We start from the raw sequence: 55,741 nt of genomic DNA, 5'->3' as shown, positions 1-55,741 counted from the left end.
ACCGTCACCTCCAGCGAGTCGTCGACCAACCGGAACACGCAGCTGAGGACGGAGCCCGGCACGGCCTGTTGAAGCAGGATCGCGCAGGCCTCGTCCACCGCGATGCGGAGGTCCTCGATCTCGTCGAGGGTGAAGTCCAAACGTGCCGCGAGGCCGGCCGTGGCCGTTCGCAGCACCGACAGGTAGGCACCCGCAGCGGGCAGCCGGACTTCCACGAAGTCCTGGGTCCCGGGCTCGCCTGCGATCTGGGACACCCTCACCTCCAAGGTGGTACGAGCTCTGTTCGCCGGTGACGCTATCGCGATCCGGGCGATCGTGTCGCGGCACCCCTCATGGGGCCTGTTACAGGCACCCCCGCCTACGGCCAGTGACTGATGGTATGCCCTTGGGTACGCACAGTGGCTAGGGGTCTGCGGGCCCAAATCAGGGGAACCGGCGGAGGGTTGACCTACCCCGACTCAGACGATCGAACCGTCGGGATAACACCACCGCCAGGTCTCGCCCGGCTCGAAGCTCCGCATGACCGGATGGCCGGTGCTCTGGTGGTGCGCGGTGGCGTGCCGGTGCGGGGAGGAATCGCAGCATGCCACGTACCCGCACTCCAGGCACATCCGCAACTGCACCGGGTGGTCGCCCAGTGCCAGACATTCGGAGCATGTCAGGGCACTCGGGACGGGCTCGGGGCGCGGCAGTTCGGCAACGTGGGTGCACTCGCTCATGATGGCCAGCGTACTGACGTGCGGGCGCCTCAGGACGACATGCCGGTCAGCGACGACGAGCGAGGATGGATCTTCGATGGAGGTATTGCCGCTGGTGGCGCTGGTGGCGGGCAGCGCGGTCGTTGCGGGGGCCGCCCGGTGGACCCGGGTGCCCGCGCCCCTGCTGCTGGTCGCCGCCGGTCTGATCGCCGCGTACATCCCGGGCGTGCCCTCGTACGCCCTCGACCCGCACATCGTGCTGCCGCTGCTCCTCCCGCCGCTGCTGTACACGGCCGCGGTGGACAGCTCGTACCTGGACCTGCGCGCGAACATCCGGCCCGTCGCGCTGCTGTCGGTCGGGTACGTGCTCTTCGCGACGGTCGCCGTCGGGTACGTGGCGTACCTGGCGGTGCCGGCGCTCTCGCTGCCGGTGGCGCTGGTGCTGGGCGCGGTGATCGCGCCGCCCGACGCGGTGGCCGCGACGGCGATCGCCCGCAAGCTGGGGCTGCCGAACCGGATCACGACCATCCTGCAGGGCGAGTCCCTGGTGAACGACGCCACCGCGATCACCGCGTACAAGGTCGCGCTGGCGGCGGTGGTCGGGGTGGGCGCCGGCTGGGCCGGCGGGATCGCGGAGTTCCTGCTGGCCTCGGTGGGCGGCGTCGGCGTCGGTCTGGTGCTGATGGTGCCGATCCACCACCTGCGCAAGCGGCTGCGGGAGCCGCTGCTGCAGAACACCCTGTCGCTGCTGATCCCGTTCGTGGCGTACGCGGCGGCCGAGCGGGTGCACGCTTCGGGCGTGCTCGCCGTGGTCGTGGTCGCGCTGTACCTGGGGCACCGGAACTGGCAGGTCGACTTCGCGACCCGGCTCCAGGAGGAGGCGGTGTGGCGGATGGTCGCCTTCATCCTGGAATCGGTGGTCTTCGCGCTGATCGGCCTCCAGCTGCCGGTGGTCCTCAAGGGGCTCGCGGAGTACGAGGGGTGGGACGCGGCCTGGTACGCGCTGGTGGTGTTCGTGGCGGTGGTGGTGGCCCGCTTCGTGTGGGTGTTCCCGGCGACGTTCGTGCCGCGGCTGTCGGAGCGGATCCGGACACGGGAGCCGGACACCAGCTGGAAGTCGCCGGTGGTCGTCGGCTGGGCGGGGATGCGCGGGGTGGTCTCGCTGGCGATCGCCTTCTCGGTGCCGATCAGCGTGCCGCACCGGAACCTGATCCTCTTCCTGACCTTCACGACGGTGATCGGCACGCTGGTCGTGCAGGGGCTGACGCTGCCGCCGCTGATCCGGCTGCTGCGGCTGCCGCAGCGCGACGCGCAGGCGGAGACCCTGGCGGAGGCCCAGGCCCAGAGCGAGGCCTCGCGCTCGGCCGAGGACCGGCTTGCGGAGCTGCTGGCGGAACCGGAGAACGCGCTGCCGCCGCCGCTGGCGGAGCGGCTGCGCACGGTGATGGAGCGCCGCCGCAACGCGGTCTGGGAGCGGCTCGGCGAGGTCAACCCGGTCACGGGCGAATCGGCGGACGACGTCTACCGCCGCCTGGCGCGGGAGATGATCGCGGCCGAACGCGAGGTCTTCGTGAACCTCCGTGACGACCGCCGCATCGACGACGAAATGCTCCGCAGCCTCCTGCGCAGACTGGACCTGGAGGAGGCGGCGGCCTACCGCGAAGACGCGGCCTGACGGCCCGGGCGGGGAGCGGTGCGGGCCCGTCCCCCGTCACGGGCGGCCGGTGACCACGGCCGTCAGGGTCGTGCCCGGGGGGAAGGCAGCCGATTCGGCGAGCGCCGCCAGGGCCCACAGCAGCTTGGCCACGTAGATGCGCTCGACGGGGAATCCGTGCCGCTCCCCGAAGTCCGCGGCGAACGCCTCCAGCCGTGCGGGCACACGGGCGTAGCCTCCGTGGTCGAACCCCTCGGCCAGGCTCCACACCCCGGCCGGCCCGCCGAAGGCCGCCTCCTGGAGGGAACGTATCTCCGCCCCCAGGAAGCCACCCGCCAGCACGGGAACGCCCAGCGCCCGCTGCCCCGGCCCCAGCCCCGCCGCGAGCCCGGCCAGCGTGCCCCCCGTACCGCAGGCCACGGCGACCACGTCCGACACGCCCCGCAGCTCGCGCCCCAGCTCCGCGCACCCCTCCAGCGCGAGCGCATTGCTCCCGCCCTCGGGGACGAGGTACGAGGACCCCGCCCGGGCCTGCGCCAGCAGCCGGTTGCGCATCTCCGGCTCCGCCTTCCGCCGGTACTCCGAACGCGTGACGAAGTGCAGCCGCATCCCGTCCGCCGCGCACCGCGCGAGCGAGTCGTTGAGCGGCCGCCCCGCGAGTTCGTCGCCCCGGACGATCCCGACGGTCGGCATCCCCAGCAGCCGCCCGGCCGCCGCGGTGGCCCGCAGGTGGTTGGAGTACGCCCCGCCGAAGGTCACGACCCCGGGGAAGCCGCCCTCGACGGCGGCCCGCAGATTCGGTGCGAGCTTGCGCCACTTGTTGCCGGGCAGCTCGGGGTGGACCAGGTCGTCGCGCTTCACCAGCAGCCGTACCCCGTACCGCCCGAACCGCTCGTCCTCCAGCTCCACCACCGGTGAAGCCGGGCGGGGCCGCAGGACGGAGCCGGGGTCAGGGGAGTGGTTCACCCACCCATTGTCCGCCCCGGGCCGTCGGTCGGGAGGCGCAGGTGGACGTACGGGACCGTCGCGCCCTCGAGGGTGTAGCGGTCGGACTCCGTGAAGCCGCGCGAGCGCGCGAAGCGCAGGCCGTCCTCGTTGGAGGCCAGGACGATCGTCTCGATCGTGGCGGGGGCCGGGACGAGGGCGCGCGCCTCGGCGAGGCCGTGGGCGTAGAGCGCGGAGCCGAAGCCCTGCCCGCGGTGGGCGGGCAGGATCCGGGCGATCACGGTGGCCACCGAGGGGGCGTCGGCCGTGGGCCGGCGCACGGTCGTGCAGCCGACGAGCACGTCACCGGCGTACGCGACGTCCAGGAGGTGGCGCCCGGCCCGCTCGCGCACCTCGCCGAGGGTGAGGGCGTCCGGGGGAACGGTCAGGTTGTGGACGTGGCGCCAGTCCTGCAGGGAGGCTTCGCCGGCCACCCGTTCGATGCGGAGATCATCGGTCATCGGGCCAGGGAAGCCGGTGGCTCTTCCCGGCGTCAACTCCCTTATTTGAGGCGCTCTCCCACCCGGGCCCGGAACGCGTCCATCGTGAAGCCCTTCGGGTCGATCTTGCCGGGCTGCCACTCCAGGTGGCCGATCACCGAGCGTCCGGTCCAGCCGTGGACCCGGCACAGGGCCGCCGCCGCACGGGCCATGGCGTCCAGCTGGACCTCCGGCCAGGGGTCGTGGCCGTCGCCGAGGTTCTCGCACTCGAAGCCGTAGAAGTGCCGGTTGCCGTCGGTGTTCGCGCGGCGGTCCGGCGGGAGCCGCTTCTCCGCGATCACCGCCGCCAGGACGTCGGAGTCGCCCGCCCCGGCGTGGTTGGCGCGGCCGTAGCCGACCAGGTGGACCCGGCCGTCCTTGGTGATCACGCCGTGGCAGAGCGGTCCGGGGAGGTCCTCGTCCCCGTCGCGGCAGAGCTCGACGGTGAACTTCGTGCCGTGCGTGACGGTGTGGTGGATCATCACCCCGTTCACCGGGCCCCACGGGCCCTTGTGGTTGCGGTTGTGGGTGCGCCAGGCGCCGACCTCGACGACGGTCAGGCCCTCGTTCCGCAGTGCGCCGATGAACCGGTCCGCGGACATGGGTGCGGACATGGCCGCCTCCTCTCCGGGTGCACGGTGGTCACATTGCGTGTCCACCTCGTTGCTCTCCGGTGTAGTGGAGGCGGCCCCTCCGGGCCAGTGCTTTCGTACAGCGAGCGAGTCGATCCGGACACTCGTCCCGGCCGGCCCACCCGTCGCAGGGGTTACGCGGAGGCCGGTGCGGGGGTCTCGGCCGAGGCCAGCCACAGGTCCGGGCCGAACACCTCGTAGTGGATGTCCGAGGCCGGGACGCCCTTGGCGAGCAGCTGCGCGCGCACGGCCCGCATGAAGGGCAGCGGCCCGCACAGGTACGCCGTCGTGCCCGGGGCGAGCGGTACGTCCGCCAGGTCGAGGCGGCCCTCGCCGTCGCCCGGCTCCGCGCCGGCCTCGTACCAGAAGCGGGCCGAGCCGTCGGCGAGCTTGTGCGTCAGGGCCCGGTGGTCGGCCCGCAGCGCGTGGTCGGCCGGGGAGCGGTCGGCGTGCAGGACGGTCACGGGGGCGGCGTGCCCGGTGTCGGCGAGGTGTTCCAGCATCGACAGCATCGGGGTGCAGCCGATCCCGGCCGAGACGAGCAGGACCGGCGCGGCGGAGTCCCGCAGGACGAGGTCGCCGTACGGGGCCGAGACGCGCAGGGTGTCCCCGGTCGCGATCCGGGCGTGGAGGTGGTTCGAGACCTCGCCGTCGGGGCCCTCGCCGTGGACCCGCTTGACGGTGATCGAGCGGACGGGGGAGCCGGGTGCGCCGCAGAGGCTGTACTGGCGTATCTGCCGGGACCCGTCGGCCAGTTCCACCTGGACCGAGACGTACTGGCCGGGCTTGAAGGAGGGGGCGGGGGAGCCGTCCGCCGGGGCGAGGTGGAAGGTGGTGCAGTCCGCGGTCTCCTCGACGCGGGCCGCCACCGTCCAGGTGCGCCACACGTCGCCGGCGAGCACCTGCTGCTCGGCGTAGAGCCGCTCCTCGATGGCGATCAGGGCGTTGGCCATCAGCCAGTAGACCTCGTCCCAGGCCTCGGCCACCTCCGGGGTGACGGCCTCGCCGAGGATCTCGGCGATCGCCGCGAAGAGGTGCCGGTGGACCACCGGGTACTGCTCGCGGGTGACGCCGAGGGAGGCGTGCTTGTGCGCGATGCGCCGCAGCATCACGTCGGGCCGGGTGTCCGGGTGGGCGACGAGGTGGGTGGCGAAGGCGGCGACGGAGCCGGCGAGGGCCTGCTTCTGGAGGCCGGCGTTCTGGTTGCCGCGGTTGAACAGGTCGCGGAGCAGCTCGGGGTGGGCGGCGAACAGCTTCGTGTAGAAGAGGTCCGCGATGTCGCCGATGGCCGCGCCGACGGCGGGCAGGGTGGCGCGTACGGTCTCGGTCGACTTCTCGGACAGCATGGGGGCTCCTCTTCGGTGCTTCGGATCTAGGGACCGGTTGACGGCGGGTAATAGGTATCTGGGATGCTTATTTTTGGGTGCGGATCCGCCCGGGTACACCCGTTCGGGCCGTTGATGTCAGGTGGCGGGAACCGGCCAACAGTCGCCGGGGCTCAAGGGCTCAAGGGCTGAAGGGCTCAAGGGCTTGCGGGCCGCCCCGGCGGGCCGCCCGCGATGCCCAGCAGCAGAGGTCCGGTCGGCGCCTGGACGAGGTCGTCCACCGTCAGCGGGTCCAGCGCGGCGAAGAAGGCCTCCTGGGCCCGGCGCAGCGCCCCCCGCAGGACGCAGGCCCCGCGCAGCGGGCAGGGGGTGGTGCCGTCGCAGTCCACGACGTCCCCCGCGCCCTCCAGTTCGCGCACGACCCCACCCACCGAGGCGGCCCGCCCGGCGCCGGTCAGCGCGAGTCCGCCGCCGCGGCCGCGCCGCGCCTCGACCAGGCCGAGGTGCTGCAGCCGGGCGACCACTTTCGCCGTGTGCGTGTACGGGACCTCCATGGTCGCCGCCACGTCGCGCGTGGTCGGGAGCTCCGCGTCCGCGACGGCGAGGCGCATCAGGACGCGCAGCGCCAGGTCGGTGAATCGGGTCAGCCGCATGGCCCCACTCTAGAAAACTCGCATCTGTCATGCAAATTAAAGCGGCCCCTGGTGGCCCCCGAGTCGCCCCGGAACCGGGGGTTGGCCGGAACCGGTGGGATGAATGCGGCCTCGTGTGCAGGAGGTGAACTCCAAAGAGTGCCCACACCCGGACGGAGTAGTCCCACCCTTTTGTGTAATGGTCCCACCACGTTGCGTACTGGAAGGCTGCATCCCGCAGATCCATGGAGTGATCGAAAGGGATACACATGTCGGTCCAGGCAGGTTCCGAATCCGAGGCCCAGGCGCCGCAGAGGAGTCTTGCGACCTCGGCCGCGCGGAACTTGGCAACCACGACCAAGTCCGCGCCGCAGATGCAGGAGATCACCTCCCGGTGGCTCCTCAAGATGCTCCCGTGGGTGTCCGTCCAGGGCGGCACGTACCGGGTGAACCGGCGGCTGAGCTACTCGGTCGGCGACGGACGCGTGGAGTTCATCAAGACCGGGACCCAGGTCCAGGTCATCCCGGCCGAGCTCGGCGAACTCCCGCTGCTGCGCACCTACGAGGACCTGGACGTGCTCACCGAGCTCGCCCAGCGGTGCCGGCAGATCGACTTCGAGGCCGGCCAGGAGCTGACCTCCTTCGGCAGCGCCTCCGACAACGTGTTCCTGCTGGCGCACGGCCGCGTCGAGCAGATCGGCCCCGGCCCGTACGGGGACGACGCCGTGCTGCGGACCGTCGCCGACGGCGCCTACTTCGGCGAGGACTCCCTCGTCGACGAGGAGGCGATCTGGGAGTACACCGCCCGCGCCGTCACCTCCGGCACCGCGCTCGTCCTGTCCCGCCAGGACTTCCGGCTGCTCGCCGACCGCGTCGACTCCCTGCGCGCGCACGTGGAGGCCCAGCGCGCCCTGCCCGCCCAGCGCGCCAACCAGTACGGCGAGGCCGCGATCGACCTCTCGGCCGGCCACCACGGCGAGGCCGTCCTCCCCGGCACCTTCGTGGACTACGAGGCCAGGCCGCGCGAGTACGAGCTCTCCATTGCACAAACGGTCCTGCGGGTGCACACGCGCGTCGCCGACCTCTACAACCAGCCGATGAACCAGACCGAGCAGCAGTTGCGGCTCACGGTCGAGGCGCTGCGCGAGCGCCAGGAGCACGAGATGCTCAACAACCCGGAGTTCGGCCTGCTCCACAACGCCGACTACGACCAGCGCATCCAGCCGCACGACGGCGGGCCCAGCCCCGACGACCTGGACCAGCTGCTCAGCATGCGGCGCGGCTCCGACCTGTTCCTCGCCCACCCCAAGGCCATCGCCGCCTTCGGCCGCGAGTGCAACAAGCGCGGGCTGGTCCCCGAGACGGTCGACGTCGCCGGCACCCGGATGACGACCTGGCGGGGCGTGCCGATCTTCCCGTGCAACAAGATCCCGATCAGCGACGCGCGGACGACCTCCATCCTCTGCATGCGCACCGGCGAGGACGTGTCCGGTGTCATCGGCCTCCACCAGCCCGGCATCCCGGACGAGATCGAGCCGAGCATGTCGGTGCGCTTCATGGGGATCAGCGAGCAGGCGATCATCTCGTACCTGGTCACCGCGTACTTCTCCGCCGCGGTGCTGGTGCCGGACGCGCTCGGCGTCCTGGAGAACGTCGAGATCGCCCGCTGGCGCTGAGCGGCCGGCCGGGCACGACAACCGGGGAACGGGGATCGGGGACACGCCATGGGCACCACTGAGGCGATGACGACCGGGGAGGGCCACGAGGCCGCGGCCCTGCTGGAGCGGACGAGGGAGACGGTCAACCCGGAACTGCGCCGCACGGTCGAGAGCCTGCCCGGCTCGATGAAGCGCGTGGCGATGTACCACTTCGGCTGGGAGCGGGCGGACGGCACCCCCGCCGCGGGCAACGCGGGCAAGGCCATCCGGCCCGCCCTCGTGCTCGCCGCGGCCCGGGCGCTGCTGGGCGGCCGGGACGACAAGGAGGCCGAGGGCGTCGTACGGGCGGCGGTGGCCGTGGAGCTGGCGCACAACTTCACGCTGCTGCACGACGACGTCATCGACAAGGACACGAAGCGCCGGGGCAGGCCCACCGCCTGGACCGTGTTCGGGGTACCGGACGCGATCATCACCGGCGACGCCATGATGGCGCTCGCGCTGAGGCTGCTGGCGGAGGATCCGCATCCCGCCTCGGCGGCGGCCTCGGGGCGGCTCGCCGCCTGTGTCGTGGAGCTGTGCGCCGGCCAGCAGGCGGACTGCGCGTTCGAGCAGCGGCCGTACGTCTCGCTCGACGAGTGCCTGACCATGGCGACGGCCAAGACCGGGGCCCTGCTGGGCTGCGCCTGCGCGCTGGGCGCGCTCTACGCGGGCGCCGGACCGGACGAGGTCGACGCGATGGACGCCTTCGGCCGGGAGGCCGGGCTGGCCTTCCAGCTGATCGACGACCTGATCGGCATCTGGGGGGATCCGGGGCACACCGGCAAGCCCGCCGGGGCGGACCTGATCGCCCGCAAGAAGTCGCTCCCGGTCGTGGCCGCCCTCACCTCGGGCACCGCGGCCGGCGAGCAGCTGGCGGCCCTGTACGCGGGTCCCATGACCGGGGAGGACGTACGTGCGGCCGCCGAGGCGGTGGACCGGGCCGGCGGGCGCGACTGGGCGCAGGCCCATGCCGCGGACCGGATGGGCCGGGCGGTGCAGCTGCTGTCCCGGGCCGTGCCGGACCTCGGGGCGGCGGGCGGGCTGCTGGCGCTGGCGGAGTTCGTGACGCGGCGTACGCGGTGAGCGCCTAGGGGGGAGGGGCGTGCGCAAGCCTCGTTCCGGTACCGCATGGTGCCGGAACGAGGCTTTGCGCTGCTCCGGGCCAACTCTAGGATCGCTCAAGGGCGTTGATACGTGAGCGAAGGGTGTGACCAGTGGCGCTGGAGATACGTCAGGCGGACCAGTCGGACCGGGACGCGGTGGCCCGCCTCCTCGACGAGGCCTTCCGCACCGACCCGGTGAGCAGCTGGGTCTTCCCGGACCCCGAGCACCGGGCGGCGGTGCACGGCAGGTTCCTGGGCGTCTTCGTGGACGTGGCGCTGGCCGAGGGCCGGATCGACTGCGCGGCCGACGGCTCGGCCGCCGCCCTGTGGCTGCGGATCCCGGCGGGGGAGCCGGAGGGGGAGGACGAGGTCCCGGCGAGGATGCGGGCGGTCGCCGACCCCGACAACGAGCGGTGCGAGCTGGTCGGCCGGCTGACGGGCGAGGTCCACCCGACCGCCGAGGAGCACGAGTACCTGCTGATGATCGCGGTGGCCCCGGGCCGCCAGGGCGAGGGGCTCGGGACCGAGCTGATGCGGCCGGTGCTGGAGCGCTGCGACCGCGAGGGCGTGCCGGCGTACCTGGAGGCGAGCAGCGAGCGCAGCAAGGGGCTGTACGAGCGGCTCGGCTGGGAGTTCACGGGCGAGGCCGTGCGGCTGCCGGACGGTCCGCTGATGTGGCCGATGTGGCGCAAGCCGCAGGGGACGGCGACGACGGCGGCGACGGAGACGGCGTAATGGCCCTTGCGTGACCACTGCACTCGCAGTACTTTGATCGCCGTGCCATGGGGACCCGTGGCGCCGTCCAGTGAAAGAGATCCCGCTTGCGCAAGCTCACGTACTTCATCGCCACGACCGTCGACGGCTTCATCGGGGCCCCGGACGGTGACGGCGACTTCTTCTACAGCTCCCTGGACCCGGAGTTCGTCGGGTACCTGGCACAGGAGTACCCCGAGACCGTCGCCGCCCGCGGGCGTGCCCACCTCGGACTCGCCGACGCCCCGCCGAAGCACTTCGACGCGGTCCTGATGGGGCGCGGGACGTACGAGCCGGGCCTCAAGGAGGGCATGACCAGCCCCTACGGCCACTTCCCCGAGCAGTACGTGGTCTCGCGCTCGCTGACCGCCTCCCCGGACCCGCAGGTGAGGCTGATCAGCGGTGACCTCGTGGCCCGGGTGCGGGAGCTGAAGGCCCGCGACGGGCTCGGCATCTGGCTGTGCGGAGGGGCGGACCTCGCGACGCAGCTGATCGACGAGATCGACGGGTTCGTCGTGAAGACCTACCCGTTCTTCGCCGGCACCGGCATGCCGATGTCCCGCGCCGGCTTCGGCGTGCGCCCCCTCGAGCTGACCGGCTTCCGCGCCTTCGGCGGCGGCCAGACCGTGGCCTCGTACGCAGTGAAGCGCTGAAACCCGCCGAACGCGCGGAACCGGCCTACCGTGGAGGTATGGCCGGTGAACAGCACCAGACGCAGGATCGGCGCCACCCGCAGCCGCACGAGGTGGTGGCCCCGCAGGCCGGGCACGATCAGCTCGCGTGCCCGACCTGCGGTCGCTCCGTCGACACCCTCGTACGGCGGCGCAAAGCGCTCGGGATCTTCATCCCGGAGTGGGTTCCGGGTCCCTGCGGGAACCCGGACTGCCCGGAGTACGCAGCCGAGGTGGGGAAGCTGCCCGAGCTCTAGCTAGCCCTTCGTGCCCAGGCCCGATGCAGCCAGCCCGTTGACCCACAGCTGGTTCACGCGGGAGCGCTCGGCGCTGTTCGGGTACGGGTTCTGGCAGGAGGTGCCGGGGCCGCCGCCCGACATCAGCTCGGAGCAGGGGCCCGAGTAGTGGTCCGGCAGACCCAGCACGTGTCCGGTCTCGTGCGCGGTCACCCGGGTGGAGTTGTACTGCTGGTTCTGCCGGTAGTCGAGGAAGATGTAGCCCCGGCCGTGGCCGTCCGTGCTCGCGTACGAACCGCGCGAGTCGTTGCCCTCGTAGTACGAGAAGTTCCCGCCGGAGGAGACCTCCTGGAGCTTCACGTTCGAGACCGAGCTGTTCCATATCTGGGTGGAGCTGGCTATCTGGCTGCGGAAGCTGGGCGCGTTGCGCGTGTTGTAGGTGACGGTCACCGCGAGGGCGCCCGGGTTCGCGGCGCGCTGCTCGGCGACCGAGCGCTGCACGGCCTCGAAGAAGGCGCGGTTCGCGTCCTGGTTCTCCTGCGAGCGCTCGTACGCCGAGTAGGTCGCGGCGTTGCCGACGGGCGCGGGGGCGGGGGCGGCGCTGGCGGTGGGGACGGCGCCGAGGGCGGCGGCGAAGCCGAGGCCGATGGAGGCGGCCAGGACGGCCTTTCGGGACGTACGGGAGTGGCGCATGTGGGGGGCTCCTACTCATCCGGTGCGGGGGGTGGGTGGTTCGGTACCGGAGTCTGCGGGAGCGGGAGCGGCCGGCGGATGATGTCAGCCACCGATAACGCCGCCCTATCGGGAAGATTTCGGAAGGTCAACTTCCGTGAGAATGGCGGGATTCGATGGGGTATCAGTGGCTGGTGCGGTCCCCTGGGACCGGCCTACTCTCGGGTCATGGAGCTCGAGGTGAGGCACCTGCGCGCACTGTGCGCCATTGCCGACGCCGGCAGTCTGCACAAAGCCGCGCGGCAGCTCGGCGTGAGCCAGCCCTCCCTGACGACCCAGCTGCGCCGCATCGAACGCGCCCTGGACGGCGAGCTGTTCCTGCGTGAGCGCACCGGCTGCAGGCCCACCCCCTTCGGCCGCACCGTCCTCGGCCGGGCGCGTCCGCTGCTGGCCGAGATGGCCGCACTCGTCGCGGAGGCGAGGGCACTGGCCCGCGGGCCCCGGCTGAACATCGGCTCCACCGCCAGCCGCGCCATACCGGGCTGGCTGCGCCGGATCCACCGCCGGATGCCGGACACGGAGACCTCGCTGGTGGTGGACGTCTCCGCCAACGCGCTGCTGCGGATGGTGGCTTCGGGCCAGCTGGACGTGGCGTTCGTCCACGAGGTGGAGGGCTGCCCGCTGCGGGTGCCGGCCGGGCTGGAGCTGCGGACGCTGATGGAGCGGGAGCCGCAGTTCGTGTCGATGTCCCGGGACCATCCGGCGGCGCGCCTGCCGGTGGTGGAGTTACAGGACCTGGCGGCCGACCGGTGGACGGTCGACCCCTCCGTGGACGGCGAATGGGACGGCCTGCGCCGGGTGTTCGCCGGGGCCGGGCTGGACCCGCCCGTACTGCACGCCGATTACCACACCGCGACCTCGCTGATCGTCTCCGGCGAGGCGGTGGCCCCCTGCCAGCCGACGTCGGGGCCGCGCGACGACATGGCCATCCGCCCGCTGTCCGGCGACCCCCTGGCGGTCCGGCTCCTGCTGGCCACCCGCCCGGGCGCCCATGCCGAGGTCTTCGAGGACCTCCGCGCCGCCTACCGCGAAGCCGCCCTGCGCACCCCTCCGTACCGCGCCTGGCTCCACCACCACGAAAGCCCCCTCCTCGCCGCCTAGCCGCGGCAGTGAACCCCCGTCGCCGGCCGAGGCGCGGGGGTGCCGAGGGCTGCCCCCGTGCGGCGGCGGGCCCCGTCGGGGTGTATCGGGGCACGGGCTTGACTTCGACGTGCCGCGATATATCGTGTTCTCCAGAAGACGCGATATGTTGCGTGCCGTGTCCGTACGCCGAGGAGGATCAGCACCATGGCAGAGCAGAAGACGTGGTCGGTCGCCGAACCGCAGAAGCTCACCTTCGAGGAGCCGGTGACCGAGCTCCGCGTCCGTGTCGTGGGCGGCACGGTGAACGTCGTCGCCGACGACGGGCCGGCCCGGCTGGAGGTGGCCGCGGTCGACGGGCCGCCGCTGTACGTCGTGCAGGAGGGCGGCACCCTCACCGTCTCCTACGAAGACCTCCCCTGGAACGGCTCCCAGGGCTTCAAGCAGTGGATCGAGGCCAAGCCCTGGAAGGCCTGGTCCCGTTCCTCCGACGGCCGCAAGGCCTGGGAGCGCAGCGCGACCGTCACCCTGACCGTCCCCGCCGCCACCCACGTGCAGGTCGCGGCCGTCGGCGCCGCCGCCGTCGTCTCCGGCATCGCCGCCGGCACCGACGTCACCGGGGTCTCCGGCGACGTCACCCTGGTCGGCCTGGCCGGCAAGGTCAGCGCGAACACCGTCTCCGGCGGCGTCGAGGCCCAGTCCCTCACCGGCGAGCTCGGCTTCCACTCCGTATCCGGCGGCCTGACCGTCGTCGACGGCGCGGGCGGCAGCGTACGGGCCGACTCCGTCAGCGGCGACATGCTCATCGACCTCGCCCTCGACCCGGCCGCCCCGCGCCCTGTGGACATCTCCCTGAACTCCGTGTCCGGGCAGGTCGCGATCCGCCTCCCGCACCCCGCGGACGCGCGGGTGGAGGCCAACACGGCCACCGGCGGCGTCTCCAACGCCTTCGAGGACCTGCTCGTCTCCGGCCACTTCGCCGCCAAGCGCATCGCCGGCACCCTCGGCGCGGGCACCGGCACCCTGCGGGCGACCACCGTCTCGGGTTCCATCGCCCTGCTGCGCCGCCCGGCCGCCGACGCCGCGGCCGACGAAGGCTCCGCCGCCCCCCTCGTGCTCGACAAGAAGGTGCTCTGACATGCCGCCCGTCTTCGCCCACGGCCGCCTCCGCCTCTACCTGCTCAAGCTGCTGGACGAGGCCCCGCGGCACGGGTACGAGGTGATCCGCCTGCTGGAGGAGCGGTTCCAGGGCCTGTACGCGCCCTCCGCGGGCACGGTGTACCCCCGGCTGGCCAAGCTGGAGGCCGAGGGGCTGGTCACGTACGCCACCGAAGGCGGGCGCAAGGTGTACTCCATCACCGAGGCGGGCCGTGCCGAACTGGCCGACCGCGGCGGTGAACTCGCCGACCTGGAGCTGGAGATCCGGGACTCCGTCTCCGAGCTGGCCGCCGAGATCCGCGACGACGTACGGGGCGCGGCGGGCGCCCTGCGGCGCGAGATGCGGGCCGCGGCCTCCGCGTCCGCGGCTCCGGTCGAGGACGCGTCCTGGGTGGCCGCCAAGGAGGAGCTGCGCAAGGCCAGGCAGGAGTGGAAGGAACAGGCGCGCCGGGCGAAGGACGAGAGCCGCCGGGCCCGCGAGGAGGCGCAAGCGGCCCGCCGCCAGGCCAAGGAGGCGCAGGAGCGGGCGCGCGAGGAGGTCATGCGGATCGCGAGCCAGTTCCAGGAGCAGTTCGCGAAGTCCGGCGGGATGCTGGGCAATCTGGCCGGCAGCTGGCTCGGTGGCGCCACCACCACGGCCAGGCCCGGCGACGCGGGCGCCACCGGTGCCGACACCGGCGGTACCGCCACCGATGCCACCGCCGGTACCGCTGCCGCCGACCCGCACTGGGCCGAGGACCTCACCCCCACCGGCGACCCGGCCCGTGACCTGGACCGGCTGCTCGACCGCTTCCGCGACGACATCCGCGACGCGGCCCGCGACCACGGCGTCACCCAGGCCGGGCTGGCCGAGGTCCGCGCCCACCTCGCGGCGACCGCGGACCGCATCACCGGGACGCTCCGTCCCCGGCGCTAGGGGGTGTCTTGTCGATCAGGCCGGGTCAGGGAGCGGTGGTGGGCGCCGTGGATCGCAAGGCGGATGTGGGGGTCCCCCCGCCGAAGGCAGGGGGAGGAGGCGACGTGGTGTGTCGGCGAGCGAGGACAACGCGGCGAGGCGCGGTGCCCGCCGCCGCGAGCCCGGCGTGATCGGCAAGACGCCCCCTAGGGGGCGTCCGCAGAGCCGGCGGCGGGACTCGCGACCTGTCGCGAGTCAGGCCGCCGCCGGGCCCGCCTCGGCCGCCTCGTACGTGACGCCGTGGTCCGCCAGGACCTCGGCGGCCGTGCCCGGGCGCGAGAGCAGGGCCAGCAGCAGGTGCAGGGTGGCGATGTGGCGGTCGTGGCGGCCCAGCGCGATGCGCAGGGACTGCTCCAGGACCTTCTTCGTGCCCTGCGCGAAGGGGACGTGCCGGCCGGTCGGCTCCGGGCGGCCCAGCGCCGAGCGGAGCGAAGAGCCCAGGGTCCGCCGCCGCGGCGCCGCGGCGGCCAGTACGCCCTCCCCGTGGGCCTCCTCGACCCGGGAGAGGACCGCGGTCAGGTCGATGCCGAGACCCGCCAGGGCCTCCTCGTCCGCCCGTGACATCCCGCCCCGGCGGCGGGCCGCCGCGAGGTCCGCCGTGACCGCGGCGCGGTCCACGCCCAGCGGGTCCAGCGCACCGAGGTCCAGCAGGGCCAGGAGCAGGTGCTCCTCGGTCACGTTCGCGGCCCCCGCCTTCCGGGCTTCGGCCACGGCGCCCACCACGGTGTCCCTGGCGTCCTGCGTGAAGCGTTCGAACATCAGACCCTCCCGTGCTTCTTGTGTACGGCCTGCCGGCTGACGCCCAGCTCGGCCGCGATCTCCTGCCAGGACCAGCCCTGCGCGCGGGCGCTGCGCACCTGTACGGCCTCCAGCTGCTCCAGCAGCCTGCGGAGGGCTGCCACGGCACGCAGGCCCACCCGCGGATCGCGGTCGCCGGCCCGCTCGGCGAGATCGGTCGCTTCTGTCATGCCTGTCAATGTAGGTTGACGATCGGGAGGGTGTCAACCGTTGTTGACGTCCGGGCGTCGGACGGGTCCTAGACCGTCAGAACGATCTTTCCGAACAGGTCGCCGGCCTCCAGCTTCTCGAAGCCCTCCCGCGCCCGGTCCAGCGGCAGCACCTCGTCGATCACCGGCCGTACCCCGGTCGCGGCGCAGAACGCCAGCAGGTCCTCCAGCTCGTCCTTCGAGCCCATCGTCGAGCCGACCACCTTGAGCTCCAGGAAGAAGATCCGCGTCAGCTCGGCGTGCGCCGGCCGGTCCCCGCTCGTGGCGCCCGAGATGACCAGGGTGCCGCCGGGGCGCAGTGATTTGACCGAGTGCGACCAGGTGGCCGCACCGACCGTCTCGATCACCGCGTCCACCCGCTGCGGGAGCCGCGCGCCCGGCTCGTACGCCTCCACCGCGCCCAGCTCCACCGCCCGCTTGCGCTTGGCCTCGTCGCGGCTGGTGGCGAAGACCCGCAGGCCCGCCGCCTTGCCGAGGACGATCGCGGCGGTCGCGACCCCGCCGCCCGCACCCTGCACCAGTACCGAGTCGCCGGGGCGCACGCCCGCGTTGGTGAACAGCATCCGGTAGGCCGTCAGCCATGCCGTCGGCAGGCAGGCGGCCTCCTCGAAGGAGAGCTCGGCGGGCTTGCGCAGGACGTTCCAGGCGGGGACGGTCACCTGCTCGGCGAACGTGCCCTGGTACCGCTCGGTCAGGATCGAGCGCGGCTCGTCGGGGCCGACCCCGTGGCCGCTCTGGCCGATCACGGAGTGCAGGACGACCTCGTTGCCGTCCTGGTCGATGCCGGCGGCGTCACAGCCGAGGATCATCGGGAGTTTGTCCTCGCCGAGGCCGACCCCCCGCAGCGACCACAGGTCGTGGTGGTTGAGGGAGGCGGCCTTGACGTTCACGGTCACCCAGCCGGGGCGGGCCTCGGGGGCCGGGCGCTCGCCCAGCACGAGGCCGCTCAGCGGCTGGTCACGGTCGATTCGGGCGGCGTAGGCAGCGAACATGCCGCGACGCTACCGCTCGGTAGCCCGTCGGGCCAGACCTGTCGGGGCCGAGCAGGTGAGGCCTTCGTCGCACGGCCACCCGTACGGATCGGTGGTCGCCGGCGGGAACCGTTCGGGGCTTCCCGGGCGTCCTGAATGGGCCGTCCGGTAGTCGAACGGAATCTTTCGTTGCCTCCTCAACTAACCGCGCCACGTGCGGTCTTGTGCGGGCGGCGGGGGGAAGTGGAACGTCAGGATCAAGCCCCGGAGGGCGGTAACATTCACGCCATGCCGCCCGGCTCGTCATGAGCCCGCCACCTTGTGGCCGCATTCTCATTGACGAAGCGTCAGCTCCGTCGAGGCGCTGAGGCGGAGCATCCCCTCCCGGTTCGGGGGCGGGGAGGGTGTGCCCAACAAGAAGAGGGGCCCGGCCGGATGCAGATCCGGCCGGGCCCCTCTTCGTGTGCTGCGGGTCAGGCCAGGCGGGCCACGCCGTCGGCCTTGGCGGCCGCCGCGACCGCGGCCGCGACGGCCTCGGCGACGCGCGCGTCGAACGGCGACGGGATCACGTAGTCGGCGGCGAGCTCGTCACCCACGACACCGGCGATGGCGTCGGCGGCGGCGATCTTCATGCCCTCGGTGATCCGGCTGGCGCGGACCTTCAGGGCGCCCGCGAAGATGCCCGGGAACGCCAGCACGTTGTTGATCTGGTTCGGGAAGTCCGAACGGCCCGTGGCCACGACCGCCGCGTACTTGTGCGCGACGTCCGGGTGGACCTCCGGGTTCGGGTTGGCCATGGCGAAGACGAAGGCGTTCTTCGCCATCGAGGCCACCGCCTCCTCCGGCACGGTGCCGCCGGAGACGCCGATGAACACGTCCGCGCCGTTCAGGGCCGCTTCCAGGGAGCCGGTCTGGCCGGTCCTGTTCGTCAGGGCGGCGATCTCCGCCTTGACGTCCGTCAGGTCGGAGCGGTCCGCGGAGACGACGCCCTTGCGGTCGGTGACGCAGACGTCGCCGATGCCCGCGTCCACGAGGATCTTGGCGATGGCGATGCCCGCCGCGCCCGCGCCCGAGATCACGGCGCGCAGGTCGCCGAGGGTGCGCCCGGTCAGCTTCGCGGCGTTGCGCAGGGCGGCCAGGGTCACGATCGCCGTGCCGTGCTGGTCGTCGTGGAAGATCGGGATGTCCAGGGCTTCCTGAAGCCGGCGCTCGATCTCGAAGCAGCGGGGGGCGGAGATGTCCTCCAGGTTCACCCCGCCGAAGGACGGCGCCAGACGGATGACCGTCTCGACGATCTCGTCGGCGTCCTTGGTCGCGAGCGCGATCGGCACCGCGTCCACGCCGCCGAACTGCTTGAACAGAATGGCCTTGCCCTCCATCACGGGGAGGGAGGCCTCGGGACCGATGTCACCGAGTCCGAGCACGGCCGTACCGTCGGTGACGACGGCGACCACGTTCGACTTCCAGGTGTACTCGTTCACCAGCTCGGGCTGCTCCGCGATGGCGCTGCAGACCTTCGCCACACCGGGCGTGTACGCGAGGGACAGGTCGTCCTTGTTCTGGACCGGCACCGTGGCCTGGATGGCCATCTTGCCGCCCCGGTGCAGTGCGAACACCGCGTCCGGGTTGTTGTCCGTCGCGCTGTCGCTGCGAGGATTGACGATCTCCGCTGCCACTTTCTTGGCCCCTTAGGTCTTTGAATCGTTGAGGGTGACCACACCTGGTTAAGGGGTGGGCGGGCACCGCGTCCGTACTCCGCATCGACGGTTGGCCCGTCTCCGCGAAGGGGAGGTTCGTACGCGCGGGCGCGCCGCACGCGCGCCCTGAGCCCCGGATGAGGGGTGTAAGGATCCGTTGTACCCGAAGAACGCTCACCCAGACGAGTCGATTCCTGCTCGACTGTAGACCTCTTGTCCTGTTTTCGGCGAAAGGTCCAAACGACTCTGTCCAATGGACGAGACGGACCGCAAATACTCCGTCAAAAAGGCCAGGTCGCAGCGGTTCCTCCGGCCGCGAACCCCCCATTCCGCAGTCCTGTTGGGTACCACCGCCCACCCGTTATCCGATTTTGACCTGACGAACTGCCTGAATGCGTCAGTCCGAATGGCAAGATGCCGTAATCACACGAGGTCGCGACACTCGAAGGTGCGTGCACGACCCGTTCTCGGATGCTCCCCCAGCCTGCCGGAGGAACCAGCTCATGACCGCAAGCACCACTCGTCGTACGACCGCCGCCCGGTCCCGGATCGCCGCGGTCGGCGCGATCGCGGTCGCCGGCGCCCTGATCCTCACGGGTTGCGGCGACCAGACGGAGAAGGGCTCCTCCGCGACCCCCTCCGGCGGCACCTCGAAGGACAGCAGCGCCCCGCTCTTCTCGGCCCTGCCGAAGAAGATCCAGGACGCCGGCGTCATCAAGATCGGTACGGACTCCGCCTACGCCCCGATGGAATTCGTCGAGGGTGGCAAGATCGTCGGCGTCGACCCCGACATCGCCGAGGCGCTCGGCAAGCAGCTCGGCGTGAAGATGCAGTTCACCGCGGGCACCTTCGACGGCCTGATCACCTCGATCTACACCGGCCGCGAAGACGCGATCATGTCGTCGATCACCGACAACAAGAAGCGCCAGGAGGGCCTGGACGACAAGGGCCAGAAGATCGGCAAGGGGATCGACTTCGTCGACTACTTCTCCTCCGGCCTCTCGCTCCTCGTCAAGAAGGGCAACCCCGAGGGCATCAAGTCCATGGACGACCTCTGCGGCAAGACCGTGGCCGTCCAGCGCGGCACGATCTACGAGGACACCTTCAAGGCCCAGGCCGAGAAGTGCGGTGACAAGAAGCTCACCATCCAGGCCTTCGACACCGACGCCGAGGCGCAGACCCGCGTCAAGGCCGGCGGCGCCGTCGCCGACCTGAACGACTACCCGGTCGCCGCCTACACGGTGAAGACCTCCGGTGGCGGCAACGACTTCGAGGTCGCCGGCCAGCAGAGCGACGTCGGCCTCTTCGGCATCGGCGTGAGCAAGGAGAACACCCAGCTCCGCGACGCCCTCAAGCAGGCCCTCGACGCCATCATCAAGGACGGCTCCTACGCCAAGGCGCTGGAGAAGTGGAACGTGCAGGACAGCGCCGTCAAGTCCGCGACGGTCAACGCAGGTCAGTAAGTCCGGCGAAGTCCCTCGCTCCACGCTCCACTGAAGGGCAGTCATTGTGACTGACAAGATCGAAAAGGGTCCGGCCGATAACCCGCCGGCCGGACCCGGCGCCTCGGGCCTCCCGTACGAGGCCATCAAGGCCATCCCGGTGCGGCACTACGGCCGCTGGGTCAGCGGCGTCGTCGTCGTCGCGCTGCTCGTCTGGCTCGTCTACGCGTTCGCCAACGGCAACGTCATCTGGGCCACGGTTCGCGACAAGCTGTTCGACCCGGCGGTCCTGAGCGGTCTCGGCAACACCGTGATCATCAGCGTCTCCGCCATGGCGCTGGGCCTCGTGCTCGGCATCGTCTTCGCGGTGATGCGGCTCTCCAAGAACCCGGTGACCGGCGCCGTCTCCTGGCTCTACATCTGGTTCTTCCGCGGTACCCCGGTGTACGTGCAGCTGCTGGTGTGGTTCAACCTGTCGCTGATCTTCCAGTACATCAACCTCGGTCCGATCTACAAGAACGAGACCGTCGACGTCATGACCCCGTTCATGGTCGCCCTCCTGGGCCTCGGCCTGAACGAGGGCGCGTACATGGCGGAGATCGTCCGGGCCGGCATCCAGTCGGTCGACGAGGGCCAGACCGAGGCCGCCCACGCGCTCGGCATGCCGCAGACGAAGACCATGCGCCGGATCGTGCTCCCGCAGGCGATGCGCGTGATCATCCCGCCGACCGGCAACGAGTTCATCAACATGCTGAAGACCTCCTCACTGGTCTCGGCGGTGCAGTACACGGAGCTCCTGCGGGCCTCGTCGAACATCGGCAACACGGCCGGTGCCATCATGGAGATGCTGTTCGTGGCCTCCTTCTGGTACCTGGCTCTGACCAGTGTGTTCAGCGTCGGCCAGTACTACCTGGAGCGCCGCTTCGCCCGTGGTTCCACGCGGAACCTGCCGCCGACGCCGTTCCAGCGTCTGAAGGCCAACCTGAACATGTTCCGCCGTACGGAGGTCGCGCGATGACCGCTCAGCCGATGGTCAAGGCCGAGGGCGTCCACAAGTCGTACGGCGCCGCCCACATCCTGCGCGGCATCGACCTCGAGGTCGCCCCGCGCGAGGTCTTCTGCCTGGTCGGCCCGTCCGGCTCCGGCAAGTCGACCTTCCTGCGGTGCATCAACCACCTGGAGCGCATCAACTCCGGGCGGCTCTCGGTGGACGGCGAGCTGGTCGGGTACAAGCAGAAGGGCGACAAGCTCTACGAGCTGAAGGACAGCGAGGTCGCGGCCCAGCGCCGCGAGATCGGCATGGTCTTCCAGCGGTTCAACCTCTTCCCGCACATGACGGCCATGGAGAACGTCATGGAAGCCCCCGTCATGGTCAAGGGCGAGAGCAAGGCCGTGGCGCGCGAGCGCGCGGTGCGCCTCCTCGACCGCGTGGGCCTGGGCGACAAGGGCGGGAACTACCCCACCCAGCTCTCCGGCGGCCAGCAGCAGCGCGTGGCGATCGCCCGCGCGCTGGCCATGGAGCCGAAGCTGATGCTCTTCGACGAGCCCACCTCGGCGCTCGACCCGGAGCTCGTCGGCGACGTCCTCGACGTCATGCGGGACCTGGCCGAATCGGGCATGACCATGATCGTGGTGACCCACGAGATGGGCTTCGCCCGCGAGGTCGGCGACAACCTCGTCTTCATGGACGGCGGCGTCGTCGTCGAGTCCGGCCACCCCCGCGAGGTGCTCGGCAACCCGCAGCACGACCGGACGAAGGCGTTCCTGTCCAAGGTGCTGTAAGCGCGGTCGCGTGCGAACGCGCGGGAGGGGCGGTACGGGAATCCCGTACCGCCCCTCCCGCGTGCGCGGCGGACCGCGGAAAGTTCTCACTTTCCTACAAGGGCACTACTTCAGGCCCAGGACCAGTGCGTCGGACGGCGAGCGCCACACCGTCCGGGCCTCGGCGAAGCCCGCCTCGCGCAGGGTCCGCACGTGCCAGGCGTCGTCGGGGGTGTCCCCGTCGGCGTGCTCGCCGTAGATCTCGTACCGGCGCTTCGTCGGTTCGGCGAGCACCGGGTCGGCGGCCGCCAGGGCCCACCAGTCGGCCCAGTCCAGCGCGCCGGCGGCGCGGGCCCGGTCCATCGCGGCGTGCCGGTGGGCGCGCTCGGCGGCGTTGAGGCGGGGGGTCGCCGCGTCGGGCATGTGGTCGGCGTTCATGAAGACCCCGCCCTCGCGCAGCAGCGGGGCGAGCTGCCCGTACAGCACGGCGAGCCGGGGGGAGTGCAGCCAGTGCAGGGCGGTGGCCGTCAGGACGGCGTCGTACGTGTCGTACGGGAGCGCCGAGACCCAGTCGGGGTCCTTGAGGTCCGCGGTGACGAAGGTGACGCGGCTGTCGCCGTCGAAGTGGCCGCGTGCGATGGTCAACAGGGCCGGGTCGAGATCGACGCCCGTACTGGTGGCTTCCGGGAACCGCCTGAAGACGCGGTCCGTAATACTTCCCGTACCGCACGCCAGATCCAGCACCCGGGGGGTGGGTCCCACCAGTGCCTCGACCATGTCGAGCATCACCCGGAACCGCTCCTCGCGGTCGGGCATGTACCACTCCTGCTGCCGGTCCCAGCTCTCCTGCCAGGCCTGCCAGTCGGTCGTGGTCTGCGCCATCGCCCACCCTCCAGTCGTAATACCCTCGAATAAGTCTCGGCCGTTACTTCGAGACCCTAATCCGCAGCCGTAAGGACTACAAGTGGAACTGGCCCATTACTCGGACTACGCCGTGCGCCTGGTCAACACCGAGGAGCCGGCCCGCAACAAGGACTCGCTGACTTCGGTGGACGCCGTCCGGGCCCTGTTCGGTGCCAGCGCGCAGATGGCCCGCCGCGTCACCGACACCGACGTCACCCGCTTCCGCAACGTCCGCGGCCGGCTGCGCGCCGTCTTCGAAGCCGCCGACGGCGGCGACCACGGCCTCGCGGTCGACCTGCTGAACTCCCTGCTCATGGAGTTCCCGGTCAGTCCACAGGTCTCCGGCCACGAGTACCTCGACGACGAGGGCCGCCCCAACTGGCACATCCACCTCGCCGACCACCCCTCGAACGCCTCCGCCGGCTATGCCGCGATCGCGTCCTTCGGCCTGGCCTTCCACCTCACCGAGCACGGTCCCGACCGCCTCGGCCTGTGCCAGGCCGCGCCCTGCCGCAACGCCTATCTCGACACCTCCACCAACCGCTCCCGGCGCTACTGCTCCGACCGCTGCGCCACCCGGGCCAACGTGGCCGCCTACCGGGCGCGCAAACGGCTGGAAGCCGAGGCGTCCGGCCAGAGCGGCCGCAGCGCCGACACCGCCCAGGACAGCCGCGCCCTCAGCGAACTCTGATCCGCCGCGCGCGGCCGGAAGCGCAGCACCGCCGTCGCCAGCACCAGCTCCTCGGGCACCGTCCCGTAGTCGGTGCTGTCGCCGGTCTCGTTGTACGGGTTGTCCCCGAGCACCCACCAGCCGCCCGGCCGCCGCTCCACCGCCCGCTTGACCACGAGCAGGTCCTGCTGGAACGGGTGGCGCAGCACCACCACGTCACCCGGGCGCACGGCAGCCCCGTACCGGACCACCAGCCGGTCCCCGTGCAGCAGCGTCGGCACCATCGAGGGCCCCGCCACCTCCAGCACCTCGAACGCCATCCGCGAGTGCCTTCTCTCCGCCATGCGCGACCTCCTCGCCCGCTCTCGCCTCACTGCGCATGCTGCCGCAGCCTCCCGTACATTCGCTCACCGGTCCGGACGCCACCCTGGACTTTTGTCCTAAGCCCACGGGGCCGCTCGCGAAATCCCCTGTGCCACGGAGTAATCTCCCCCTTGAGAAGACGATCACGAGGAGGACAAACTCCATGCTTTCCCGCCTCTTCGCCCCCAAGGCGAAGGTCTCCGCCCACTGCGATCTTCCGTGCGGCGTGTACGACCCTGCCCAGGCCCGCATCGAGGCCGAGTCCGTCAAGGCCGTCCAGGAGAAGTACCAGGCCAACGAGGACGCCGACTTCCGCGCGCGCGCCATCACCATCAAGGAGCAGCGCGCCGAGCTCGCCAAGCACCACGTCTCGGTGCTGTGGAGCGACTACTTCAAGCCCCCGCACTTCGAGAAGTACCCGCAGCTGCACACCCTGGTCAACGACACCCTGAAGGCCCTCTCGGCCGCCAAGGCGTCGAACGACCCGGCGACGGGCCAGAAGGCCCTCGAGCTCATCGCCGAGATCGACCGCATCTTCTGGGAGACCAAGGCCTCCTGATCCGGGCCTTGCTCCTCACGGCGAAGGGGCCCGACCGTTACCGGTCGGGCCCCTTCGCCGTGCCTGAGCTGCCGCTGGACCTACTCGTCCTCGTCGTCCTCGTCGTCCAGGCGGGCCAGCCAGGTGGCCAGGCGTTCCACCGGAACCTCGAAGTCCGGGTTCAGGTCGACGAAGGTGCGCAGCTGCTCGGCGAGCCACTCGAAGGTGACCTCCTCCTCGCCGCGCCGCTTCTCCAGCTCCTCGATGCCGCGATCGGTGAAGTACAAGTCGGGCTCCGTGCCGTGATGAAGGTGTGCAGGGGACGTTTCCCGCCAGGATAATCCGCATACCCGGCGAGACCTCCCCTCTTGTGTCACCCGGCGCTAGCCTGGACGGCCTCCACACCTGAGGGGGCAGGGGATGCCGGACGGGCGCACGGGCGGCACCGCGCGCGCCTTCGAGCTCCTCGAACCCCTCGTCCAGGCGGCCACCGTGCGCGTCCACGCGCCCCCGGACGGGTATGCACCCCATGGGACCGGTCCCACCTGGGGGAGTGGCTTCTTCATCGCCCCGGGCTGGGTCCTGACGTGCGCCCACGTCGTCGGTGAAGGGGGTGCAGCGGTGCGTCTCGTGGGGCGTGAGCTCGGCATCACCTTCTCCTCCGGCGCCGACGGCGCCACCGGCACCGTCACCGGCCGCGTCGAGTGCGTCCTGCCCGAGCGGCTGGAGGAGCGCCGCCCCGCCCGCCGGGCCCTGTGGGACCTGCCCGACCTGGCGCTGGTCCGCGTCCTCGCCCCGATCACGCACGCCTGCGTACGGCTCACCGACCGCGGCAGACCCCGCCTCGACGAGGTCGCCTACTTCGGATGCACCGAGGACCTCGGCGCCCCCGAGATCACCGGCCGCACCACCCGGCTGCGCGGCACGGCCGCCGGGGGCGCCGCCCTGCGCCTCGGCGACGACGACGAGATCGAGCCCGGCATGTCCGGCGGCCCGGTCGTCGACCTGGCCCGCGGCGAGGTCGTCGGCGTGGTCAAGGCCCGCCGCAACAGCGGCGGCGGCGGACTCGCCGTCTCCGTCGTCCAGTTACGGACCCTGCCGCTGGCCGCCACCGGCCAGGTCGGGCTCTACCGCCGCGTCATGCAGGCCCACGACCTGTACCACTACGACCAGCACCTGAGCGACCTCAACAGCCGCCGCACCTGGACCGACGTCCACGACGAGCTGCCGGTGCGCGAGGACCCGTACGAGGGCCGCAGACGGCTCACCGCCGCCGAGCGCACCACCCTGTGCGGGCTGCTGGCCGAACTGCCCCCGCCGCGCTCCTCGGAGGACGTACGGGCCCTCGTCGAGGCGGCCCGCGGCGAGGAGCCCGACCCGGGCCTGCCGGCCCCGCTCAGCTGGCGCGACGGACTCGGCATGCTGCACGATCCGCCGGGCGGCGCCGGCGAGGCCGCCGCGATGCTCCGGTACGCGACCGACGTCAGCGTCGCCGACCACCGCGAGCCCCCCTCCCCGGGCGCCGACGAAGAGCTGTGGGACTGGGTGCGGGCCACCGCCGAGCGGCTGTGGCGGCCCCTGCGGCGGGAGTTGGGCGAGCGGCACGAACGGGGCCTCGCCGGGCGGGACCGGCGCCGCCGCGCCCGCGCCGACCGGCACCCGTACGGCCACACCCGGCCGTCCGGAGCCCTGCCCCAGGGGCCCTCGGTGCTGCTGGAGGCGTGGGCGCACGGCTGGGAGGACGTCTACGACTGGCGCGTCTCGGTGCTCTTCGGGCCCGCCCACCCGGGCCGGGTCACCCCGGTGGACTCGGGCGTACGGGCCACCCGGGCCGGTCTCGCCGAAGTGCTGCGGGTCCCGCTCGCCGAGGCCTTCCGGCGCTGCGACACCCACGACGCGGCGGCCCTCCTCGAAGTCGCCGTGGCGCCCGAACTGTTCGGCCTGCCCGTGGACACCTGGACGGTGGCCGGCCGCACCCCGCTGGGCGTCCAGCGCCCGGTGGTCTTCCGCTACCCGGCCGGGACCGGCGGCGCGATCCCGACCGACGACGAGGCCGACCACCGCCGGGCCGACCGCTGGACCCGCGTCCAGGCCGGCCCGCTGGCCGACGAGCGGGCCGACTGCGACCGCGGCCGCCCCAGGACCCCGGCCCCGGAATGGCTCGACGCGCTGCCGGACAACACCGTGCCCGTGCACTGCCGGGCCGCCGAAGCGGAGCCCACCCGCGGCTCCCTGTACGGGGTCCGCGACGCCGGCTACGGAGTCGCCGTCACCCGGCGGCCCCCGGACGACCCGGCGGCCGACTGCGCGCCGTTCCACCGCGGGCTGCGCGAGGAGCTGACGGAGGCGGCGCGGGGAGCGCCGCTGCCGGTCCGGCTCCAGGCACTGCGGGCACGCGCACACGGGGCGGACCCCGACGCGTACTGGGCGGACGGGATGGCCCTCGTATGGGAGGACCCGGCCCGCGCGCTGCCCGAAGACGAGCCGCTGCAGGGCGACCTGTGACGGGCGGGAGGGGGAGGGAGCAGGCGTGAACGAGGAATGGCTCATCTACCGGGGGGTCGGCGAACCCCACGACGGGATCGAGGCCCTGCCCGATCCGCCGCCGTGGCGGGATTTCGACGGCGGCCCCGTCGGCGAGCCCGGCGGACCGGCGGACACGGCCGACGGGAACGTCGCACGCCGCCTCGGCGCGCACCGGCAGGCCGCCGAACTGCACCGGCCCGAACCGGAGGAGCTGGAGGCCATCAACGCGGCCCTGTACCTGCGGCGGCCGCTGCTGGTGACCGGCTACCCGGGGACCGGGAAGTCCACCCTCGCGCACGCCGTGGCCCACGAGCTGAAACTCGGCCGGGTGCTGCGCTGGCCCGTGGTCTCGCGGACCGTGCTCCAGGAGGGCCTGTACCGCTACGACGCCCTCGCCCGGCTCCAGGACGTGCAGATCGCCGCGAGCGGAGCCCTGCCGGGCGGCGCGCCGGGCGCGGGCCCCGCCCCGGCCCCCGCCGCGCCGCCCGCCACGCCCCCCGGCATCGGCAAGTACATCCGCCTCGGCCCCCTCGGAACGGCCCTGCTGCCCACCGAACGGCCCCGGGTCCTGCTCATCGACGAGCTCGACAAGAGCGACATCGACCTGCCCAACGACCTCCTGAACGTCCTGGAGGAGGGCGAGTTCGCCCTCCCCGAGCTCGAACGCGTCGCCGACACCGAGCCCGAGGTGCAGGTGCTCACCGACGACGGGGCGAAGGTCGCCGTCCGGGGCGGCCGCGTGCGCTGCCGGGCCTTCCCCTTCATCATCCTGACCAGCAACGGCGAACGGGACTTCCCCGCCGCCCTGCTGCGCCGCTGCATCCAGCTCAAGCTCGGCCAGCCCGGCGAGAAGCGGCTCGCCACCATGGTCCGCGCGCACCTCGGCGAGGATGCCGCCCGGCTCGGGGCCGACCTGATCCGGGAGTTCCTCAGCCGCTCCCAGTCCGAACTCGTCGCCGCCGACCAGCTGCTGAACGCCATCTACCTCACCCACTACGCCGCCCCGCCGACCCGGGAGGACCTCGCCGACCTGCTCATCCAGCGCCTCGACCGCCCGAGGTGAGGGCCCGTGCATCCCGAGTGGCCGGCCCTTCCCCCCGCCGCGGGCCCGTGCGCGGACCAGGCGCCCGTCCCCGCCGCCCTGCGCGACCTCGCCGGGCTCCTGCGCTCCGCCGGGCTCGACCCCACCGCCGAGGAGCTCGCCGACGCGCTGTGGCTGGCCGGGCGGATCGGTCCGACCCGCCCCGCCGCCCCCGGCCGGGACCGCACGGCCCCGCCCCGGCGGACGCGCCCCGCGGGCGCGGCGACGCCGGCCGCGGAGGAGCCCGCGGTGCCCGAGCCCGAGCCGGAGGACCCCGTACGGCTCTACGCCTCCCGGATGCCGGGGGCCGCCGAGGAGGAGGTGGCGGAGCTCCCGGCCGGCGCCGCGGTGCCCGTACGGGTCCCCGGCGCGGCCGCGCTGCCCCGGATCCTGGAGATCCAGCGGGCCCTGCGCGCCCTCCAGCGGCACCGCCCGCCCGGCCCGCCCACCCGGCTGGTGCTCGACGAGCCGGCCACCGCCGAGGCCAGCGCCCGGGCGCTCGGGCTGGTCATCCCCGTACTGCGGCCGGAGAGCCGGCGCGAGGCGACCGTACGGCTGGTCATGGACGCCTCCCCGTCGATGGCCGTCTGGCACGACATGTTCGAGGAACTGCGGTCCGTCTGCGAGCGGCTCGGCGCCTTCCGCGACGTACAGGTGCACTACCTGCACCGGCTCGGCGACGGCCGGGCCGCCGTCGGGCGCGGGCTCGGCCCCGGAACCCGGCTGCGCTCCGGGGACCAGCTGCGCGACCCCACCGGGCGGGCGCTGACCATGGTCGTCTCCGACTGCGCCGGCCCGCTCTGGCGCGAGGGCGAGGCCCAGCGGATGCTGCACCGCTGGGCCGAGTGCACCCCCTGCGTGGTCGTGCAGCCGCTGCCGCAGCGGCTGTGGAGCCGCAGCTGGCTGCCGACCGAGCGGGGCGCCCTGACCCGCGCCGAGGGCGGCTCCGGGCAGCTGCGGTTCCGGCCCGACCGGCCGGTCCGCCACGGGCGCCACACCGGCGGGCTGATCGTCCCCGTCCTGCCGCCCAGCGCCATCGCGCTCGGCTCCTGGGCGCGCCTGGTCGCGGGGCTCGGCACCGGGCCCGTCCCCGCCGAGGTGGGCCGTGTGCTCGCCGACCACCCCGCCGCGCCCCTGCCGCCGCCGCGCGCCGTCCGCCCGCCGCGCGAGCTGGTGCGCCGCTTCCGCGCCTCCGCCTCGCCCCGCGCCGTCCAGCTCGCCGTGTACCTGTCGGCGGCGCCGCTGACCCTGCCCGTGATGGCCCTCGTACAGCGCACGATGCTGCCCGACTCGGAGCCCTCGGACCTGGCCGAGGTGCTGCTCAGCGGGCTGCTGCGGCGCGGCCGGGCCGCCGGGCAGTGGTACGAGTTCGTGCCCGGCGTCCAGGACGTGCTGCTCGGGCCGCTCGGCCGGGACGAGGCGGCGCTCGTGCTCAAGCACTGCTCCGAGTACGTGCTCGCGCACTTCGGGCGGGGCGTGCGGAACTTCCCCGCCCTGGCCGTCTCCCAGCTCACCGGCGCCCCGGTGGCCGAGGAGGGCGGCGAGGAGCGGGTCCCCGCCGGGCGGCTCCCACAGGCCTTCGCCGAGGTCTCGGCCCGCGTCGTACGGCGCTACCTGCCCGGGCCGCCCGCCGGGGAACCGGGCGTCCCCGAGCCCGTCGCACCCCCGCCCGGGCGGGCCTGGGCGGTGCGCACGGCCCGCGACCGGCTCGCCGCGCAGGACCGCCAAGGGGGCGACGCCGGCCCGCGCGGGCTGTACGAGGCCGTCGCCGTGCTGCGCCGTGCGATCGCCGCACCGGCCGGGCCCGAGGACGCGCCCGGCGAGGCGGAGTGCGAGCTGGCCACCGTCCTGCTGCGGCTGTGGGCCGGACAGCGCGACCCCGAACTGCTCGCCGAGGCCGAGCGGTCGGTGACCGGCCTCGGCACCCCGCCGGCCCGGGCCGTACTCGGCCGGATCCTGTACGAGCGGGCCCTGGCGGCCGAACCGGACCCCGAGCTGCTGGCCGCGGCGGAACGGGAGTTCGCGGCCGTCGGAGGCGACCCCGACCCGGAGCTGGACCCGCTGCTGCGCCTGGACTGCGTGGTCCGGCGGGCACAGACCCTGGTCCGCCTCGGCGAGCTCCGCGAGGACACCGGCGCACTGCGCGAAGCGCGCTCCGCACTGGAGGCGGTGACCGGAGCCCCCGCCTCCGACCCGGCGGTGCGGCCCGCCCTCGGCCGGGTCCTGCTCGCCCTGCTGCCCCGCACCCCCGACCCGGCGGAGCGCACGGCGCTGGCCGTCCAGGCCGCCGAGCACCTGGCGGCCGGGCTGGCCGCGGAGCTCGCCGCCCCCCGGCAGGCCGCCGAGCCCGCCGGAGCGGCGGCCGCCCGCGTACGGGTGGACCTGGCCACGGCCCTGCGCCACCTGCCGGGGCGGCTGGAGGAGGCGGCCGGACAGCTGGACCTCGCCCTGGCCGAGACCACCGGCGACCCGGAGCTGCGGCTGGCCGCCCTGGTGTGCCTGGCGCGGGTGCACCGGGCCCGGTACGCGCGGGACGCGGATCCGATGGCCCTGGAGGACGCGGCCGAGGCGTACGGCAGGGCCCGCCGGCTGATCCCGCGCGACGCGGAGGCCTACGCGGAGCTGCTGCCCGAGTGGGGCGACGCACTGCTGGACCGGGCGCGGGCCGCCGACGGCCGGCGGTTCACCTCGACGGCCGTACGGGTGCTGCGCGACAGCCGGGCGGCGGTCCCGCAGTCCGACCCGCGCTCCGCGCAGCGGCTGGTGCGGCTCGCGGAGGGGCTGCGGCTGCGGCACGCGTACGAGGGGGACGTGGTCGACCTGAGGGAGGCGGAGTACCTGCTGGAACTGGCCGTCCGGCAGAGCCGCGGCCCGCTGGAGCAGGCCCGCGCCTGGCGCGAGCACGGGGACGTCCAGCAGGAGATCCACGCGCACACCCGGGCGCTGGACCGCCTCGACCGGGCGGCGGACTCCTACCGGCGGGCCTGGCGCTCCGCGCTCGCCGCCGACCGCGAGGAGCGGCGGGACGTGGCGGTGGAACTGGGGGCGCGGGTGCAGGAGTTGCGCGGGGAGGTGCTGGAGCGCCTGGCCCGGCCCCGGGCGGCGCTGGACGCGTACCGCTCCGCGCTGGAGCTGTGGACCCGGCTGGGTCCGGCGGCCGCGGAGCGCCGGGAGGCGCTGGGATCGCGGGTCCGCACCCTGGAGGCGGGGCTGTAACCCCGGCAACTGGGTAGTGGACCATCGGACATCGCGACTCAACGGGGGGACGGGCAGCCCATGGCGACTCGGGAGCAGGAAGCGCAGGCGGCGGGCGGCTCCGCCTGCCCGGGGCGGTTACCGGACCTCTCCGGGTTCGATCTGGCCGCGCTGCGCGGGATCGACCACCCCGTGCTGGCCCGGATCATCGAAGGCATGGTGGAGCGGGTCACCCACCCCGCCGAGATCCTCAACGCCTTCGATTCGGGAGTGGCCTGAGCGCGCCGGGGAGCGGCGGCCCCTCACGCACCGCAGTCCCAACGCCACGCAGCGCACGCGCGGTTGTCCCGTTTCCGCCGTTAGCCGGTGCCGTCCGCCGGGCAGGGATGGACCGTCCGCGGCGCGGGAGGTACAGGCGATGAGTCAGACCGGCAGGAGCGACGCCGTGCTGCCCTCCTTACGGAACCACCTGGTCCACGCGCCGTGGCCGTACGCCCGGCTCGACGTGCCCGCGCTCCGCGCCGCCGGCCACCGGCCCCACCCCGTACGGCAGTTCGTGCTCAAGACCCGCAGCCGCTGCAACCTCGCCTGCACCTACTGCTACGTGTACGAGATGGCCGACCAGGGCTGGCGCGGCCAGCCCGCCGCCATGTCCCGGGCCACCGCCGCCCGCGCCGCCGCCCGCATCGCCGAGCACGCCGCCGCCCACGACCTGCCCCGCGTCGACCTCGTCCTGCACGGAGGCGAACCCCTGCTCACCGCCCCCGCCGAACTGGCCGCCCCCGTCGAGGCCGTACGGGCCGCCCTGGCCCGGACCTCGCCGCGGACCCGGGTCACCGCCACCGTCCAGACCAACGGCACCCTGCTCACCCGGGGCCGGCTCGGCGCGCTCGCCGCCGCCGGGATCCGCGTCGGCGTCAGCCTCGACGGCGGGCTGCCCGCGCACAACGCCCGCCGCGTGGACCGCACCGGGCGCCCCGGGTTCGGCGCCGCCGCCCGGGGCCTGCGCCTGCTCGCCCGGCACCCCGAGAGCTACGCCGGGGTGCTGTGCGTCGTCGACCTCGCCCAGGACCCGGTGGAGACGTACGAGTCGCTGCTGGCCTTCGCCCCGCCGGTCATCGGGCTGCTGCTGCCGCTGGCCAACTGGAACACCCCGCCGCCCGGCCACGACCCGCCCCGCACCCCGTACGCCGACTGGCTCGTCGCCGTCTTCGAGCGCTGGTGGCACGACGCGGAGCTGCGGACCCGGATCCGGACCTTCGAGGAGATCATCGCCCTGCTGCTCGGACTGCCCGCCGCCACCGAGACCCTCGGCCTCGCCCCCGCCGCCACCGCCGTGATCGAGACCGACGGCGGCATCGAGCAGGCCGACTCGCTGAAATCCGCCTACGAGGGCGCCGCCGCCACCGGGATGACCGTGGAGAGCCACGGGTTCGACGCGTTCCTCGACCACCCGGGGCTCGCCGCCCGCCAGCTCGGGCGGGAGGCCCTCGCCGACGGCTGCCGGGCCTGCGAGCTCGTCGAGGTCTGCGGGGGCGGCCACTACCCGCACCGCTACGGCGCCGGCGAGGGCTTCCGCCGGCCCTCCGTCTACTGCGCCGACCTCCAGGTCCTCATCCGCCACATCGCGTCGGCGCTCCACCGGGCCGCCGCCGGGCCCGGGGCCCCGGGGCTGCCCGGCCCCGGGCCTGCTCCCCGGCCTGCTCTCCGGCCGGCCGACGCCCCGCCAGGCCCCCGCCGGCCCGAACCCGAGCAGGGAGAGCCGCGGGAGGCCGGCCCGGGCACCGGCCCGCCCGGCCCGCTGCCCGCCGGCCAGGCGCCCCGGCGGGCGGCCGCCTCGTGAGCGCCCCCCTGGCCGGCTTCACCGTCACCTCGGCCACCCTGCGCGCCCTCGCCTCCACCGAGCCCTCCGCCGAAGGCACCCGCCTGGTGCGCGACATCCGCCGGTCCAAGCGGCTCGTCCTGCTGCGCGGGGTCCTCGACGCCGCCCCCGGCGGCCGGGCCGGGGAGGCCGCCGACCACTGGGCCCTGCTCGAGGAGGCCGAACGGCACGACCCCGACGCCGTCCGCGACGTACTGCACTACCCGGCCACCGGGGTGTGGGCCGAGGAGACCCTGCGCCGGCTGTACGCCCCGTACGGGCCGCCGGCCGACCTCGGCCACCTCGGGGCCCTCGCCGTCGCCGCGGCCCTGCGCTCCGGAATCGCCTTCAAGGCCACGCTCCGGCCCGTCCACGGCCGGCTCGTGCTGCCCACCCTCGGGCTGCTGCGCCCCGCCCGGCCCGGCCCGCTCGCCCTCACCGAGCGCTGCTGGGACCCGGACGACCCCGCCGCCCTCGTCCTGCACTCCCTGCCCGGCGGCCGCACCGCCCTCGACGACCTCGACCCGTACCGGGCCCCAGGACCCGCCCAGCCGGGGCCCGTCCGCCCCGCCCGCCGGCTCACCCCCAAGGGCCACAAGCGCTGGGACACCCAGTGGTCCGGGGCGCTCACCCTGCTCGACCGGTACGACACCGCCCGCGCCGACGAGATCGGCCTGCTGCTGCGCTCCGTCGTCCCGCTCGGCGGCGGCTCCCGCTCCAGCGGCGCCACCCTGCCCGCGGCCGCCGGGTCCGTCCTCGCCCGTACGCAGGCCCCGCCCGCGCTGGCCGCCACCCTCGTCCACGAGGTCCAGCACGGCAAGCTCACCGCCCTCGCCGACGTCCTGACCCTGCACACCGCCGACCGCACCCCCCGGCACTGGGCCCCCTGGCGCAGCGACCCCCGGCCGCTGGAGGGGCTCCTGCACGGCGCGTACGCCCACCTGGCCCTGGCCGGCTACTGGCAGCGCGCCGCCCTCTACGGCGCCCGCGGCGCCTGGGCCCAGCACGCCCGGATCCGCGCCCAGGTCGCCGCCGTCCTCCCCGCACTCCACCGGCATCCACAACTGACCACCGCAGGACGGGAGTTCACCGCGGCCATGGCCGTCGCGGAACGGGCCATGGACGACCTGCCGCCCCCCGGCGACCAGCACGCCGCGGCCCGCCGCGCCGTCGACCGGGAGCGCCGCGCCTGGTGCGCGCTCCACCCCGAACTCGCGCCGTTCGCAGAGGCCTGACGGACCGTCCGCTGCGGTACCTTTCAAGCCCGTCCACCGCCCGGATGCCAGGGAGACGGCCGCATGACCACCGGACTTCGCCAGGACCGAGACCGCGACGGAGCCGCGCATCCGCAGCGCTTCGTCATCAGCTTCGCCGGGTTCAACCGGCCCTGGGCCGTGTGGATCGCCCACCGCCTGGAGGAGCACGGCCACCGCGTCGCCCTCGCACGCTGGGACCCGCAGTCCACTCCCGGCCTCGCCCCGGCCCTCGACGACCTCGCCCGCAGCGGCAGCCGGGTCCTGCTCATCCTCAGCGAGCGCTACTTCTCGGCCGCCGCCCACACCGACGAGGAGTGGAACACCGCGCTGCGCGCCGTCACCGACAGCCACCCCGACCGGTTCGCGGCCGTCTGCCTCACCGACGCGCCGCTGCCCAGCGCCGTGGCCGTACTGGAGAAGACCGACCTGTGGGGCCTGGACGCGTACGAGGCGGAGTACCGGGTGCTGCGCCGGCTGGAGCTGCCCACCGACCGGATCGGCGCCGAGACCGGCCGCCGCGGACCCCGCTTCCCCAACGACCCGCCCGAGATCTGGGGCCGGGTCCCGCGCCGCAACCCGCGCTTCACCGGCCGCAACGACGTCATCGGCCGGCTGCGCGCCGCCCTCGCCGACGCCCCGCCCGGCGCCTCGACCGTCACCCTGCTCGGGCTGTCGGGGGTGGGCAAGACGCAGGTCGCCACGGAGTACGCGTACCGCTTCGCCTCCGAGTACGACGTGGTGTGGTGGGTCCCCGCGGAGGACCGGCCCACGCTGCGCGAGCGGCTCGCCGACCTGGCCCCGGCGATGGGCCTGCCGCGGGGCGCCGGCAGCTACGGCGAGCAGATCCGGGCCGTCCTGGAGGCACTGCGGCGCGGATCACCGTACAGCCGCTGGCTGGTGGTCTTCGACGGCTGCGACAACCCCGACGACCTCACCGACCTGCTGCCCTCGGGCGCGGGCGACGTGATCATCACCTCCCGCAACCGCGAATGGGCCTCCCGCCACACCAGCCTCCTCGAAGTCCCGCTGTACGCGCGGCCCGAGTCGATCACCTTCATCCGCCGCCGGGCCCGCCGGCTCACCGGCGAGGAGGCCGACCAGCTCGCCGAGGCGCTGGAGGACTACCCCCTCGCCCTCGACCAGACCGCCGGCTGGCTCGCCGACTCCCCGCTGACCGTGGGCGACTACCTGGCGCTGCTCCAGCGCAGACTGGACTCCCGGGAGGCCGTCACCGTCTCCGACGACTACCCGGTGCCCTTCCCGACGGCGCTCGCGATACTGCTGAACAACGTCCGGGAGAACTTCCCCGACGCGCTCTCCCTGCTGCGGCTGTTCGTGTTCTTCGCCCCCGGGCCGGTACCGCTGCGGCTGCTGCGCGAGTTCCCCGCCGACGACGTGCCCGAGCAGCTCGCCGGGCTGATCAACGACCAGATCCGGTGGAACGCCGCGCTCAACAAGCTCGTCCAGTTCTCCGTCGTCCGCCTCGAATACTCCGACCTGTCGGTGGAGGAGGGCGGCGGCGGCCTGGAGACCGTGCAGCTGCACCGCATGGTGCACGGGATCGTCCGCGAGAACCTCTCCGAGGAGGAGGCCGAACCGCTCTCGCGCGCCGTCCGGCAGGTCCTCGCGGCCGCCGACCCGGGCCGCCCCTCCGACTCCCGCCTGTGGCCGCGCTACGCCGAGCTGATCCCGCATCTGGAGAGCGCCGGCGTCCTGACCAGCAGCAACCCGCGGATCCAGACCTTCCTGCTGCACTGCCTGCGCTACCTGATCCTCGCCGGCGAGTACCGCACCTGCCTGCGGCTCGCCGAGCAGACCGACGCGGTGTGGCGCGCGATGCTCGGCGACGACCACGACCAGGTCCGCGAGCTCAGCTACCACTACGGCGGCGCCCTGCGGATGCTCGGGCACTTCAAGCGCGCCGAGACCCTCGCCAAATCGGTCGCCGACCGGCTGCTGGCCGAGCGGGGCGACCGGGACCTGGAGACCCTGCGCGCCACGAGCACGTACGCCGGGGTACTGCTCAGCACGGCCAAGTTCGACCAGGCGCGCGAGCTGCTGGAGCACGCCTTCGCGCGCTACCGCGAGCTGCTCGGCGAGGACGACTCCACGACCCTGAACGCCGAGAACAACGTAGCCGTCGCGCTGCGGCTGCTGGGCCGCTACCAGGAGGCCTACGACGCCGACCTCGACACCCTGCGCCGCCGCGAACGGGTGCTGCGCGTACGGCACATCGCCACCCTGTCCTCCGGCATCGGCTGCGCGATGGGACTGCGCCTGATGGGCCGCTACCGCGAGGCCCTCGCCCGCCAGGAGCAGGGACTCAAACTCAACACCCAGGTCCTCGGCCTCAACCACCCCCAGACCCTGCGGGCCGAGCACAACCTCGGCATGTGCCTGCGCCGCTCCGGGGACATCCCGGGCGCCGGGGCCCGCCTGCGCAGCGTCCTGGAGCGCTCGACCCGGGTGTTCGGCGCGGAGTTCCCCTGGACGCTGATGGTGGCCTCGGACTACGCGACGTACCTGCGGGAGTACGGGGACATCGGCGAGGCCCGCCGGATCTCGGAGGAGGTGGTCCGCGGCTACCAGACCCAACTCGGACTCGCCCACCCCTACAGCATCGGCACGGTCGGCAACCTCGGCCTGGTCCTGCGCGCCCAGGGCGAACGGGTCGAGGCCCTCAACCTGGCGGAGCAGGCCCTGGTCGGCATGCGCGGCGCGGTCGGGGACCGCCACCCGTGGACCCTGGGCTGCGCCCTGAACGCCACGGGCCACCGCAACATCACGGGGCACCTCGAGGACGCGGTGTCCCTGAGCCGCGAAACCCTGCGGGGCTGCGAGCGGATCCTGGGCCCGGACCACCCGATGACCCTGAGCGCCCAGATCGCCCTGGCCGCCGACCTCCGCTCGGCCCGCGAGGACGCGGAGGCCCAGAAACACGAGGACGCGGGCCTCAAGGCACTCACCCGCACCCTGGGCCCCCAGCACGTCCACACGGTCTCGGCCCGCCAGCAGAACCGCCCGTACTGGGACTTCGAACCGCAGCCGTAGGCGGGGGACGCGGTACGCCCGCGCGGCGTCCGGCGCCCGGTCCCGTGGTCGGTGTCCACGGGACCGGGCGCCGGCGGGACCCTCAGCCGTCGTGCGAGGTGACGACGGCGCCGGAGTCCTGCGGACCGCTCAGCCGTAAGAGGAGGCGAAGGGCAATTTCAGAATTCCCGGTGACGGTCACTTGAGCATGATGCTGGCACCGAAAATGTTGCCGACCTCCGCGCATTCCTTGACGTTGGCCCGGCTGAAATAGGGGGTGCTGGCGGTGCCGGTCAGTCCCTTCGCGGTCGAAGTGCAGTACCAGTTGTTGGCCCCCTTGTACTCCACCTTGTACACCTCGCTCTTTCCCGCCGCTATGTTTCCCGAGCACTTCGTCGCGACGTCCGTGTGGACGCAGATGTTCGCGATGGTCGCCGAGAAGTTGCTGAGGCGGAAGGCCGCGACCGGGGCCGCCTGGCTCGCAGGTGCGGTCACGATCATTCCTGCGCCGACGGCCGCCACCATCCCGGCGACCGTTGCCAGCCTGGTGCTCCGCTTGACGGTTCGAGACATGTTTCCTCCAACTGTGGTAATTCCGTGCTGCGAAAGGTGATTTCACGCTCCCCGGAGTCGAACCGGTCGCACTCGGGGATCTGTGAACACGCTAGAGGCAGAAGGGCAGTTGTGGGCGTCTCCGGAGGGCGCGTCAGAATTCGGTAAGATCATCGGCCGCCCGCTGGCGGCGCCTTGAGCAATTCCCGCGCCGCCGGTCAATCCGGACGGTGGGCCGTGACCTCGTGGATCGATGCCCGGTCGGCGTTCACCCGCGCGCGGAACCGTCCGGCTTCCAACGACAGGGCCACGGGCGTGCGGGCCCCGGCGGTGAGTGTGAGGTGGCCGACCGGGTCGCAGTCCTCGGCAGCCTCCAGAGCCGCGGCCGCACCGATCAGCCGAAGCTGCACCTGGACCGTGTCGAATCCGCTTTCGGCCGGCAGGTCGAAACGGATCAGCAGCTCCGGCCCCTCTCCGACGCGCCACACGACCTCTCGTACGACGACGCCCTCGAGCTCCGGAACGGCTCGTGTCCCGTACGCCGTCCGCACCGCTTCGGGGTTGTCGACGAAGTCGAGCCAGCCGGGAGCCTGGGCGGCCCCGTCCTCAGGAGGCGGAACCTCTTCGGGGAGCGGGGGCCTGACCCGGTCGGTCCGCCGACGCTCACTGGCGCCGAACGCCCGGTAGTTCTCGCGGGCCTCACGGAGCGTGACGTGGTTCGGGCCGCCCACGTACCGGTCGGGATCACGGTAGTCCCCGCCGTCGTCCTGCCATCCGCAGACGGGGCAGATCTCGTGGTGCCCGGGCACGCTGACGGTGTGGTTCCCGCAGACGATGCAGGCAAATGCGTGCGCGGTCACTACTGGTGGCCCTTCTCGCCGAAAGCCTTGCGCAGCCGGTCCAGCGGTTCCTGCGCGAGCAACCCGCCGGCCGGCCGCCGCCCCGTCCCGGTCGTGAGCCGAGCCGGCTGCTGTCGATCCACCGCTGGACGCCCGGGTAGCCCTGGGCGGCCTTGTACTCGGCGACCGGCTCCCGGGTCGCCGAGGTGCACGACACCTTGTCGGATGCGCAACACTGGGTGCTCACTTCCCGTTTCGGCCGGTTTTCGAGTGCCGGAAGGCGTCCCAGGCAGCGCGACGGGCTTCCCACCAACCGTGGGCGAAGTCCGGTGCGCCACAGGTTCCATCGGCGAACGCGTCCGGCAACGCCACTTGCCGAGCCGCCGGGCTCGCCGGGTCGATGCCGTCGAGGCGGGACCATGCCCGGTGCTCGGGCACGTACTCGGCCGCTGCGGCCATGAACTCCAGATTGCCATCCCCGCCATCAGATCACCCCCGCCGCAAACCCGGGTCGGCGCCCTCCGACATCGAGGCCGTCTGACGGAGCCCGCGACCTGGTCCCGCGGTTACCGGCGCGCCCCCGGACTCCTGCGCCGGGTGTGCCGCTCACGGCCTGCCCCGCTTCCAGGCGCACGTGGAGCGTGACCGCTCGCGCGTCAGCGACATGAACGTGCTGATCACGAGACACCTCGCCGTCCGTCAGTGCGGCTCGGCCGGTGTGGGCGATTGCGGGAGTGGCGGTCGGGCCGGTCCCGCGAGTGCCCCGGCGAGGAGGAGTCCGAAGCCGACCAGGTGGAAGGGGAGCGTCATCGCCGTGAGCACATGGGCGGCCATGGAGGTCCCGACCGTGCGCATGAGGGGTTCCAGGCGCACGGCCGTGCCGACGGCGGACATGATCGGCCCGGGCAGCATGACCAGGCAGCCCGCCATGGCGAGGCGGGCAGCGCGGCCTCGCCGGCGGATCGCGAGGGCTGCGGCCACGGCTCCTGCCAGGGGCACGAGGATCGCGACGGCAACGAGGAGAAGACCGACGAGGCCGGCGGCCATGTGATCGTCTTGCAAGGGACTCCGTCCGGGTTCGCGCACGTCAAACGATGTGCGGCGCGAAGATACCCGCCCGGAGTGACACGCACAAAGGATTACCCGGCAGGCCTGGGCCGCCGGACGCTGCCCGGGAGGAGCCCCGCCCCCGCCCCTGCCCCCCGCCCCCCGGACAGCCGGAAGGCCCGGCACCCCTGTCGGGGTGCCGGGCCTTCCGGTCGGACGGCGAGGCTTACGCCTCGAAGACCTCGTTCAGGAGGAGCTGCTGCTCCGCCTGGTGGCGCTTGGCCGAGCCCACCGCGGGGGAGGAGCCGTGCGGGCGCGAGATGCGCCGCAGGCGCTCGCCCGCCGGGACGTCCGCGCCGACCGCCAGGTCGAGGTGGTCGATCAGGTTCAGCGCGATGAACGGCCACGCACCCTGGTTCGCCGGCTCTTCCTGCGCCCAGATGTACTTCGCCGCGTTCGGGAACTTGGCGATCTCCGCCTGGATCTCGGCACCCGCCAGCGGGTACAGCCGCTCGATGCGGATGATCGCGGTGTCCGTGATGCCGCGCTTCTCCCGCTCGGCCTCCAGGTCGTAGTAGACCTTGCCCGCGCAGAAGACGACCTTGCGGACCGCGTTCGGGTCCACCGTGGTGTCGCCGATGACCGGACGGAACGAACCGCTCGTGAATTCCTCCGCCTTCGACGCCGCCGCCTTCAGGCGCAGCATCGACTTCGGGGTGAAGACGATGAGCGGCTTGTGGTGCGGGTTGTGGACCTGCCAGCGCAGCAGGTGGAAGTAGTTCGACGGCAGGGTCGGCATGGCGACCGTCATGTTGTCCTGCGCGCACATCTGGAGGAAGCGCTCCGGGCGGGCGGACGAGTGGTCCGGGCCCTGGCCCTCGTAGCCGTGCGGCAGGAGGAGGGTGACGCCGCTGGTCTGGCCCCACTTCTGCTCCGCCGAGGAGATGAACTCGTCGACGACGGTCTGCGCGCCGTTGACGAAGTCACCGAACTGGGCCTCCCAGAGGACCAGCGCGTCCGGTCGGGCCAGCGAGTAGCCGTACTCGAAGCCCATGGCCGCGTACTCGGAGAGCAGCGAGTCGTAGACGTTGTAGCGGGCCTGCTCGTCCGACAGGTACTGCAGCGGGGTGTAGTCCTCGCCGGTCTCCCGGTCGATGAGGACCGCGTGGCGCTGGCCGAACGTGCCGCGGCGGGAGTCCTGGCCGGACAGCCGGACCGGGGTGCCCTCCATCAGCAGCGAGCCGAAGGCGAGGGTCTCGCCCATGCCCCAGTCGATGGTGCCGTCGTCGATCATCGCGGCACGGCGCTGCAGCTGCGGCAGCAGACGCGGGTGGACGGTGACGTGGTCGGGGATGTTGACCTGGGACTCGGCGATCCGCTTGACGACGTCCTGCGAGATGGCGGTGTTCACCGTGACCGGGAACTCCTGCGCGGTCTGCGCGGGCGGCACCGGGGCGCCGGCGGGCTGCGTGGCGGCCTCGCGGACCTCCGCGAAGACCTTCTCCAGCTGGCCCTGGAAGTCCTGGAGCGCCTGCTCCGCCTCTTCCAGCGTGATGTCGCCGCGACCGATGAGGGACTCGGTGTACAGCTTGCGCACCGAGCGCTTCTTGTCGATCAGGTCGTACATCAGCGGCTGCGTGAACGCCGGGTTGTCCGACTCGTTGTGACCGCGGCGGCGGTAGCAGATGAGGTCGATCACGACGTCCTTGTTGAACGCCTGACGGAACTCGAAGGCGAGCCGCGCGATGCGGACCACGGCCTCCGGGTCGTCGCCGTTCACGTGGAAGATCGGCGCCTCGATCATGCGGGCCACGTCGGTCGCGTACATCGAGGAACGCGAGGACTCCGGGGCGGCGGTGAAGCCGACCTGGTTGTTGATCACGACGTGGACGGTGCCGCCGGTGCGGTAGCCGCGCAGCTGCGACATGTTCAGGGTCTCGGCGACGACACCCTGGCCGGCGAAGGCCGCGTCGCCGTGCAGGGCGACGGGCAGGACGGTGAAGTCCGTGCCGCCCTTGTTGATGACGTCCTGCTTGGCGCGGACGACGCCCTCCAGGACCGGGTCCACCGCCTCCAGGTGCGAGGGGTTGGCGACGAGCGAGACCTTGATCTGCTCCCCGTCCAGGCCCGTGAAGGTGCCCTCGGCGCCCAGGTGGTACTTGACGTCACCGGAGCCGTGCATGGACTTCGGGTCGAGGTTGCCCTCGAACTCGCGGAAGATCTGCGCGTACGACTTGCCGACGATGTTCGCGAGCACGTTCAGGCGGCCGCGGTGGGCCATGCCGATCGCGACCTCGTCGAGGCGGGCCTCGGCGGCCGAGTCGATGACGGCGTCGAGCAGCGGGATGACGGACTCGCCGCCCTCCAGCGAGAAGCGCTTCTGGCCGACGTACTTCGTCTGCAGGAAGGTCTCGAAGGCCTCCGCCGCGTTCAGGCGGCGCAGGATGCGCAGCTGCTCCTCGCGCTCCGGCTTGGAGTGCGGGCGCTCGATGCGGTCCTGGATCCAGCGGCGCTGCTTCGGGTCCTGGATGTGCATGAACTCGACGCCGGTGGTGCGGCAGTACGAGTCGCGCAGGACGCCGAGGATGTCGCGGAGCTTCATCATCGACTTGCCGGAGAAGCCGCCGACCGCGAACTCGCGCTCCAGGTCCCACAGGGTGAGGCCGTGCTCGGTGATGTCGAGGTCGGGGTGCTTGCGCTGCTTGTACTCCAGCGGGTCGGTGTCGGCCATGACGTGGCCGCGGACCCGGTAGGAGTGGATCAGCTCGAAGACGCGGGCGGCCTTCGTGACGTCGTCGTCGTGCGAGGCGTCGATGTCCCGGAGCCAGCGGACGGGCTCGTACGGGATGCGCAGGGCCTCGAACACGTCGTCGTAGAAGCCGCTCTCGCCGAGCAGCATGTTCGCGACGATGCGCAGGAACTCGCCGGAGGCCGCGCCCTGGATGACCCGGTGGTCGTAGGTCGAGGTCAGGGTCATGACCTTGGAGATGCCCAGCTTGTTCAGGGTGTCCTGCGAGGTGCCCTGGAACTCGGCGGGGTAGTCCATGGAGCCGACGCCCATGATGACCGACTGTCCGGGCATCAGACGGGGCACGGAGTGGACGGTGCCCAGGCCGCCGGGGTTGGTCAGCGAGACGGTGACGCCGGTGAAGTCGTCCATCGTCAGCTTGCCGACGCGGGCGCGGCGGACGATGTCCTCGTACGCCTGCCAGAACTCGAAGAAGTTGAGGGTCTCGGCCTTCTTGATGCCGGCGACGACGAGCTGGCGGTCGCCGTTCGGCTTCACCAGGTCGATCGCGAGGCCGAAGTTCACGTGCTCCGGCTTGACCAGGGTGGGCTTGCCGTCCTTCTCCGCGAAGGAGTAGTTCATCGACGGCATGGCCTTGATGGCCTGCACCATCGCGTAGCCGATCAGGTGCGTGAAGGAGATCTTCCCGCCCCGGGCCCGCTTCAGGTGGTTGTTGATGACGATGCGGTTGTCGAACAGCAGCTTCACCGGGACGGCGCGGACGGACGTGGCCGTCGGGACGTCGAGGGAGGCGTTCATGTTCTTGGCCACGGCGGCCGCCGGGCCGCGGAGCGTCACCAGCTCGGGGCCCGCGGGGGCCTCGGCGGCGGGCGCGGCCTTCTGGGCGGCGACGGGAGCGGCGGCGGCCGGAGCCGGGGCCTGAGGGGCGGCGGCGGCCGGTGCGGCGGCCTGGGCCTGGGAGGTGACAGTCACAGCAGGGGCACCAGAGGGGGTGGCAGGAGCAGGGGCAGGAGCTGACACAGGCGTGGGCGCGGCGGCAGGAGTCGGCGCGGCGCTCGCCGCCCCCGTGGCGGCGGCGTCGGAGACCTGCGGGGCGACAGCGGCGGCCTGTGCGGAGGCGCCGTCCGTCGTCGGGGACTTCCTGGGCTCGTCCGGCTTCACCGGAGACGCAGTGCCCCCCGGCTTGTAGTCGGCGAAGAAGTCCCACCAGGCCCGGTCGACCGAATTCGGGTCCTGGAGGTACTGCTGATAGATCTCGTCGACGAGCCACTCGTTGGCACCGAAGCCTGAGGCAGGGGTCTTCCCGCCCTCTGCTGCTTCGGTCGTGGTGCTCGGGTTACTGGGGGACTGTGGCGACACGGCGGCAACCGCCCTCTTCCGCTTCACAAGGTATGGACAGCGGGAATAAAGGCTACGCCTCCCTGGCCGGTGGATGCAGACCGGGCGGGAGATACGTCATGTAGGTCACACCGAACGGCGGGTTTCGCCGCTCTGAATGGCGGGAAACCAGCCTGGTTCGGGTAGGGGGCAGCGTGGTTGCGGCCCCCATGGCTTCGCACCCCTGACGGATCCCGGGCACGTGTGGCCGAGATCATGTCCTACGCACTCGAACCCTACGTCAATGTGACGCCGGGGAGCTGCCCGGAAGCGTGACGAGGATGCGGCAGCCGCGTGACGATTCGGCCACCCCGATGTGCCCTCCGTGCAGGCCGACGGCCCAGCGGGCGATCGCCAGCCCCAGACCGGTGCCCCCGTCGCCGCCGTTGGCGCCGCCCCGGTTGAACCGCTCGAAGACCCGGTGCCGCTCGGCCTCCGGGATGCCCGGGCCCTCGTCCCGTACCTCCAGCGCCAGGCTCCCGGGCGCTTCGCCCTCCCGGGCCCGGACCGTGACCCGGCCGTGCGGCGGGCTGTGCTTGACCGCGTTGTCGATCAGGTTCGCCACCACCTGGTGCAGGCGCTCGGCGTCCGCGTACGCGGTGAGCTCGGGCGGGAACACGTCCAGGTGCAGGTGCACGTCGTTGCGGGTGTGCCCGCCCGAGCCGGAGGACAGGCCCGGCCGGCCGGCCGCCGCGAGGCCCGATTCCTTCAGGACCCCCGACAGGTACGGCCACACCTCGAAGCGGCGCGCCTTCAGCGGCACCACCCCGTTGTCCACCCGGGACAGGTCCAGCAGGGTCTCCACGAGCCGGCCCAGGCGCTCGGTCTGCTTCAGCATCGTGCGCATGGTCTCGGGATCGGCGGCCGAGACCCCGTCCACCACGTTCTCCAGCACCGCCCGCAGCGCCGCGATCGGCGTGCGCAGCTCGTGCGAGACGTTGGCGACCAGCTCCTTGCGGTGCCGGTCGACCGCCTCCAGGTCGTCCGCCATCAGGTTGATCGTGGAGGCCAGGTCGCCCAGCTCGTCGCGGCGCCCGGCCCCGCGCACCCGGCGCGTGTAGTCGCCGTCGGATATCGCCCGGGCCACCGTGGTCATCTCGTCCAGCGGCGCGGTCAGGCTGTGCGCCACGAACTGCGTGATCAGCATCGAGGCGATCACCGAGAACACCGTGATGAACCGGAACTCGGTGCTCGTGCGCACCGCCACCATCAGCAGGCCCGTGGTGATGAAGACCGAGACCACGACGAGCGTGCCCAGCTTGGTCTTGATCGAGAACGGCGAGAACGGCCGCAGCCCCCCGGTGCGAGCACCGGCTCCACCGGAGCGGCTGACGCCGCGCCCTCGATCCCGCCCGATGCTCACGCCTGCGCCGGGGTCTCCAGGGCGTACCCGACGCCGTGGACCGTACGGATCCGCTCCGCCCCGATCTTGCGGCGCAGGGCCTTGATGTGGCTGTCGACCGTACGGGTCCCGGACGCGTCGGCCCAGTCCCAGACCTCGGCGAGCAGCTGCTCCCGGGAGAGCACCGCCCGCGGGGTCCCGGCCAGGCAGACCAGCAGGTCGAACTCGGTCGGCGTCAGGTGCACGTCCTCGGCCTGGACCCGGACCCGGCGCTGCGCGTGGTCGATCTCGAGGTCGCCCAGGCGGAGGGTGGCCCCGCGGGGGGCGGTGGCGGCCAGGGTGGCCCGCTCCACGCGCCGCAGCAGGACGTGGACCCGCGCCGCGAGCTCGCGCATCGAGAACGGCTTCGTCATGTAGTCGTCCGCGCCGACCCCGAGCCCGACCAGCATGTCGGTCTCGTCGTCCCGCGCGGTGAGCATGAGCACCGGCACCGGCCGCTGGGCCTGGACCCGGCGGCAGACCTCCAGGCCGTCGAAGCCGGGCAGCATCACGTCGAGGACCAGCAGCTCGGGCTGCCAGCTCTCGGCCGCCGCCACGGCGGCCGGTCCGTCGAACGCGGCCTGCACCTGGAAACCCTCGGCGCGCAGCCGGGCCGCGATGGCGTCGGCGATCGTACGGTCGTCCTCGACCACGAGCACGCGCCGCTGAGCGCCGGGGGTGGCCGCGGCACCGCCGTGGGTGGTGTGTGTCTGTTCCATTTCCCGCCCCTGAAGATCCGCGTGGTAGGGGTGCAGCGTAGAGGAGGCACCGGCCTGCGGCTATGCGGGGTTCAGACAGGGAGAGGGGCGGAATCAGAGGTTCCGATTATGGCGGGAATGCGGATATGGGCGGTGATGCCGGGTGGCCGTCCCCCCACAGAACGGCCACCCGGTGCGCGGTGATCGTCAACCACCGCGCGCATGTGGGGACACTTTTGTCGACCCCCTACAGGGACAGCCCGTGCCCGTACGGGAACACAGGGTCGACCGTGTCGTTCGGCACGTCCGGCCGCGAGGCCTCCACCGCCGCCATCGACCGCGGCAGCTCGAAGGGCAGCCTCCCCTGCGCCGCGGCCCGGCCGAAGGCCACGTCCAGCAGCGCGGAGTCCTCGGCGCCGTAGTCCGCGATCAGCGCCGCCGCCCGCTCGGCGATCTCCGGGATCACGGCCGCCCGCTCCAGGTTGATGCAGACCAGGGTGGGTACACGGGCCAGCAGGGCCAGGATCCGGGACAGCTCCGGCTCCGGGTAGGCCAGTGAGCCCGAGTGGAAGAAGGACTCGAAGATGTTCTCCCGCGGCTCGTACGGGGTGCGCAGCCGCAGCACCGCCACGTCCGCCTCCTGCGGGTCGGACACCACCTCGCCGTACCCGGCCGCGACGGCCTCGTCCACGCCCTCCACGTACAGCTTCGGGGTCCCGGTGAGCGGCAGGAAGCCGCCGGGGTTGGTCAGCGGCGTCAGGGAGCGGCGCTGGGCCGCCGCCCCCGCCGCCGCGAAATCGGCCCGGCCGACCGTCTCCGCCGCCGCGTCCGGGTCCACGTACGGGTTCTCGAACAGGCCCAGTACGAACTTCTCGCGCAGCAGCCGCGCCACCGACGCGTCGATCCGGGACTGCGGTATCCGCCCCGAGCGGACCAGCTCGACGATCACCTCGGGGCACTGCTCCCCGCCGAACTGGTCGCAGCCGGCGTCCAGCGCGCGCGCCGCCCGCTCGGTGACCGGCAGGTGCTCCACGCCCCAGGCCCGGGCCGGGTGGACCTCGCCGAAGATCGACGAGTCGTTGAGCAGCCCCCAGTCGGTGCAGACGATCCCCCCGAAGCCCAGCTCCTCCCGGAGCAGGCCGGTGACCACGCCCTTGTTGAAGCCGAAGCCGACCTCTTCCCAGTCCGTGCCGATCGGCTGGCCGTAGTACGGCATCATCTGCGCGCAGCCGGCGGCGATCGCCGCCTTGAACGGCTCCAGGTGGTGCTCGCGCATCCCGCCCGGGTAGACCTGCTCCCTGCCGTGCGCGAAGTGCGGGTCCTCGCCGTCCTTCTGCGGGCCGCCGCCGGGGAAGTGCTTGACCATCGCCGAGACGGACTCGGGGCCGAGCTCCGGGCCCTGCAGACCTCGTACGTACGCCTGCACCAGCTCGGCGGTGAGCCGCGCGTCCGAGCCGAAGGTGCCCGTCTGGCGGGCCCAGCGGGGCTCGCTCGCCAGGTCGATCTGCGGGTGCAGGGCGACGCGGAAGCCGACGGCCAGGTACTCGCGGCGGACGGTGTCCGCGAAGCGGAAGACCAGCTCCGGGTCGCCGATCGCGGCCAGGCCCAGGGCCTCCGGCCAGGCGGAGAAGGCGCCGGCGTTGAAGGAGGCGCCGACGTTGTCGGTGAAGGCGTGCCGGGGGTCGGTCGAGAGGGTGACCGGGATCCCGAGGCGGGTGGCCGCGGCCATCTCCTGCACCGCGTTCTGCCACCGGGCCATCTCGCGGGCGCCGTACGTGCCGAGCAGGTTGAAGTGGCTGATGAAGCGGTTCCCGATCAGCTCGGGCGTCGTGAACGGGAGCATCGAGCCGTCGGTCTCGGTGACCGGAGTGCCGTCCGGATTCATCATCAGCATGGAGTGGAAGAGCTGGCCGGCCTTCTCCTCCAGGGTCATCCGGGAGAGCAGGTCCGCCACGCGCAGGTCCACGGCGAGGGCGGCGTCCTTGTACGGGGGGATGGCGGCGGCGGGCGTGGCGTTCATCGGCGTACGGCTCCTGGGTGCGGTGCGGTGCAGTGCGGCGGTTCCGGGGAGGGTGCGCACCACCGTAAGCGCGAAAACCTTGTACTCACTAGGTTTTGGAAAAGTGACCTGGATCACCCCTCTCCGGAGGCGGGAGCGGACACCGCCTAGGGTGGTCCGCATGGCACAGCACAAGGAGGCGGACGCCCCGAAGGACGCCGGCCGCGGCACCTACGCGGTGGGCGACGCCCGCCGCCGCAAGATCCTCGACACCGCGGTGGAGCACTTCGCGCAGTGGGGCTTCAACGCCTCCTCGCTCGCCCGCATCGCCCAGGACTGCGGCATCACGCAGGGCGGGCTGCTGCACCACTTCCGCGGCAAGGAGGACCTGCTGCTGTCGGTACTGGCGCAGAGCGAGCAGCACGACGTGGAGCGGCTGTTCCGCGAGCCCGCCGAGTCCGTCGCCGCGTACTACGCCACCCTCGTCGCCCTGGCCGCGGACAACACCCGCCGGCCCGGCCTCGTACGGATGTACAACACGCTGGTCGGCGAGTCCGGGAACCCCGGCCACCCGGCGCACGCGTACTTCACCCGGCGCTACACCCGGGTGCTCGCCCACAACGTCCGGCTCCTGGAAACCGGCGTCGCGCGGGGCGAGCTGCGGCCCGGCACCGACTGCGAGGCCGTCGCCCGCGAGACCCTGGCCGTCATGGACGGGCTCCAGATCCAGTGGGTGCTGGCCCCCGGGGCGGTCGACATGCCGGCCCTGCTGCGCGCGTACCTGGACCGGCAGCTGCGCGCGATCTCCACGGCGGGCACGGGGCTGCAGGCTGACACGCCCTAGAGGGCGTCAGCGCCCGTGCTGGTCGTGCCCGGGGAATCCGGCTTCCGCCATGCACGCCGCCAGGATGCGGTTCCTGTCCTCGCCGGTGGTGGTCGTGGGGATCCTGGCCGTGCACGCGGCCTCGGCCCGGGCGCGCTTGCGCTCCTGATCGGGGTCGGCCTTCGGCGGCACCTGTGGCGCCGGCGGATCCGCGGGGACCGGGTGGAGCGGAGGGCAGCCGGAATCCCGCAGCCCTCCGTCGTACCCCGCGCTGAAGCCGTCGACGTACCCGTGGCGGAACCGGTTGAACGGATCGCCGTAGGGCAGCGCGGGCTTCGGCTTGCACTTCGCGCCCGCGGCCCAGCCCTCTCCGAATCCCTTGCGGCAGCCCTGCCAGTAAGGGTCGTCGGAGGTGAGGCAGGTGAAGTCCGCAGCGGTCGTCACGACGGCCCCGGCCGCAGGCGGTGAAGCCTGGGCGGAGAATCCGCCCAGGGCGAGAACCTGGGACAAGGCGAGCGCCGCGAGAACCGGGAACGAGCGCAACCGCACGTTCGGACGTCTGCGATACATGGGCCGCGACCTTTCTCGGGGGAGCCCCCCTCGGCGGACCTCTGCTGCGGTGTTCGCTCCTCTTTCAGTCAACGGCCGGGCCCGGGCGCAGTCAACGCGACGGGTCGGCCTCGAACGGGGGCAGCTCGGCCAGGACGGCGCGCAGGGCCGGGGTCAGGGACTCCTGGGCCACGGTGACCTCGTAGCCGCCTTGCACGAAGGTGTAGACGAACCCGTCGAACACCGCCGGGCCGCCCGTCGGGAACCTCGGCAGGTGCGCGAGGTCCGCCTGCGCGAGCGCCGCGCGCAGCTTCGCCTCCCGGTCCGCCGGCAGCTTCCCGGTGCCGGCCGGGCTCATCTGCCGGTCCAGCCGGGTCCACGAGCCGTCGCCCTTGACCAGCAGGGTGCTCGACTTCCCGGCGTAGCCTCCGGTCCGGGCGACCGTGACCAGGCGCTCCAGCGCCGAGGAGGGCCCGGGGGAGACGGGCGCGGACGAGGCGCTCGGGGCGCCCGTCGGCTTCCCCGGCGGTGCGCCGGTCGTGCCCGGGGACGCGGGATCGGAGGACGGCCGGGCCGAGGCGGAGGCCGACGCCGTGGGGCTGCCGCCGCCCGGCGGGGGCTTCGCGGAGGGTCTGTCCGACCCGCCGCCCCCCGAACCGCACCCCGCCAGGACCACCGCACTCAGCAGCACCGCCGCCACCGCTCGGAACGCGCGCACACCCCACCCCCGGAGGTCTTCGGGCCGACCCCCGAGTATGGAGTCGGCACCCCCCGCTCGGAAAGCACCAGGAGGACGACATCCGCCGCACCGCCGCCTGGCGCTGGCTGCCGCCGCTGCTCGCCTTCCTCCTCGGCCTCTGGGGCCTGGAGCGCGCCGGCGCGGGCGGCCGCGGCAGCATGTGGCGCGACGAGTCCGTCACCTGGCAGGTGGCGCACCGGCCGCTCGGCGGGATCGGGGAGCTGCTCGGGCAGGTCGACGCCGTGCACGGCCTCTACTACCTGCTGATGCACGCGGTGTTCGCGGTCTGGGACGGCGGGGGAGCCGGGCCGGGCGGCGGGCCGGGCACCGGCGGCCTGTGGGCGCTGCGCCTGCCGTCGGTCGCCGCCACCGCCCTCGCGGCCGCCGGGGTGGCCGCCGTCGCGCACCGGCTGGCGGGGGAGCGGGCCGCGCTGTGGTCCGGGGCGGTCTACGCCGTGCTGCCGCCGGTGCAGATGTACGCGCAGGAGGGGCGCTCGTACGCCCTGGTCGCGGCGGCCGTGGCATGGGCGACGTACCTGATGCTGCGCGAGCGGTGGGTCGCGTACGCCGTGGTCCTGCTGCTGGGCTGCTGGCTCCACGAGTTCGCCGTACTGGCCCTCCTCGCGCACGGGGTCGCCGCCCGGCGCTCGCGCGGCTGGCGGTGGAGCGCCGCCGCGGTGGTGGCCCTGCTGCTGCCGCTGGCCGTGGTGAGCGCCCGGCAGGCGGAGCAGCAGCTGGGCTGGCTCGGCAGGCCGGGCTGGCGGGACTGGGCGGCGTACGGGGTGGTCGCGGCGGCCGCCCTGCTGCTCGCGCGGAGCCCTGCCGTACCGCGGGAGCTGGTCCGGGTCGCCCTGCCGCTGGCCCTCGTCCCGCCCGGCCTGCTCATGGCGGTCTCCCTCGTCCACCCCTGGTACGTGGACCGGTACGTGCTCTACGCGCTGGCCGGGCTCGCCCTGCTCGCCGGGGCCCGGCTGGCGGCGGCCCGGGGGTGGTGGCCGTGGCTGCTGGCGGGCGCGCTGCTGGTGCCGTTCGGGTGGTGGTCGGTGTGGCTGCGCACGCCCGAGAGCCGCAAGGACGACGTGCTCGCGGTGGCCGCCGTCGTACGGGAACGGGCGCGTCCGGGAGACGCCGTGCTGTTCATGCCCTCGCGGCGGCGCGAGTGGCTGCTGTCCTCGCCCGGGCTGTACGGGAGCCTGCGCGACCTGGCCCTGGACCGCACCCCGGCGGCTTCGCACAGCCTCCAGGGCACGGAGCTCCCGACGGAGCGGATCCGGGCCCGCCTGGTGGACGCCCCCCGGGTGGTGGCCCTGACGGACCCGGCGGACCAGCCGCTGGACCCGTACCCCCGCGAGGCGGTCAAACGCCTGACGCTGGCCTCGCACTTCGACCTGTGCTCGACGGACGAGGTCCGGGGCGCCCGGATCTCCGTCTACGCCCGGCCGGGCCACTGCACCGGTCGCTAGGGGGTGTCCTGGGGTAGTTTGTCCTGGTAGCGGGCGTGCGGATCGGCGAACGGTTCGACGTGGTCCTGCTGGTGCGCCGGGTTCAGCTCGGTCCTGTCGGGTCCGAGCAGGAACGGCCTGCCGTGGTCGGTCAGGGTGAACTCGCCGCGTTCGCCGGTCGGCAGGGTGACCGTCACTTCCACCGTCATGCCGTAGGTGGCTCGGATGGGCGCGATGACGGCGCTGATGCCGAAGGCGCCCCGGCCGTCCGGGCCCGCCTTGCCGAAGGCGAACGGCTCGGCCACGGCGAGCGGCATCGACAGGCCCACGCCCCGCTCGGGGCGCCAGCTCGGGTCGTACTTCAGCGAGCCGCTGGGAAACGGACCCAGCGCGTGCAGGGTGTCGGGAAACAGGTGCCGCGCGATGTCCGGCCGCTCGACGGGGGATCCCGGGGCCACGCCGGCGCGCGCGCAGGAGTAGCGGTAGCGCTGCGCCGCATCGAGGCGGACGGTCTCCAGCCGGACCGACGCGTCCAGTACGGCCCCTTCGACGAGGGCGGGACCGCTGATCCGGAGATCGAGCACGTGGGCGCCGGCCGGCACGCCGCCGGCGCCCACCACGGAGTCGTACATGCGGCGGCAGGCCACACCGCCCAGCCGGGCCTCGCCCCCCACGGCCGCCGCCGGGTCCTGCGGGACGTCGGACTCGGCCTCCCAGCCGTCGGGCATCGGCACCAGCGCGGCGGCGACGGAGACCCCGGCCCGGGGAGGCTGCGGGTCGCCGAAGGCCCGGGAGAGCGGGCGGGACGCGAAGACTTCCCGGTCGGCGGAGGTCGAGAGCGGGGCGGTCGGCGGTGCCAGGGTGAAGGGGCGGCCGTCGTCGTCCACCCGCACGGTGACCTGCCTGCCGTTCTCCTCCACGTCCAGTTCCAGCCACCAGGAGCAGGCGCAGGCGGTCGTCGTGACGGTGACCAGCCCCGTGGCCGTGCCGCCGGCCCGGACCGGGAGCGGGGCCTCCTGGCGGGTGCCGGCGTGGTCCAGGGAGAGGCGGACCGGCTGCACGGGCTTGCCGCGGGCCGCGGTGATGGCGGCCAGCCTTTCCTCCTGCGCCCATCCGGCGCAGCCGACGTCGTCGCCGCGGGGTACGGGGACGGCCGGCCCCTTGACCACGCGGACCCCCCGGACCAGGGCAGGGCGGGACGGGGAAGCCCCGACGGAGTACGCGAGGGTGACCTGCCCGCGGGGTACGGCGCGGGCGGCGGTGGCCCACCGGAACAGCGGAACGCAGCCCAGGGCGCCGCGCATCAGCTCGGCCGGGGGCTGTCGGCCGGGCTGCGGGAGGGTGGCGGTCCAGGGGGTGCCGCCGTCGCCGTCGCCGTTCAGGAGGGGTGCACCGGTCGCGTACAGGCCGTGCCGGCCGGGACCGTCCGGGGCGGGGAACAGCGCACGCAGGAGCGTGACGGTGAGGGCGGAGCACAGGACGAGGGCGAGGACGGATGCCGCCGCGGTGATGACGGAACGGCGCCGGCCCCTCGGCCGGCCGCTCGCCACGACGGCGCTCATCCCGCTTGTCCCGGTGTGCTCCACCCGGTGCCGTTGCAGCGGAACGCCTGAGTCCACTTCTCGATCCCCTGGGCGAGGACGAACGGACGTCCCGCCGTGTCCACGAGCAGGTGCTGCTGCCGGTTCCCCTGCGTGTAGGCGATGTCGAGTACGAACTCGTAGGCGACGGCGGCCGGGCCCGTCGCGGTGTCCGCCTGGACGGCGACGTCGAAGTAGGCCGGATCCCCCTGCGCCGCCACCTGGACCTTGGTGCTCGGGTACTGCGCCTGCGGCTGGCCTTGGGCGCCCTGCTCCACGGCGGGCTGCTCGGGGCGGGACAGATCGAGGGTCACCCGGCTGACATCGGCGCTTCCCTGGGGTCCGCCGCAGTAGTAGAGCGGGCCGGCGGGCACGGGGTGCGTGCGTTCGATGCGGGCCCGGACGGAGGTGATGGTGGCGGGCGTGCGGGTGAAGTTGGTGAGGATCAGCCGGATCCGCATCATGCCCGCGTCGACCCCGCCCTCGGTGACGATCTGCGCCAGGGAGTCCTGGGCATCGCCCATGAGGAGCGGTTCCTTCTCGTACGTGGAGCCCGGCGCGGCCCGTACGAGGTGGTGGTCGTTGAGCAGGTCCCACCAGACCTCGGAGGCGGCGGTGATCCGCGGGGCGCCGGGCGGCGGTTCGCTCGCGGACCAGATGTCGAGGTACGCCGAGACGACCGCGGCGACCACCGCGCTGAGCGCCACTCCGGCGGCGGCGAGCGCCATCGTCCGCAGCCGCCCGCGCAGCCGACGACCGAGCCGTTGGCCTTCGGGTTCGGGTTCGGGTTCCGGGGCCGGCTCCTCGGGTGGCGTGGCGGGCTCGGCCCCGGGTTCGTCGGCGGTCTCGGCCTCGGCTGCGGCTTCGGCCTCGGTCTCGGCCTCGGCTGCGGTCTCGGCTTCCGGCTCGGCGGCCGTGTCGAGGCCGGCCTGTTCGTCCGGCGCCGCCTGTTCCTCCGTCGCGTCCCGCTCGCCCGTCGGGTTCGGCTCGGGCCCGATGGCGCTCTCGGGTTCCCCCGCCGGTTCGTGCTGCTCGCTGGTCGTCTCCGTCACGGCTCCCCCAAGCCTTGGCCCCGGCTCCCCGGGGACCGCCATGGTGCGGTACCCGGGGCCCGGAGCAGAGGCGAAAAGCAGCCGATCTCGAAGAGCCGCCCCCAGGGCCCGTCTTCCGGATCCGGCCCTGGAGGGCGACCACCGTCACGACGGACCTCCGCAAGCGCGCGCTCGCCTGTCCGCGCGGGGGGTCGACCTCCGATGTACGGCCCGCCGTCCCCGCCGACTCCCTTGCGTACACGGCGCTTTGCCGAAGCGTCGGGGCTTCGTAGGAGGATGTGAGCGACGGGCCGCCACGTCCTCGGTCCGCCGACGACCCGGAGGTGCCGCATGACCACGACCCGCCCTGCCGCAGAGGCTCCCGTCCGGCCCGGGCCGCTGCCCGGGCCGCTGGTCGGGGCGGACTGGCTGGCCCGCCGGCTCGGTGAGCCGGGGCTCGTCGTGTTCGACGCCTCCGTCGGAGCCCACCGGGGCGCCGGCCGGCGGATCCCGGGGGCCCGGCCCTTCGACCTCGACGGCGCCCTGTCCGACCACGACGCCCCCGCCCCGCACGCCATGCCCGCGGCCGCCGCCTTCGAGGAGGCGCTGCGCGGGCTCGGAGTCGACGACACCAGTACGGTCGTCGTCTACGACGGCGCCGGCGTCTACTCCAGCGCACGGGCCTGGTGGATGCTGCGCGCCATGGGCTTCGACCGGGCGGCCGTCCTGGACGGCGGGCTGCCCGCATGGACGGCGGCCGGGCTCCCCGTCGAGGAGTGCGCACCGGCGTACGAGGGCCCGCGCGGCGCCTTCACGGCCCGGCCGCGACCGGGGCTGCTGGTGGACTTCACCGCGGTCGGGGAGGCCCTCGCCGATCCCGGGGCGCTCGTACTTGACGCCCGTACCCGCGAACGCTTCACCGGCCGGGCCCCGGAACCCCGGCCGGGGCTGCGCGGGGGCCACATGCCGGGTGCGGTGAACCTGCCGTTCGGGGACCTCCAGCGCGGCGGCCTGATGCGGCCCGCCGCGGAACTCCGCGAGGTCTTCGGGGCGCTGGCGGCTGACCGGGAGCGGCTGTACTTCAGCTGCGGTTCGGGAGTGACGGCCTGCGTCCTGGCCCTGGGCGCCACGCTCGCCGGCCACTTTGGGCTGGCGGTCTACGACGGCTCGTGGACGGACTGGGCCATGCGCCCGGAGCTGCCCGCGGTGACGGGCAGGCGCGGGCAGCTCTTCGACGGTGCGCGCTCCGAAGACCGCTTCGCCGGGCCCGCGACGGGCGACGAGCGGTTGCTGCTCACCGAGGTCCTCGCGGCGCAGCGCGCGACGCTGGAGCTGAAGTGCGCCGGGCTGGAAGACGAGTTGGCCCTGCGGTCGGTGGCGCCGTCCACGCTCTCGCTGCTCGGCCTGGTCCGCCACCTCGCGGACGTGGAGCGCCGCTGGTTCCGCCGGGTCCTGGCCGGGCAGGAGGCGCCGGCCCTGTTCTCCTCGGAGGCGGACCCGGACGGCGACTTCGACGGGGCGGTGTCCGGCCCGGGAGCCGTCGCCGCGGCGTGGGGGGCCTGGCGGGAAGAGGTCGCGTTCGCGCGGTCGTTCACGGCGGCGGCGCCCGATCTGGACGTGGAGGGCGAGGACGCATGGCGCGGGAGGGTGTCACTGCGCTGGGTGCTGATCCACATGATCGAGGAGTACGCCCGCCACAACGGCCACGCCGACCTGCTGCGCGAGCGGATCGACGGCGCGATCGGCGTCTGACCCGGCACCCGGCACCCGGCACCCGGGGCCCGGCGCCCCCGGGATCCCGGGGGCGCCGGGGTGCGGTGGGGATAACCCCACCGCACCCCGGGT

The 55,741-nt window shown here is 73.2% G+C and carries 50 protein-coding genes and 1 pseudogene (1 of these 51 cut by a window edge); 25 read left to right on the top strand and 26 right to left on the bottom strand.

All coding sequences use genetic code 11. The features are described from left to right. Together ACFY1T_RS00820 and ACFY1T_RS00815 are read right to left on the bottom strand one after the other, a co-directional pair. Nucleotides 1–254, bottom strand: partial view of an anti-sigma regulatory factor gene (locus ACFY1T_RS00820; protein WP_030153599.1) — the 5' portion only. The gene continues 160 nt to the left of window position 1, outside the view; 254 of the gene's 414 nt are visible here — the first part of the coding sequence; the start codon lies at nucleotides 252–254; the stop codon falls past the left edge of the window. 204 nt (nucleotides 255–458) lie between these two features. Then, nucleotides 459–719, bottom strand: a complete 261-nt coding sequence (locus ACFY1T_RS00815) for a UBP-type zinc finger domain-containing protein (RefSeq protein WP_078860133.1) — start codon at nucleotides 717–719, stop codon at nucleotides 459–461. 76 nt (nucleotides 720–795) lie between these two features. Between ACFY1T_RS00815 and ACFY1T_RS00810 the strand changes: the two genes are divergently transcribed. Beyond that, the gene (locus ACFY1T_RS00810) at nucleotides 796–2,373 is read left to right on the top strand and encodes a Na+/H+ antiporter (protein WP_390786433.1); all 1,578 of its coding nucleotides are present in this window, start codon (nucleotides 796–798) and stop codon (nucleotides 2,371–2,373) included. 36 nt (nucleotides 2,374–2,409) lie between these two features. On the opposite strand, the gene ACFY1T_RS00805 is transcribed toward ACFY1T_RS00810, so the two are convergent. The 5 genes from ACFY1T_RS00805 to ACFY1T_RS00785 all read right to left on the bottom strand — a co-directional run bounded on the left by ACFY1T_RS00805 (nucleotide 2,410) and on the right by ACFY1T_RS00785 (nucleotide 6,425). After that, nucleotides 2,410–3,318, bottom strand: a complete 909-nt coding sequence (locus ACFY1T_RS00805) for a 1-aminocyclopropane-1-carboxylate deaminase/D-cysteine desulfhydrase (protein WP_390786432.1) — start codon at nucleotides 3,316–3,318, stop codon at nucleotides 2,410–2,412. Then, nucleotides 3,315–3,797 (bottom strand): GNAT family N-acetyltransferase, encoded by a 483-nt coding sequence (locus ACFY1T_RS00800; RefSeq protein WP_390786431.1) that lies wholly within the window; start codon nucleotides 3,795–3,797, stop codon nucleotides 3,315–3,317. Before ACFY1T_RS00800 ends, ACFY1T_RS00805 begins: the two co-directional genes overlap by 4 nt. Nucleotides 3,798–3,838: 41 nt before the next feature. Further along, complete coding sequence (locus ACFY1T_RS00795; RefSeq protein ID WP_390786430.1) at nucleotides 3,839–4,429, bottom strand: N-acetylmuramoyl-L-alanine amidase; 591 nt, start codon at nucleotides 4,427–4,429, stop codon at nucleotides 3,839–3,841. Nucleotides 4,430–4,581: 152 nt separating this feature from the next. Continuing rightward, nucleotides 4,582–5,793 carry a globin domain-containing protein gene (locus ACFY1T_RS00790; protein ID WP_390786429.1) on the bottom strand — a complete coding sequence of 404 codons (1,212 nt, stop codon included), beginning with the start codon at nucleotides 5,791–5,793 and terminating at the stop codon, nucleotides 4,582–4,584. Nucleotides 5,794–5,969: 176 nt separating this feature from the next. Further along, the gene (locus tag ACFY1T_RS00785) at nucleotides 5,970–6,425 is read right to left on the bottom strand and encodes an Rrf2 family transcriptional regulator (RefSeq protein ID WP_390786428.1); all 456 of its coding nucleotides are present in this window, start codon (nucleotides 6,423–6,425) and stop codon (nucleotides 5,970–5,972) included. A gap of 248 nt (nucleotides 6,426–6,673) precedes the next feature. On the opposite strand from ACFY1T_RS00785, the gene ACFY1T_RS00780 reads away from it, so the two are divergent. The 5 genes from ACFY1T_RS00780 to ACFY1T_RS00760 all read left to right on the top strand — a co-directional run bounded on the left by ACFY1T_RS00780 (nucleotide 6,674) and on the right by ACFY1T_RS00760 (nucleotide 10,885). After that, on the top strand, nucleotides 6,674–8,080 hold the full coding sequence (locus tag ACFY1T_RS00780) for a family 2B encapsulin nanocompartment shell protein (protein ID WP_390786427.1): 1,407 nt from the start codon (nucleotides 6,674–6,676) through the stop codon (nucleotides 8,078–8,080). Between the two features lie 48 nt (nucleotides 8,081–8,128). Further along, nucleotides 8,129–9,184, top strand: coding sequence for a family 2 encapsulin nanocompartment cargo protein polyprenyl transferase (locus ACFY1T_RS00775; RefSeq protein WP_390786426.1), 1,056 nt, complete (start codon nucleotides 8,129–8,131; stop codon nucleotides 9,182–9,184). Nucleotides 9,185–9,315: 131 nt separating this feature from the next. Continuing rightward, nucleotides 9,316–9,939: a GNAT family N-acetyltransferase gene (locus tag ACFY1T_RS00770; protein WP_390786425.1), complete on the top strand. Its 624-nt coding sequence runs from the start codon at nucleotides 9,316–9,318 to the stop codon at nucleotides 9,937–9,939. An 86-nt stretch (nucleotides 9,940–10,025) separates the two neighbouring features. Continuing rightward, the gene (locus tag ACFY1T_RS00765; RefSeq protein WP_390786424.1) at nucleotides 10,026–10,610 is read left to right on the top strand and encodes a dihydrofolate reductase family protein; all 585 of its coding nucleotides are present in this window, start codon (nucleotides 10,026–10,028) and stop codon (nucleotides 10,608–10,610) included. A 38-nt stretch (nucleotides 10,611–10,648) separates the two neighbouring features. Continuing rightward, complete coding sequence (locus ACFY1T_RS00760; RefSeq protein WP_390786423.1) at nucleotides 10,649–10,885, top strand: hypothetical protein; 237 nt, start codon at nucleotides 10,649–10,651, stop codon at nucleotides 10,883–10,885. Here the strand turns inward: ACFY1T_RS00760 and snpA are convergent, their stop codons facing one another. Then, entirely contained in the window at nucleotides 10,886–11,557 is a 672-nt protein-coding gene (snpA, locus tag ACFY1T_RS00755; protein WP_390786422.1) for a snapalysin, read from the bottom strand. It lies immediately after the preceding gene. A 207-nt stretch (nucleotides 11,558–11,764) separates the two neighbouring features. Between snpA and ACFY1T_RS00750 the strand changes: the two genes are divergently transcribed. The 3 genes from ACFY1T_RS00750 to ACFY1T_RS00740 all read left to right on the top strand — a co-directional run bounded on the left by ACFY1T_RS00750 (nucleotide 11,765) and on the right by ACFY1T_RS00740 (nucleotide 14,750). Beyond that, nucleotides 11,765–12,697, top strand: a complete 933-nt coding sequence (locus tag ACFY1T_RS00750; RefSeq protein ID WP_390786421.1) for a LysR substrate-binding domain-containing protein — start codon at nucleotides 11,765–11,767, stop codon at nucleotides 12,695–12,697. Between the two features lie 186 nt (nucleotides 12,698–12,883). Beyond that, nucleotides 12,884–13,813, top strand: coding sequence for a DUF4097 domain-containing protein (locus ACFY1T_RS00745; RefSeq protein WP_390786420.1), 930 nt, complete (start codon nucleotides 12,884–12,886; stop codon nucleotides 13,811–13,813). 1 nt (nucleotide 13,814) lies between these two features. Next, a complete protein-coding gene (locus ACFY1T_RS00740; RefSeq protein WP_390786419.1) occupies nucleotides 13,815–14,750 on the top strand; it encodes a helix-turn-helix transcriptional regulator in 936 nt (311 codons plus the stop codon). Nucleotides 14,751–14,984: 234 nt separating this feature from the next. Here ACFY1T_RS00740 and ACFY1T_RS00735 read toward each other — a convergent pair whose 3' ends face one another. The 4 genes from ACFY1T_RS00735 to ACFY1T_RS00720 all read right to left on the bottom strand — a co-directional run bounded on the left by ACFY1T_RS00735 (nucleotide 14,985) and on the right by ACFY1T_RS00720 (nucleotide 18,443). After that, nucleotides 14,985–15,548, bottom strand: a complete 564-nt coding sequence (locus tag ACFY1T_RS00735; protein WP_390786418.1) for a Clp protease N-terminal domain-containing protein — start codon at nucleotides 15,546–15,548, stop codon at nucleotides 14,985–14,987. Next, nucleotides 15,548–15,757 (bottom strand): helix-turn-helix domain-containing protein, encoded by a 210-nt coding sequence (locus ACFY1T_RS00730; RefSeq protein WP_008741547.1) that lies wholly within the window; start codon nucleotides 15,755–15,757, stop codon nucleotides 15,548–15,550. The genes ACFY1T_RS00735 and ACFY1T_RS00730 overlap by 1 nt, the downstream gene beginning before the upstream one ends. A 68-nt stretch (nucleotides 15,758–15,825) precedes the next feature. Then, nucleotides 15,826–16,788, bottom strand: a complete 963-nt coding sequence (locus tag ACFY1T_RS00725) for a zinc-binding dehydrogenase (RefSeq protein WP_053691791.1) — start codon at nucleotides 16,786–16,788, stop codon at nucleotides 15,826–15,828. A gap of 452 nt (nucleotides 16,789–17,240) precedes the next feature. After that, entirely contained in the window at nucleotides 17,241–18,443 is a 1,203-nt protein-coding gene (locus tag ACFY1T_RS00720; RefSeq protein ID WP_390786417.1) for an NADP-dependent malic enzyme, read from the bottom strand. A gap of 524 nt (nucleotides 18,444–18,967) precedes the next feature. Here ACFY1T_RS00720 and ACFY1T_RS00715 point away from each other — a divergent pair. Genes ACFY1T_RS00715 through ACFY1T_RS00705 form a run of 3 tightly spaced genes read left to right on the top strand, consistent with a single transcriptional unit; the run spans nucleotide 18,968 to nucleotide 21,688 of the window. Continuing rightward, the gene (locus ACFY1T_RS00715; protein WP_030859294.1) at nucleotides 18,968–19,927 is read left to right on the top strand and encodes an ABC transporter substrate-binding protein; all 960 of its coding nucleotides are present in this window, start codon (nucleotides 18,968–18,970) and stop codon (nucleotides 19,925–19,927) included. A 46-nt stretch (nucleotides 19,928–19,973) separates the two neighbouring features. Next, nucleotides 19,974–20,924 carry an amino acid ABC transporter permease gene (locus ACFY1T_RS00710; protein WP_390786416.1) on the top strand — a complete coding sequence of 317 codons (951 nt, stop codon included), beginning with the start codon at nucleotides 19,974–19,976 and terminating at the stop codon, nucleotides 20,922–20,924. Then, a complete protein-coding gene (locus ACFY1T_RS00705) occupies nucleotides 20,921–21,688 on the top strand; it encodes an amino acid ABC transporter ATP-binding protein (RefSeq protein ID WP_390786415.1) in 768 nt (255 codons plus the stop codon). The genes ACFY1T_RS00710 and ACFY1T_RS00705 overlap by 4 nt, the downstream gene beginning before the upstream one ends. 105 nt (nucleotides 21,689–21,793) lie before the next feature. Here ACFY1T_RS00705 and ACFY1T_RS00700 read toward each other — a convergent pair whose 3' ends face one another. Continuing rightward, complete coding sequence (locus ACFY1T_RS00700; RefSeq protein ID WP_390786414.1) at nucleotides 21,794–22,549, bottom strand: class I SAM-dependent methyltransferase; 756 nt, start codon at nucleotides 22,547–22,549, stop codon at nucleotides 21,794–21,796. An 82-nt stretch (nucleotides 22,550–22,631) separates the two neighbouring features. Here ACFY1T_RS00700 and ACFY1T_RS00695 point away from each other — a divergent pair, with 82 nt between their 5' ends. Beyond that, nucleotides 22,632–23,261 carry a CGNR zinc finger domain-containing protein gene (locus ACFY1T_RS00695; protein ID WP_390786413.1) on the top strand — a complete coding sequence of 210 codons (630 nt, stop codon included), beginning with the start codon at nucleotides 22,632–22,634 and terminating at the stop codon, nucleotides 23,259–23,261. Here the strand turns inward: ACFY1T_RS00695 and sodX are convergent. Further along, complete coding sequence (gene sodX, locus ACFY1T_RS00690; protein WP_078860131.1) at nucleotides 23,165–23,584, bottom strand: nickel-type superoxide dismutase maturation protease; 420 nt, start codon at nucleotides 23,582–23,584, stop codon at nucleotides 23,165–23,167. The genes ACFY1T_RS00695 and sodX overlap by 97 nt on opposite strands. A gap of 182 nt (nucleotides 23,585–23,766) precedes the next feature. On the opposite strand from sodX, the gene sodN reads away from it, so the two are divergent. Further along, nucleotides 23,767–24,162, top strand: coding sequence for a superoxide dismutase, Ni (sodN, locus tag ACFY1T_RS00685; protein ID WP_390786412.1), 396 nt, complete (start codon nucleotides 23,767–23,769; stop codon nucleotides 24,160–24,162). A gap of 80 nt (nucleotides 24,163–24,242) precedes the next feature. Here the strand turns inward: sodN and ACFY1T_RS00680 are convergent, their stop codons facing one another. After that, nucleotides 24,243–24,428, bottom strand: coding sequence for a DUF6104 family protein (locus ACFY1T_RS00680; RefSeq protein ID WP_010061466.1), 186 nt, complete (start codon nucleotides 24,426–24,428; stop codon nucleotides 24,243–24,245). Between the two features lie 133 nt (nucleotides 24,429–24,561). On the opposite strand from ACFY1T_RS00680, the gene ACFY1T_RS00675 reads away from it, so the two are divergent. From ACFY1T_RS00675 to fxsT, 7 genes are all read left to right on the top strand, one after another. Continuing rightward, a complete protein-coding gene (locus ACFY1T_RS00675; RefSeq protein ID WP_390786411.1) occupies nucleotides 24,562–26,646 on the top strand; it encodes a trypsin-like peptidase domain-containing protein in 2,085 nt (694 codons plus the stop codon). Nucleotides 26,647–26,671: 25 nt separating this feature from the next. Next, nucleotides 26,672–27,730 carry an AAA family ATPase gene (locus tag ACFY1T_RS00670; protein WP_390786410.1) on the top strand — a complete coding sequence of 353 codons (1,059 nt, stop codon included), beginning with the start codon at nucleotides 26,672–26,674 and terminating at the stop codon, nucleotides 27,728–27,730. 6 nt (nucleotides 27,731–27,736) lie between these two features. Then, nucleotides 27,737–30,964: an SAV_2336 N-terminal domain-related protein gene (locus tag ACFY1T_RS00665; RefSeq protein ID WP_390786409.1), complete on the top strand. Its 3,228-nt coding sequence runs from the start codon at nucleotides 27,737–27,739 to the stop codon at nucleotides 30,962–30,964. Between the two features lie 60 nt (nucleotides 30,965–31,024). Further along, on the top strand, nucleotides 31,025–31,222 hold the full coding sequence (gene fxsA, locus ACFY1T_RS00660; protein ID WP_390786408.1) for an FxSxx-COOH cyclophane-containing RiPP peptide: 198 nt from the start codon (nucleotides 31,025–31,027) through the stop codon (nucleotides 31,220–31,222). A gap of 139 nt (nucleotides 31,223–31,361) precedes the next feature. Next, nucleotides 31,362–32,786, top strand: a complete 1,425-nt coding sequence (locus ACFY1T_RS00655; RefSeq protein ID WP_390786407.1) for an FxsB family cyclophane-forming radical SAM/SPASM peptide maturase — start codon at nucleotides 31,362–31,364, stop codon at nucleotides 32,784–32,786. Then, nucleotides 32,783–34,039, top strand: a complete 1,257-nt coding sequence (locus tag ACFY1T_RS00650; protein WP_390786406.1) for an HEXXH motif domain-containing protein — start codon at nucleotides 32,783–32,785, stop codon at nucleotides 34,037–34,039. Before ACFY1T_RS00655 ends, ACFY1T_RS00650 begins: the two co-directional genes overlap by 4 nt. 63 nt (nucleotides 34,040–34,102) lie before the next feature. Beyond that, on the top strand, nucleotides 34,103–37,111 hold the full coding sequence (fxsT, locus tag ACFY1T_RS00645) for an FxSxx-COOH system tetratricopeptide repeat protein (RefSeq protein ID WP_390786405.1): 3,009 nt from the start codon (nucleotides 34,103–34,105) through the stop codon (nucleotides 37,109–37,111). 177 nt (nucleotides 37,112–37,288) lie between these two features. Here the strand turns inward: fxsT and ACFY1T_RS00640 are convergent, their stop codons facing one another. The 7 genes from ACFY1T_RS00640 to ACFY1T_RS00610 form a co-directional block, all read right to left on the bottom strand. Beyond that, nucleotides 37,289–37,663 carry a hypothetical protein gene (locus ACFY1T_RS00640; protein WP_158734265.1) on the bottom strand — a complete coding sequence of 125 codons (375 nt, stop codon included), beginning with the start codon at nucleotides 37,661–37,663 and terminating at the stop codon, nucleotides 37,289–37,291. A gap of 197 nt (nucleotides 37,664–37,860) precedes the next feature. Then, nucleotides 37,861–38,502, bottom strand: a complete 642-nt coding sequence (locus tag ACFY1T_RS00635) for a CPCC family cysteine-rich protein (RefSeq protein WP_390786404.1) — start codon at nucleotides 38,500–38,502, stop codon at nucleotides 37,861–37,863. 678 nt (nucleotides 38,503–39,180) lie between these two features. Next, a complete protein-coding gene (locus tag ACFY1T_RS00630) occupies nucleotides 39,181–39,543 on the bottom strand; it encodes a hypothetical protein (RefSeq protein ID WP_390786403.1) in 363 nt (120 codons plus the stop codon). A 211-nt stretch (nucleotides 39,544–39,754) separates the two neighbouring features. Further along, nucleotides 39,755–43,636, bottom strand: a complete 3,882-nt coding sequence (locus tag ACFY1T_RS00625; protein ID WP_390786402.1) for a multifunctional oxoglutarate decarboxylase/oxoglutarate dehydrogenase thiamine pyrophosphate-binding subunit/dihydrolipoyllysine-residue succinyltransferase subunit — start codon at nucleotides 43,634–43,636, stop codon at nucleotides 39,755–39,757. A gap of 259 nt (nucleotides 43,637–43,895) precedes the next feature. Further along, entirely contained in the window at nucleotides 43,896–45,011 is a 1,116-nt protein-coding gene (locus ACFY1T_RS00620) for an ATP-binding protein (RefSeq protein WP_390786931.1), read from the bottom strand. A 2-nt stretch (nucleotides 45,012–45,013) separates the two neighbouring features. Continuing rightward, a complete protein-coding gene (locus ACFY1T_RS00615) occupies nucleotides 45,014–45,754 on the bottom strand; it encodes a response regulator transcription factor (protein WP_030153642.1) in 741 nt (246 codons plus the stop codon). Nucleotides 45,755–45,980: 226 nt separating this feature from the next. Beyond that, nucleotides 45,981–47,753 (bottom strand): glycoside hydrolase family 3 protein, encoded by a 1,773-nt coding sequence (locus tag ACFY1T_RS00610; protein WP_390786401.1) that lies wholly within the window; start codon nucleotides 47,751–47,753, stop codon nucleotides 45,981–45,983. Between the two features lie 160 nt (nucleotides 47,754–47,913). Between ACFY1T_RS00610 and ACFY1T_RS00605 the strand changes: the two genes are divergently transcribed. Further along, nucleotides 47,914–48,576 (top strand): TetR/AcrR family transcriptional regulator, encoded by a 663-nt coding sequence (locus tag ACFY1T_RS00605; RefSeq protein ID WP_390786400.1) that lies wholly within the window; start codon nucleotides 47,914–47,916, stop codon nucleotides 48,574–48,576. A gap of 6 nt (nucleotides 48,577–48,582) precedes the next feature. On the opposite strand, the gene ACFY1T_RS00600 is transcribed toward ACFY1T_RS00605, so the two are convergent. Continuing rightward, the gene (locus ACFY1T_RS00600) at nucleotides 48,583–48,999 is read right to left on the bottom strand and encodes a hypothetical protein (RefSeq protein ID WP_390786399.1); all 417 of its coding nucleotides are present in this window, start codon (nucleotides 48,997–48,999) and stop codon (nucleotides 48,583–48,585) included. Nucleotides 49,000–49,216: 217 nt separating this feature from the next. Further along, a complete protein-coding gene (locus tag ACFY1T_RS00595) occupies nucleotides 49,217–49,822 on the bottom strand; it encodes a hypothetical protein (RefSeq protein ID WP_390786398.1) in 606 nt (201 codons plus the stop codon). Nucleotides 49,823–50,001: 179 nt separating this feature from the next. On the opposite strand from ACFY1T_RS00595, the gene ACFY1T_RS00590 reads away from it, so the two are divergent. After that, entirely contained in the window at nucleotides 50,002–51,306 is a 1,305-nt protein-coding gene (locus ACFY1T_RS00590) for a heparan-alpha-glucosaminide N-acetyltransferase domain-containing protein (protein ID WP_390786397.1), read from the top strand. Here the strand turns inward: ACFY1T_RS00590 and ACFY1T_RS00585 are convergent. Together ACFY1T_RS00585 and ACFY1T_RS00580 are read right to left on the bottom strand one after the other, a co-directional pair. Then, nucleotides 51,303–52,847 carry a hypothetical protein gene (locus ACFY1T_RS00585; protein WP_390786396.1) on the bottom strand — a complete coding sequence of 515 codons (1,545 nt, stop codon included), beginning with the start codon at nucleotides 52,845–52,847 and terminating at the stop codon, nucleotides 51,303–51,305. The two genes, ACFY1T_RS00590 and ACFY1T_RS00585, sit on opposite strands and share 4 nt — an antisense overlap. After that, complete coding sequence (locus tag ACFY1T_RS00580; protein ID WP_390786395.1) at nucleotides 52,844–53,917, bottom strand: hypothetical protein; 1,074 nt, start codon at nucleotides 53,915–53,917, stop codon at nucleotides 52,844–52,846. The genes ACFY1T_RS00585 and ACFY1T_RS00580 overlap by 4 nt, the downstream gene beginning before the upstream one ends. Before the next feature lie 330 nt (nucleotides 53,918–54,247). On the opposite strand from ACFY1T_RS00580, the pseudogene ACFY1T_RS00575 reads away from it, so the two are divergent. Further along, nucleotides 54,248–55,111: pseudogene (locus tag ACFY1T_RS00575) on the top strand (sulfurtransferase); the annotation flags it as partial. After that, nucleotides 55,094–55,648 (top strand): DinB family protein, encoded by a 555-nt coding sequence (locus ACFY1T_RS00570; protein ID WP_390786930.1) that lies wholly within the window; start codon nucleotides 55,094–55,096, stop codon nucleotides 55,646–55,648. The pseudogene ACFY1T_RS00575 and the gene ACFY1T_RS00570, both read left to right, overlap by 18 nt. Nucleotides 55,649–55,741 lie beyond the last annotated feature (93 nt).

The sequence above is a fragment of the Streptomyces sp. NPDC001194 genome, from assembly GCF_042896985.1.
Lineage (GTDB): Bacteria > Actinomycetota > Actinomycetes > Streptomycetales > Streptomycetaceae > Streptomyces.
The sequence above is the reverse complement of the archived record's forward strand: the minus strand, read 5'-3'. Positions and strand labels throughout refer to the sequence as shown.

Bases quoted from the DNA above. Each gene is read 5' to 3' on its own strand.
- ACFY1T_RS00745 (WP_390786420.1), top strand. From the start codon at position 12,884: ATGGCAGAGCAGAAGACGTGGTCGGTCGCCGAACCGCAGAAGCTCACC.
- ACFY1T_RS00790 (WP_390786429.1), bottom strand. From the start codon at position 5,793: ATGCTGTCCGAGAAGTCGACCGAGACCGTACGCGCCACCCTGCCCGCC.
- ACFY1T_RS00615 (WP_030153642.1), bottom strand. From the start codon at position 45,754: ATGGAACAGACACACACCACCCACGGCGGTGCCGCGGCCACCCCCGGC.
- ACFY1T_RS00640 (WP_158734265.1), bottom strand. From the start codon at position 37,663: ATGTCTCGAACCGTCAAGCGGAGCACCAGGCTGGCAACGGTCGCCGGG.
- snpA (WP_390786422.1), bottom strand. From the start codon at position 11,557: ATGCGCCACTCCCGTACGTCCCGAAAGGCCGTCCTGGCCGCCTCCATC.
- ACFY1T_RS00610 (WP_390786401.1), bottom strand. From the start codon at position 47,753: ATGAACGCCACGCCCGCCGCCGCCATCCCCCCGTACAAGGACGCCGCC.
- ACFY1T_RS00740 (WP_390786419.1), top strand. From the start codon at position 13,815: ATGCCGCCCGTCTTCGCCCACGGCCGCCTCCGCCTCTACCTGCTCAAG.
- ACFY1T_RS00730 (WP_008741547.1), bottom strand. From the start codon at position 15,757: ATGACAGAAGCGACCGATCTCGCCGAGCGGGCCGGCGACCGCGATCCG.
- ACFY1T_RS00775 (WP_390786426.1), top strand. From the start codon at position 8,129: ATGGGCACCACTGAGGCGATGACGACCGGGGAGGGCCACGAGGCCGCG.
- ACFY1T_RS00585 (WP_390786396.1), bottom strand. From the start codon at position 52,847: ATGAGCGCCGTCGTGGCGAGCGGCCGGCCGAGGGGCCGGCGCCGTTCC.
- ACFY1T_RS00590 (WP_390786397.1), top strand. From the start codon at position 50,002: ATGTGGCGCGACGAGTCCGTCACCTGGCAGGTGGCGCACCGGCCGCTC.
- fxsT (WP_390786405.1), top strand. From the start codon at position 34,103: ATGACCACCGGACTTCGCCAGGACCGAGACCGCGACGGAGCCGCGCAT.
- ACFY1T_RS00735 (WP_390786418.1), bottom strand. From the start codon at position 15,548: ATGTTCGAACGCTTCACGCAGGACGCCAGGGACACCGTGGTGGGCGCC.
- ACFY1T_RS00785 (WP_390786428.1), bottom strand. From the start codon at position 6,425: ATGCGGCTGACCCGATTCACCGACCTGGCGCTGCGCGTCCTGATGCGC.
- ACFY1T_RS00715 (WP_030859294.1), top strand. From the start codon at position 18,968: ATGACCGCAAGCACCACTCGTCGTACGACCGCCGCCCGGTCCCGGATC.
- sodN (WP_390786412.1), top strand. From the start codon at position 23,767: ATGCTTTCCCGCCTCTTCGCCCCCAAGGCGAAGGTCTCCGCCCACTGC.
- ACFY1T_RS00810 (WP_390786433.1), top strand. From the start codon at position 796: ATGGAGGTATTGCCGCTGGTGGCGCTGGTGGCGGGCAGCGCGGTCGTT.
- ACFY1T_RS00605 (WP_390786400.1), top strand. From the start codon at position 47,914: ATGGCACAGCACAAGGAGGCGGACGCCCCGAAGGACGCCGGCCGCGGC.
- sodX (WP_078860131.1), bottom strand. From the start codon at position 23,584: ATGGCGGAGAGAAGGCACTCGCGGATGGCGTTCGAGGTGCTGGAGGTG.
- ACFY1T_RS00675 (WP_390786411.1), top strand. From the start codon at position 24,562: ATGCCGGACGGGCGCACGGGCGGCACCGCGCGCGCCTTCGAGCTCCTC.
- ACFY1T_RS00705 (WP_390786415.1), top strand. From the start codon at position 20,921: ATGACCGCTCAGCCGATGGTCAAGGCCGAGGGCGTCCACAAGTCGTAC.
- fxsA (WP_390786408.1), top strand. From the start codon at position 31,025: ATGGCGACTCGGGAGCAGGAAGCGCAGGCGGCGGGCGGCTCCGCCTGC.
- ACFY1T_RS00700 (WP_390786414.1), bottom strand. From the start codon at position 22,549: ATGGCGCAGACCACGACCGACTGGCAGGCCTGGCAGGAGAGCTGGGAC.
- ACFY1T_RS00815 (WP_078860133.1), bottom strand. From the start codon at position 719: ATGAGCGAGTGCACCCACGTTGCCGAACTGCCGCGCCCCGAGCCCGTC.
- ACFY1T_RS00760 (WP_390786423.1), top strand. From the start codon at position 10,649: ATGGCCGGTGAACAGCACCAGACGCAGGATCGGCGCCACCCGCAGCCG.
- ACFY1T_RS00795 (WP_390786430.1), bottom strand. From the start codon at position 4,429: ATGTCCGCACCCATGTCCGCGGACCGGTTCATCGGCGCACTGCGGAAC.
- ACFY1T_RS00655 (WP_390786407.1), top strand. From the start codon at position 31,362: ATGAGTCAGACCGGCAGGAGCGACGCCGTGCTGCCCTCCTTACGGAAC.
- ACFY1T_RS00800 (WP_390786431.1), bottom strand. From the start codon at position 3,797: ATGACCGATGATCTCCGCATCGAACGGGTGGCCGGCGAAGCCTCCCTG.
- ACFY1T_RS00725 (WP_053691791.1), bottom strand. From the start codon at position 16,788: ATGTTCGCTGCCTACGCCGCCCGAATCGACCGTGACCAGCCGCTGAGC.
- ACFY1T_RS00750 (WP_390786421.1), top strand. From the start codon at position 11,765: ATGGAGCTCGAGGTGAGGCACCTGCGCGCACTGTGCGCCATTGCCGAC.
- ACFY1T_RS00780 (WP_390786427.1), top strand. From the start codon at position 6,674: ATGTCGGTCCAGGCAGGTTCCGAATCCGAGGCCCAGGCGCCGCAGAGG.